Origin of the sequence: Leptospira congkakensis (assembly GCF_004770265.1) — a bacterium.
In the GTDB taxonomy this organism is placed as follows: Bacteria; Spirochaetota; Leptospiria; order Leptospirales; family Leptospiraceae; genus Leptospira_A; species Leptospira_A congkakensis.
Genome location: NZ_RQGQ01000014.1, coordinates 1 through 57,671, shown reverse-complemented (window position 1 = coordinate 57,671; position 57,671 = coordinate 1). Strand labels below are relative to the sequence as shown.

Here is a 57,671-nt window from a genome sequence, read left to right as displayed (position 1 = left end):
TTGTCAAAGGTTTGGAAACAGGAGCCGTTGATTATATTACCAAACCTTTTCAAGAAACAGAAATCCTGGCAAGGATACGAACCCATATCAAAATCAAAACTTTGGAAAAAGAAAGAATCGATCTTTTACAGGCCATCCAAAAAGATTTGGAACTTGCAAAGGCCAATCAGGAAAATTTAGTAACCTTTCAATTTCCACCTTCTCCCCTCTATCAGATTTATACTTCTTACAAACCGATGGATCTTGTCGGAGGTGACCTCATCACCTATGATCTGTTACCTTCCGGTGATTTGGATATTTTATTTGGTGATGTGACAGGACACGGAATTGCAGCAGCAATGGTTTCTCTTATGGCAATCATCACATTCAAAACTATGGATAAATCCTTTTTAGCTCCCAGCGAAAGTTTATATTGGATTCATAATACCCTCACTCCACTCATCAGCACTCATTTCATTAGCGCCATTTATCTGAGATACAAAGCAGAAGAAAACTTACTCTCCTATTCTATGGCGGGACACCACAATATGTTTCTGATTCGAGACAAAAAAATCATCAAACTAGGAACCAAAGGTTTTTGTCTCATGATGTTCCCTGACCAACTCAATACGGAAAACCAGGATCAATTTCTAGAATCGGGAGACCGTTTGTTTTTATTTTCCGATGGTATGTTTGAAGTTCCAAATGAAAAGGAAGAATATTTAGGTGATCAAAATTTTCAAAGTTTGATCGAATCAAGAATCCACCTTCCATCCAAAGAATTTTTGGAATCAGTGCAAAAGGAAGTTTTGAGTTTCTCTGGTGGCAAAGTTGCAGATGACATGACAATGTTACTTTTGGAAATCAAATGATAAATGAAATCCTTACAATTTTAATTGTTTCTGGATTATTATCCCTGGCCTACTACTATTATCATGCTTATCGAAAAGAGAAAAAACTTAGACTAATCCTCTTTAGAAAAAACTTAAGTAACTCAGAAGAAATCGAACGCACCATTAGAGAAAAAGAAAAACAATACCAAGACATTTATGATACTGCAAACTCCATCATCATTCGCTGGAGTCCTGATTTTAAAATCCATTCCATCAATCCCTATGCGGAAGAATTTTTTAAAACCACAAAAGACTTAGCAGAAGGCAAAGATGTGGTATTGGATTTATTCCAAATCCCTTTAGAAAAATCGAACGAAGTAAAATCCCAACTATGGAATATCTTCCATAGACCAGAACAAAATATCCGCCAAGAGTACGATGTGTTCATTGGAGAAAGTGATAAAAGAACTGTCACTTGGTCCAACCGAATTCTAAAAAACGAATTTGGATATCCATACGAAGTACTATCGATCGGGAACGATATCACTAACCGTAAAATCGCCGAAGAAAATTTAATGAAGTCCTATGAAAGGATTTTGGATCTTTATAACAATGCCCCTTGTGGTTACCATTCTCTCGACAAAGACAATGTGATTGTTTCTATTAATGATACGGAGTTAGATTGGTTGGGTTATTCGAGAGAAGAAGTCATCGGAAATTTCAGATTTAACGATTTAATGACAGAAAGTAGCCAAGATAAATATAAACTCATAACCAATTCCTTTCCCAACGAAAACCTAACTGGTGTCGAATTGGAATTTGTCAGAAAAGATAGATCTACTTTTTTTATTAGTTTAAACTCTACCGCAACATTTGATAGAAACGGAAACTTTGTGATCAGCAAATCTACCGTATTTGATATCACAGACCGAAAGATCGCCGAAGACAAGTTAAACGACTATTCGCAAAAAATCCAATTACAAAATAAACGATTACAAAAAGCAGTAGAAGCGGCCATCAAAGCAAACCGCTCCAAGTCAGTTTTCTTTTCAAAAATCACACATGAATTGAGAACTCCCCTACATGCGGTCATTGGGTTCTCTCAAATTTTTGAAAAAGATCCGAACCTCCCCAACCACTTAAAAGGATATGTAAATTCGCTTTATGAAAACGGCGTACATTTACTTGGAATGATCAATGACATTCTGGACTTAGCAAAAATTGAAGCTGGAAAAATGACAGAAACAAGGGAATCTTTTTCCCTTGGCCAACTTTGGGACACTTTATTTTCCATGTTTTCCTATCGTTTCACTGAAAAATCTGTAAGTTTAGAATTGATTGGTGCAGAGAATATTTCTTTTGCTTATTACGAAGCAGATTTACAAAAGATTCGCCAAATACTTGTTAATTTGATCGGGAATGCTTTAAAGTTTACTACCCAAGGCTCAGTGAGTTTGGAAATCAAAATAGAAAGTAACCCAAACCAATCATTTGATACGGTTCGCTTTATCGTCAAAGATTCAGGAATAGGAATTCCCGATGACCAATTACATTCTATATTTGAGGCATTCCAACAAACGGAACAAGGAAGTTCCTACAAAGAAGGCACAGGACTTGGACTTTCCATCTGCCAACAGTTAGTTGAATTTTTAGGAGGGACCATCCATGTAAAAAGTTTTGTTGGACTTGGATCAGAATTTTGGTTTGAAATCCCATTAACAAAACTACAGGAGATTCCAGAAAACTTAAAACAAAAATCAAAACTGGGCCCCACCCATACAAATGAAATTGTACAAACAGCGAAGTTGGAAGAATCCGAAGCAGAAATTGTTCAAAATTTTTTAAATGTTTCCTCTCCTGAATTTAAAAAGGAGATTTTAAAATTGATTCGGATCCAAAATTTTGGCCAACTAACAGAAGTCTTAAATGCAATCCAAACAGATGATAAAGGAAAAAAAATATTAGAACAAAAAGTTCAAAACAAAAAATATAAATTTTTAATCGACTTATTACAAACCTCTAATCCTTTAGAGTGACAATATCAATTTTTTGATACCCTTTCGATTTTAATAAATCTGTTACCAAAACAAAAGCCGCAAATTCTGCTTTTTTATCTACTTCCAAAACAATTCTAGATTTTCCATCTTCATTCTCGGGAATATTACTGGTTAAGGAGTTTTTGTCGGTTTCCTTCCCATCAATATAAATCACTCCTAAATGATTGATTTGAATTTTGAACTTAGGAGATTCTTCTCCTATTGAATCAGTTTTTGTTTTAGGAAGGTCGAGTTGTAAAGTGGAAGTTGTCTCTGTAAATCGAACTGCTAACATTAAAAAGATGAGTAGAATAAAAAGTACATCTATCAAACTACTAATATCAATTGAGGAGTTGAAATTGGACTTACGAAGTTTCATTTTGATTTAGAAAAATCTTTTACCAGAAGTTCTGAAATATGACGAATTTTGTTTTCTGCAAATCGATGAAAGTACAAAGAAGGAATTGCTACTAAAAGACCTGCGATCGTTGTGTTCAGAGCATCTTTGATTCCGCCAGCGAGTACCTCTAAACTAACTTTTCCTTGGGATTCCATCGCTCCAAATGCTGAGTTAATTCCAATCACAGTTCCGAGAAGACCAAGAAGCATGGAAAGCGAAGCTATTGTTGGCAACCAATGAATGGTTCTTTCTAAAGGAGAAAAGAACAATTCCAATTCTGCTTCCGTTGGTTCTGTATGAAATAACTCCAACCGAAGGTTTTTATCTTCTAATTTCTTCAGTCCGAGGACGATCCGAAAGAAAAAATAGAAGGAAGTGAATGAAAAACAAAAAAGAAGAATAAAAATCAAAATTGCGGGAATTGAAAATGTCCAATTCATGGATGTATCGACCTCTATGAACCAATACCAACTGCCATCCCAAGAAAAGAAACCGGAATATGTAAGAACTAATTTTGATGGAATCGCTAAAGCCTATGATAGATTCAATGACTGGAATAGTTTTTTCCTGCACCGTGTTTGGAAGGATTGGGTAGTCAGAGAGGCCAAAAAGACTGTTCCTTTGGCAAAATCCGCCCTTGACCTCTGTTGCGGGACAGGAGACATCACCCTCCGCCTTTCAAAGGACCAAAGCCTGGAACAAGTGGTTGGCCTCGATTTTTCGGAAAAGATGTTATCATTTGCCATCCACAAAATTCCCAAAGACCCCAGAGTGAAACTCCTTCTGGGAGATGCCATGAACCTGAGCCAATTTGCCGATGGTAGTTTTGATCTTGTGACAATGGGTTTTGGACTTCGAAACGTTTCTGATATCAGGAAGTGTTTAAAAGAAATCAAACGAGTGTTAAAGAAAGATGGAGTGTTTGTCAATTTGGATGTGGGGCGAGTGCGACCCAAATTCTTAAAATACTTTGCTGATTTTTACTTTTTCAAAATTGTTCCTTTGTTCGGGTATTTGCTCTATGGAAAGGAAAATGAGATGTTTGATTACCTTCCCCATTCTTCAAAAGCCTATCCTGACCAAGAAACACTCGCTGAAATCTTAAAGGAAATTGGGTTTCAAAACGTACGGTTTCAAAATTTTGTTTTTGGAAATGCGGTAGCTCACATTGCCGAAAAAAAATCTTAAAAATAACAAATTGCCTTTTTGTCTGATTTTGCGGGCATTTTGTTCATTTTTTTTGGTCTCCGTTGGTACATTCCCCAAAAAATCCAATGGATTTCCCTAAATTATTCCAAATCTCCGTTGCTTTTTTTCGCAATTTGTCGTTTAATTCCCTATACAGGTAGGATATCTCAACATGAAACGATGGTTAGTTCTTATAACAATTCCCCTTGTTTTATTGGATTGTTCCAATAAAAAGAAGGGTTTATTACTTCTCCCATTTTTGGGACTCGGTGACGGTGCAACACAAACCGCTCCCGATTCAGGCAAAAGTGATGGCACATTCACTGTGGTTGGTTTAGAAACCACTGACACAAGCCAAATCACGGCACCCGCAGAACCTACTCCTGCTCCAGCAGAAGGTTCTAATAACAGTGGAGACCAAACATCCACAACCAATCCTGAGCCTAGTCCAACAACGACTCCGGAACCTACAACTACGACAAATCCAGAGCCAGAAACAACGCCAGCACCAGCACCTGTTGTTACGACTCCTGCTCCCACACCTACTACAGTTGTGAACGAAACAACAGTTGTTGTAGTCGACCAAACCAATGGTGGTAGTTTTAATTTTGAAACCAACGTCACTGTTCCTGTCACGGTAGTGGTTGGAAATGAATCAGGCCCAGTAGCAAACGCTCCCGTCACTGTGACGGAAACAATAACCACTGGACAACCCAATGTGGTTGGCGTAGGAACTACTGACTCCAATGGATCAGTAACAATCCCTATTAGCGTTCCACCAACAGTCACTACTGTAGAAATCAGTGTGATCGGAGTGAATCCAACTACTGGTGAAGTAGTAGAACTGAATGGAACAGCTCCCGTACAACAACCTGCAACAGGTGGATCTGGAACTGTGGTAGTTGCTCCCGTTGTCAATGTCGATACAACAAACTTCCAACCTGTGAATGGTTGTGTGCAAGCTGTTGATACTGATTGCGACGGAATTGCCAATATTTACGATGAATTCCCGGAAGATCCAAGTCTTGCTACTACAGCACGTTCTGGCAGATACACAATTGCTTTCGAAGATTTATTTCCATCTGCAGGAGATGCAGACTTAAACGACCACTCAACTGTGTTTAGCACTGAGATGGACAAAACACCAGCGAACAAAGTAAAGGTGATTCGTGGAACTTACACCCATGTTGCAAAGGGTGCAGGATACAATCATGAACTCAGACTTTCTTTAAATGTCACAACCAGTGCAACAGTACAAGTGAATTATGTGGACGGAAGTGGAAAACCATGGAAAGGTTGCGCTGCTGCACCTAAATACACTGCCAATGCTACTGGAGACTGTACTGGTGGAACTTTTACCGCAGCACAACTCAAACGAGGAATTCTCATCCTTCCAAGTTCCGACAAAACTCTTTTTGGAAGTAAAAACGCACCTACTGCCGGAACAACTTTCACCATCAACGACTTTGTTCGTGGAGTGACTGCACATATCACTGTTACATTTGAAGAACCAGTAGATTTGAATCAGACTAAAAACCTTGTCGGTGGGCATTTGAACTACTTCCTTGCCATCAACCAAAAGACAGATGGTGTGTTCCGACAAATCTATCGCCCTGGTTTCTATAAAAACAGTGCAGGAAAAGATTCATTCCTAGACAGCAAAGGATTCCCTTGGGCCATCATTGTTCCAGGAATCTTCAACCACCCAACAGAAGGTGCCGATATTCGTAAACCGTCTACTTCTGGTTATGTTTTCTTTAATGATTGGGTGAGCTCAAACGGTGTGGCACATAAAGACTGGTATTTAAATGCAGACCAAATTCCAACGGCAAACCGTCCTTCATATGTAGTCCGAGTGAGTGACTTCTATGTTGACAATGGGTTTTCCGCCTACCTCATCAAAGCAGTTCAGAAAAACGCTTTGGAAGTTTCGGCAAGTTTGATCGTAATCGGTGCCGCTCTCGGGTTCCTGATGAAAAAACGATTGGGAAAACAACAAGCAGCTTAAAAGAGAAACCTACCTCGAAAAAGAAATCCTTCCTCCAAATCCTGGGGGGAGGATTTTTTGTTTTATGACCTCTGTCCTCCGCTTTGCGGACTCGTCGTATTTTCTATCTGGAAACTTTGAACTCGATTTAGAATCCAACCACCCCATCCTTGTCGATCCTTTGTGGAAAGGAACCGTTTTAGAAAACCATCTCCATAAGTATCCACTTCCTATCCTGGATTCCCCAAAGTCCTTCTGTCTTGTAACCTCAGGGTCAACAGGCCTTCCTAAAATGGTTTGGAAAGAATGGTCTGAGATTGAATCCGAAATTGCCTTTTGGACTAGGGAAGAAAAAATCCAATCGCTTTTCCAAGAAACAAAACCCAATGGACTTGCGGTCTCTGTGCCTCTCTGCCATCTCTACGGCCTTTTGTGGGGGTATTTGATCCCCAAACGGCTTGGTGTTTCCATAAACATAGGAGCTCCCAAAGAAGGGACAAAGCTCTGGATCACATCGGCTTCCCAAATGCAAAAAACATTCGATGCCGCTGCTCTACTTCCCCCAAATGCAATTGTTTCTGGAATGAAGTTCCCGGTTCCCTTAGCCCGAACCTTCCGAGAGAAAGGTGGGATTTCTGTTTTGGAAATTTACGGATCTACAGAAACCGGAGCCATTGGTTACCGCGACCCACTCCGCCAGAACCGGTTTCAAATTCTAGACGAGGTAGAAACAAAATTTTATCTTCAGGAAGGAACGGAAGAATTTGAACTCCAAATTCGGAGTCCATATTTATCTCAAAAATATTTTTATCAAGAAGAACATGGATGGGTTCGCCACGACATCCCACCAAACGAATACTATGCGACAAATGATTTAGGGAATGGATCAGAACTCGGATGGTACCTTTTGGGAAGGAAAGACCGAATCATCAAACATTTCGGGAAACGTGTTTCTTTGGATCGAATTGAGTCCGAGATCCTTGGTTTGTCTCTACCAGGAGAATTTGTTTGTGTTGGTATTTCAGGTGAACTCGGAGACAGTATCGGTCTTTTTAGCTCAACAAATCTAACACCTAACGAATTGATCATTCAGCTGCGTAAAGAATTACCGGAAAGCCATATCCCAAAAGTTGTTTTGACAAATAAACAAATCCCAAAATTACCCAATGGCAAAATAGACTACCCTAACATAACCAATCTATGTAGTCAGGAATATGACAGAGGAAAAGAAGATTTTTAGAAAGAAATACAAGAAGAAATAGTAGACCAATCGTTCTATAGTTTTTTATCTTGTGTTTATGAGACACAGAGAAATTCTTCTGGAATACAAAGTTCATCCTTTATGGCATTTTTTAGAACAAACTTATGGTTTTGAGCAGGCCTTTCGTATGTTCAAACCATATGAAGGTGCTAACATCTTACCAAAACTTGTGGATCAAAACACAATGGTAGTGACGATGCCACTGATTCTATCAAACACAAATTATGTGGGGACTCATTTCGGTGGATCTCTCTACTCTATGTGTGATCCATTTTTTATGTTTTTACTGATGATGAATTTGGGAAAAGATTATATGGTTTGGGACAAAGGTGCAAAAATTGATTTTGTGAAACCTGGTGAAGGTACTGTCACCGCAACCTTTCATATCCCCAATAGCGAATTTGAAGATTTAAAAGAACTTTTAAAAAGAGAGAAAAAAACCATTCGAACCTATGAAACCGAAGTAGTTGGCGAAGATGGGAAAACCGTTGCCAAACTCACTAAGGATCTATACATCCGAAGGTTAGTTTAAGTTTTAAAATTGGATTCGGTTGCTCCCATCAAACTGAGATCTGGGCAATCGAAATTCCAATTTAGATCTAGACTTCAGACGAATAAATGAGGCTCCTTTAGGGCATTCACCCGACCAAGAATACCCAAATTTTGTTTCTGTAAATAACTCTTGTTTGATGGTTACTCGATCAGAATTCAAAAACAGAACTTCCACAACTGGGCTTTTGTTTGTTGTTTCCAAAAAAATTCTTCCAACCCTAGCAGATCCATATTCTGAAAGTTTCCATTCCCAAACTCTTCCATGAAATTCATATTCATAGTTAGGTGATTTAGGAGGTAAGGTCGCTGCCACTTGGTATTCTCTTAGTTGGGTTTTTCGAAACTCAGATCCAATTCCCAGATCCCAATATTTTTGCGAATAAAACAAACCATAGTTTAAAGGAAGGCCAATCGAAAGGATGAGGAGTAAGGGAGAAAACCAAACTGTTTTTCTAAATTTGTCAAAAGAAGAAGAAAATCCAGTTCCCTTTTCTCCGAGTAAAACCAAATAAAAACAAAGAAAAGCCCCATCTGAATTTTGGATTTGGACTCCGAATAAAAACGGCAAAATAAGAAGTAAACTTTGTTTCCAAAGTCCCCTTTCCCATAAAAATAGAGAGATAAAAAAGAAAAAAACAAAGGAACCAAGAAATCCTAAATCATGAACCAACCACAAAAAGAAGTTAGGTGGAAAATCGATCATTTCATTTGTAGTTTTTGTTCCTATCCGGGAAGGATCGAGAAGCCCAAGAGGAAAAGATCCAATCCCATTTCCTAACCAAAGATTGTTTTTGATCCCTTCGAGACAAATTGTCAAAAGTTCTGCTCGCATTAAGTCCATTCGTTTGAGAGCCAAATAAGGTTCCTTTTTCCAAACAGGGAGGGCATCCATCGTTCGTTTGGATAACTCCACCAAATCCCAATCTTTTTGTAAAAAGCTGAGACCGTATAAAGCCAAAAATCCCAAAATAGGAATGAGTAAATACAATCCAATCCTAGTGATTCTTTTTTTGGTAATGGAGATAATCCACAAATCAGTTGTTAGATGGATGATCCCAATTGCATTGGAGATGGCCCAAACGATCCAGAAAGCTTTCCCTTGTGCCAGTCCGAGCCATGTCACAAATAAAAAAGAAATCATCGCAAGAACCAAACTAAATCTTTCTTTGGACTTACGCCAGTTTGTGATCAGTTTAGAAATCCAAAGAAGAGATAAAACAGGAAGGATCCAAGAAGCCGATCCTGAATCTTGAAAGAGTCCAGTGCTACGACCTACCTTTACACTTTCCAAAGTACCCGCTGAAAAAAAATCTAAACTCCAAATGGATTGGATGCTCATTACTAATAAATTAATTCCCAATCCTAAAAATAATCCGAACCGAAGTTGTTCCGACAAACTATCCTTAGATGGTGTAGGCATAGATCTTTCTTCAGAAAATAGATATAAGATCACAAAAGAAGTAGGTACTAAAATCTTACAAGAAAGTCCCATGGCTTCTCTTGAAGACAGAGTTGGAAAATAAAAATACTCTTGGATCCCAAGCCCAGTCACCAAACCAAGGCCTTGGTATTGGAAAAGACAAAGCACTGTCAAAAGACAAAGAAAAAATATAAAACCAAAATAGGTAGAATACCAAATGGGCAGATTGGATTTTCCTGTTGGATTACGAATCATCCAATCGGTGAGAATTTGTTCGGATTGTTTGGGAAGGGCTGTTTCATTTCTCCCAAGAAGGACTAAGATGAGTTCCCTAGTCCAGATCCCAAGAATCGAACCAAGAAACAAACCAACTAGCTGGTAGGAACCAACCATTGGCAAACCAGATAGATACGGCAGACGTAAAAAAGTAAATACACCAAGAGCTGTGAAGATCCTCCCCCATTTCCTCTGGTACATCTGCGGAAAAAATCCAAAGGCAAATTGTAAAAGAAAAGAAGGATAAAAATGACTGCCGGGAACTGGTTCCACATACCGATGCAGACTCCAAACAGAGAAGGTGCAGAAAAAAAAGAAAAGGAGATCAGAAAAAGGTAAAGAACGCAGTCTGGCTAGAAAACTCACGATAGAGAGAGTGCAAAGCCTTGGTCAGTGAATCAATTGTAAAATTAAGGAAATCGGGAGAATTTGGGGTCTGAGGGAAAAAGGAACTAGGGATTTTCTCTTAGTCGAGAGAATCCACATCCATTCCCGTTGCAGGATAAGCAGAAAGAGAATCCATGCGGTAACCAGCACGGTTACGGCTCTTCGCCATTTGTTCTGCAAATTCCACAGTAAATCTTGTCCACGGAATTGCCTTGAGTCTCGCCAAAGGAATTTTTTTCTTAGTTCCTTCGCAGATCCCGTAGGTTCCGTTTTCAATCTTTTCTAACGCAAGTTCTATCTCGCGCAGAGTTTCAATTTCATTTTCAGTCAAAACAGAAGTTAAGGCCTCTGAATTGAGTTCGGATGCAATGTCTGCAATATCACCCATCTCTTTCAATCCAGAAGGAGAACTGGTGTCTTCCCACTGGTTGAGTTTGATTAAGAGGGACTCTTTTTTCTCTTGGAGGAGCTCACGCACCTCTTCGATGAACTTTTTGTCCACTCCCTTCTCTGCTGATGAAGATTTTGCAGCTGGTTTCGGCATCTTAATCCTTAGACTTTGGATTCCTTGTGATCAGTATGAGATTTGCAAAATTTGCAATATTTTTTAGTCACAAGTTTTTCCGACTTTGTCTTCTTGTTTTTAGTCTGGAAGTAATTTGACCGCCCAGGTATCGCACATGGGACACAGGTTAGTTTTATGATTTCTCTCATAATTTATGCCATGACGTACCGACCCCATATATAGTCAATCGACAATAGCTGGTTTTTTCGATTCCCTTCTGAAATAGGTCGCAAATAAACTTCCAAGAAGGGAATGGGTCAAACTCGATAAAGCACTAGGAATTGCCGTGTTCGGATCCAAAAAATGAGTCCTGGCAAGCACTGCCCCGAGCCCTGAATTCTGCATTCCCACCTCAATCGAAATGGTTTTTGCTGTTTTTGCATCTTTTGTCAGATACCAACTAAAAACCCCACCGAAACCAAACCCACCTAGATGCAAAAGAATCACTGCAAAGAAGATTCGGAAGTCGGAATTTAGGATGGTATCTTTTCCACTGGCAATGATCGAAGCCACAATCATCGCAATTAAGAGTACAGAAAGTACGGGAAAAAAATCTTGGATCTCTTTTGTGAGTTTTGGAAAAATCGATTTTAAAAACAATCCTAAACCAACAGGAACTAAAATCACTTGGAAGGTTGTGATCACAAGACCCAAACGATCAATCTCCAAACGACTCCCTATGAGAACCGCCACAAGGAATGGTGTCATCATAATCCCAAGGATCGTGGAGACAGATGTTAAGGTAACACTAAGAGGAACATCTGCTTTGGATAAAAACGTAATCACATTGGAAGCCGTTCCACCCGGGCAACAGGAGACAAGAATGAGTCCCACTGCAAAGGCTTCTGGGAGTTGGAATAAGTACCCAAGCGAAAACCCAAGTGTTGGCATAATCGTATATTGTAATACAGTTCCAATCAGAATTGGTTTTGGTTGTTTTAAGATTCTGATAAAATCTTCGGCTTCCAAAGTGAGTCCCATCCCAAGCATAATGGCACCGAGGCTATAAGTGATCCAAGGCCCTCGAAACCAAATGATCTTTTCAGGAAATAAGAACCCAATCCCTGAGATGAAAAGAAGTACAACTGGAAAAGCAGTGACAATCAGTTTAGAAATTTTAGTGATCATAATGAATTCAAATCAACCCTTTCACCTAACTTTGGCTTAGGTATTCTTTTAAAGTTTCTTTCACTCGGGCCACATGTTCTTCTTCAATCGCAATATGAGGAGCCATTCGAAGTCGTCCCAGTCGCACCGCAGCCGTGATTTTCCTTTGTTTTAAAAAGGCTTGGATGGCTTCCGGTTGGAACTTGGACGGATCTTTGTGACCTGTGATCGCAATGATTCCCGTTTTCACATTGGGAAAAGCATCGGATTCCAATGTAAAACCTAAATCATGAAGAGCGTCCTTAAACATTCCCGCCACTTCATAAATCCGTTCCCGCACGCGGTCGAAACCAAGGGTGGACAACATCCGCAATGATGCATAAAAATAAATCCAGTCATTGAAGTTGATTGTACTTTGTTCAAATTGGTCGGCGGCGGGTTTCCATTCATTTCTATAAGGAAAATAACTGGAATCGTTCACCACACTGGCCTGGCCTTTGAAGATCAGTTGGAATCCATTGGATTCTTCTTTGGATAGATACACCACTCCAAGTCCCAAAGGACCGAGTAACCACTTCCAGGCGGCAAATGCACAGAAAGCCACTTTTATTTTTCCAAAATCAAGGGGGATATGACCCACGGCTTGGCTTCCATCAACCACAAGTTTCGTGTGATGGGTTTCACAAAGTTTAGAAACGGCTTCCATATCAAAAGCCACTCCCGTACACCAATGAACAGGTGATAGGCTAAGAATATATACATCCCCTTTTTCTAATTCATTTTTTAGGTTGGTTAAAAATTCGTCGGGAGTTTTACCCACAGGGATAAATTCTAAATCCACACCCTTTTCTTTCCAATGTTCCCAAGGATAAACATTACTTGGGTATTCATTCTCCAGAACTAAAATTCTTTTTCCTTTTGGGATTTGAATGCTATGAGAGTAGAGATTGATCCCCTCACTCGTGTTATGTACAATCCCTATCTCGGATGGATCACAATGTAAAATTTCCGCGATGTAACCGCGGATGGCAGATTTGATTGCCGGTTCCGCAAAACTCGGGGCAAAGATACCGAACTTTGCGTATTCCTGAAAGTAGAGATTCATCATCTGGGTAGCATAGGTGGAAACAGGTGTGGTCCCACAATAATTCAACCAAACGGAATCATTCTGTACGGGGAAATACTTGGAGATCCCTTTCCAAGAAGGAAAAGGAGGGAAGGAAGGAAGTTCATTGTGATTAGGAAGCATTCAAAAATAGAAATATCTGAAGCGACAGAAGAGAAAAGTAAAAAAAAATGGGACAGTGCTCTCTTCTAGGATTTACCTCTCTCGTTCGGCGTTTAGCCATAATATCGCCCTATTCCGCAAACTGATTGGGCCAAAAACCAAGTTTACCGCCATCATCAAATCCAATGCCTATGGGCATGGACTCCTTGCTACGGCCTCCATTGCCCTTGATGCCGGTGCTGACTATTTGGGAGTCAACTCTTTAGAAGAAGCTTTGTCCATTCGTCGTGTATTTACCAAAGCCACCATCCTCATTATGGGAAGTATTCCGGATCTAAAAGAAAGAAAGGAATCTTTGGCGGACGAAAACTTTTGGGTGATGGTCTCTCGCATCGAAGAAATCGAAATTTTATCCAAACTTTCCCCCACTCCCAAAATCCATTTGAAAGTGGATACGGGGATGTCTCGTTTAGGAATTCCAACAAACACTGCTGAAGTTTTGGCCAAAGAAATTTTTGAAAAAAAACTCCCTCTTGCGGGAATAGCCACCCACTTTGCCAGCACAGAAGATTTTACAGAACATAGTTATTCTATGTTACAACTCGGTAGGTTTCAAGAAACAATCGATACATTCGCTAAACACGGGTTTATCGATCTTATTTGCCACTGCGCTTCTTCTGCCTCAGCAATGTTATTTTCAGAAGCAAGGATGGATTTGGTTCGTGTGGGAATTTCTCTTTACGGACTTTGGCCAAGTCTTGAAACCAAACTCTCTCTTTCCCTCATGAAAAAAGATGTGGGGATGTTAAAACCAGCACTCAGTTGGAAAACTCAAATCCAACACATCCAAAACCTAAACCAAGGGACTTTTATTGGGTATGGCTCCACTTATAAAACCACACACGATACGAAATTAGCAGTTGTTCCCGTCGGATACTATGAGGGGCTCGATCGGAAACTTTCGAACCATGGGTATATGCTCGTTCGGGGAGAACGGGCAAAAATTTTAGGAAGAATCTGTATGAATATGACAATGCTTGATATCACACATATTCCTGACGCTAAACTGGGAGACGATGTAGTCATCCTTGGGAAATCAGGAAATGAAACCATATCAGCAGATGATCATGCAGCTTGGACTGGAACCATCAACTACGAAGTGGTCACAAGAATTTTGGGATCATTCCCTCGTATCATTGAAGACTAGAGGATCTTATGTCAGAAAGACAAATTTATAATTGGAAAAATCATAGACTAACTTACATTAAACATAAGTCTCTGAATCCCAAGTCCAAAGAAACAATTGTTCTCATCGGTGGTTGGTGTTCTGCGGCTGGATATTGGGGTCTCAACATTCCTTTTTTCCGCCAATTTGGAGATGTCATCGAACTAGATTTAGTTGGTCATTATCCTGCAGAAATTTTTGATCAAAAAAAAGGACTCACCCTCCAAGATTTTTTAGAAACACAAGCCCAAGGAATTTGGGCCTCTGCTGGTGAAAAAGACATCACCCTTGTGGGCCATTCTACAGGTGGGATGGCAGTACTTGCGATTGCTTCTTTATTTCCACAAAGGATCAAACAAGTCATCTCGATTGCCCCTTATGTCCATGGTCCCGTTCCTGGGGTTTTAAAAATCGGTGTTATGGGACTTCGTGCGAACTTAGGTAGTTTTTTTGACTTTGGATTTAAAATTGGGAAATCCCTTCCGAAAGCCTTACAAATTGGATTTTCCTACGGAGTGTATGATTCTTCTGCCTTCCACGCACGAGAAGACATCAAACAATTCCTAAAAGATTACAATCCTCAATTTGAATGTTTGAACCCAAGATATATTCTAATGATCCTGGAGATGTTGGATAGAACCGACATACGTCCCATTGTATTTGGGAACCAAGTCCCCACCTTAATTATGCGTGGGGAAGAAGATCCCATCATTCCAGGAAAGGATGTGATGGAACTCGAAAGAACCACTCCTCATGTAAAAGCAGTTTTATTTTCTGAATGCGGACATTTTGTACACATGGAAAAAAAACAAGCCGCAGAAAAAGTGATGAAAGACTTTCTTCTAATGAAAAAATCTTCTGCGACAAAGAAGTCTTTTTTCTAAATCAAGTGACCTTAAATTACATGAGGAAACAAAAGGTTTAAAATAGAAAGTATCTATCTAAAACAAACGATGGCCTAAACTCGGGAGTTGATTTCGAATTTCGCTTAACTTTTGTAAGTCGATTTCGGCAATTACAAAACCCACTTCTTTGTCTAACTCATCTAAAATTTCTCCCCAAGGAGAAATGATGAGAGAGTGGCCAAAGGTTTTCCGATTTCCGTGCGGATCATGGGTTCCTGTTTGCCCTGGTGCGATTACATACATAAAATTCTCAATGGCACGAGCGCGGAGCAATACATGCCAATGGGCTTCGCCGGTGGGAACTGTGAAAGCTGCTGGCAAAAAACAAAGTTCCACTCCTTTCTCAGAAAGACTACGAAAGAGTTCCGGGAAACGAATGTCATAACAGATCGCAGAAGAAATTTTTCCATATTCTGTCTGGACAACGTCAGGAACTTTGCCTCCACTTTCTGTGGAATTCGATTCGCTGTAATTGAATCCGTCACCCACCACTGCATTGAATAAATGAGCCTTGTGATAACGAAAGATTTCCTTTCCTTCGGGATTTGTGAGAACAGCAGTGTTGTAAACCTTTCCTGTTGGCGCCTTAGTGGGAAAACCACCTCCAAGTAGAAAGATTCCCAGGTCTTTTGAAGTTTCTTGTAAAAAAGCATTTGTCTCTTCTTCGATTTGACCAAGAAGATTTTTTTTCTCTGATTCACTTCCCATAAAGGAAAAATTTTCGGGAAGGCCTATGACTTTGGCACCAGCACTTGCCGCCTCTTCCACAAGTTGCCTACACTTAGTTAGGTTATTTGAGATTCTTGCTGTACTTGTGACTTGCACTGCGGCGGCTTTAAATTTCATTATCATAAATGAGGACTTTTATGAACCACCATTCCGAAAAAATCAATCATATCTTGGAAGCTCTTCCTTATTTGATCAAATATTCTGGGAAAACCATTGTCATCAAATATGGCGGGGCGGCCATGGTGGAAGAAGAATTAAAAGCGTCTTTTGCTGAAGATATTGTACTTCTTAAATATTTAGGGATCAATCCTGTTGTGGTTCACGGTGGTGGACCCGAAATCAATGCTCTTATCAAGTCTCTCAACCTAAATACCCAGTTCATTCGTGGACACAGGGTCACTGATGAAGCCACAATGGAAGTGGTGGAGATGGTTCTCACAGGAAAAGTGAACAAACAAATTGTTTCTCTTATCCAAGAAAAAGGCGGAAAACCAGTGGGTCTATCGGGTAAAGATGGTGGGCTTGCCATCGCAGAAAAATACCTAATGGAAGTGGAAGCAGAAGATGGTAAACTTCAAAAAGTAGACTTAGGCCTTGTAGGAGAAGTGACGGAAGTAGATCCCAATATTTTACTCACCTTACAACGTGAAGGTTTTATTCCTATCATCTCACCTGTCGCTATGTCCAAAGAAGGACAAACTTTAAATATCAATGCAGATACAATGGCAGGAGCCATTGCAGAAGCCCTTCACGCAGACAAACTCATTTTACTCACCGACACTCCAGGAATATTGATTGATGGGCAGTTGGTAACGGGTCTCAAAAAAGCAGACATTCATGGACATATAAAAACTGGACAGATCTCCGGTGGCATGATACCAAAAGTAGAGTGTTGTTTGCGAGCCATTGACTCTGGAGTCAAAAGAGCCCACATCATTGATGGAAGAGTTGCTCATTCCGTATTAATTGAAATTTTAACCAACCAAGGGATTGGAAGTTTGATCGAACAAGGATAGATTCGGATGCCTACTAAATTACTAACATTAGGTCTGATTTCAGACATTACCAGCCGGATCAATTCACATGAGGATTTGGATACACTTCTTAGTGAAATCATGGGCATCACTCGGGATGTTTTACAAACAGAAGGTTCTTCTCTACTCCTATATGACAAAGAAAATGATCAGTTGGTTTTTAATACTACCAGCGGTCTAAAAGAAGAATCCCTTGCTCACCTAACAGTTCCTAGGGGAAAAGGGATTGCAGGAATGGTTCTCGAAACTCTCAAACCAGAAATAGTCAACGATGCTACCAATGATCCAAGAATTTTTAAAGCCATCGATCAAACTGTGGGATATGTTACAAGGAATTTACTTTGTGTTCCCATGATTGCCCAAGGAGAAGTGCAAGGTGTACTCGAAGCAGTAAACTCTCTCGACAATCGTGATTTTAATCATACAGACATTAAAATTTTAAAGTACCTTTCGAACCTTGCAGCCATTGCGGTGAAAAATCGCCTTCTCATTGATAGTTTAAACCTCCGAGCCACCGAACTCAATGGTTTATTCAAAATCTCCCAAGCCCTTGCCAATATCCAAAGTTCTGATGAATTTATGGACCTCGCAGTCAAAACCATTTCCGAAGTTTTACAAGTAGACCGCGTCACTCTTAACTTTGAAAAAATTGAAAAGAAAGGTCTTCCTAGGTCCAAATCCAAAGGATTTTCTGATCAAATCCATGACGAAGATGTGGAAGTTTTGTTATTTGCAGACAAAGCAGATTGGATGTTCAAAGGATACAAAATCATTACAGCCAATTCACCACAAGGGATTCAACTCACTCACAAAGGCCTTTTCCAACATAGTATGATCCTTTTCCCCATTCTGAAAAACAAAGAATGGTTAGGATCTCTTGTTGTATCTGATAAAACTTCTCGAACAAGGTTTGATGAGATGGACATTCGGATTCTACGCACTCTTACCAACCAAGTTGGGGAAGCATACACTGCCCTACAAGTAAAGATACAAAGTGAACGTTTGAAAAACATAGACCGTGATATGCAAGTAGCGGCGATGATCCAAAAACATTCCCTGCCTATCATCCCCAAGCAATATTCATTATTAGAATTCGATACCTACTACCAAGCATCACGCGAAATCGGCGGAGACTTTTATGATATGGTGGTTCATGGAAAAGATGAAGTTTCTGTAATCATTGCCGATGTGTCAGGGAAAGGAACTCCAGCCGCACTTTTTATGGAGTTTTCCAAAACGGTTTTGCAACAAGAAGTTTCCAAAACCACTTCCACAAGTGAAGCCCTATTCAATGCCAACCAAATCTTACAAGATAAATCTGGTTTTTTAATGTTTGTTACTGCTATGCTTGTGCGTATCAATATGACAAAAAAAGAATTAACATATTCTTCAGCTGGTCATAATTTACAAATCATCTATCGCAAAAAACACCATAAAATCCAACATCTTTCAGGGAAAGGCCAACCAATGGGAATTGGCAATTGTGAATTCTCAGAACACACTGTGAGTTATTTGCCCGGAGATCTTTTGGTATTGTATACAGATGGTGTGACAGAAGCCATGAATATGAAGGAAGAACTTTTTTCAGAAGAAAGATTGGAATCTGTCATCTTATCTCATATCAACGATCCTCCAGAAGTCATCAGACAAGCTATTTTACAAAAAGTAAGTGAATTTGTGGGAGAAGCAGAGCCGCACGATGACCTTTCTCTCTTTATTATTCGTCTAAACTAATAATAAGGAGTTTTTATGAAACGCATTCTATATGCCATAGCAGTGTTCTTTCGATTGGACAAACTGCACAAAGCCATGTTAGATGCTGTCATCGAAACACGTGTTAAAAACGCGCTACAAACATCTGACAAACTACGTAAAGAACAAGATCGTTTGCGAGAAAAAGAATTTCGCAAACAAATGGAGGACTTACAAAACAATCACAACAGCAGTTTTGAAAACTATAAATTAGAAACAGACAACCTAATTCGCATTTTTAAAAACCAAATCCTTGTGGAAAAAAAAGAAGTTCTGAAAGAACGCGAAATCGTAAAAGAAATGCAACGACAAGCCATGATCCGCGACAACAGATTCCAACATTATATTCTACGATTCAAAGAAATCCTATTTGTAAACAAAAAGGTAGTGGAATCCATCCAAAGTCTGGTGAAAGTAGAATCCAACATCGAAGACCTGTTATACGAAATTGATAACTACGATGAAAGCAAATTTATCAAAAAACCAGAAATGATTTTGGACACAGAATTCTTAAAAGAACTTCATAAAAAAGAAGAAGAGATCAGGGACAATATCCTCAAGTTTCAGAAAAAAGTAGAGAATAGCTGATCTTAACGATCAGCCTTTCGCCTTCATCGAATTGGGTTGTCCTGTCGAGGCAAGGAGTGCTCGCCAGAGTGTACTCCTCTCCGGACGTAATACCTTTCTCTCCGCAATGGCAAGGGAAATTGGCATCACCGTAAACACATTGTTCCAAATCCCGACCACACAGCCTGTCCTACCAGCAAAAGCAGCATGGACTGCATTTTGAGCCAGGAACCCACAGAACACAGAATCTTCTGCATTGGCGGGAACAGACCGAATGATATAACTCGGATCGATGTATTTTAGATTCAGAGTCACCCCTTCTTTTTTGAAGTAATCGGTGATTTTATCTTTGATAAAAATTCCAATGTCCGCCAACTTCTTGTTACCTGATTGGTCTTTTTCACCTTTGTCTTCAAAAAACTTTTGTCCGGCACCTTCTGCCAAAATCACAACGGCATGACCTCTTTTTTGCACTCGTTCTTTGAGAACGGTTAAAAAGGCTCCGTCTCCTTCTAAATCAAAATCAAGTTCAGGAATGAGGACAAAATTTACATTTTTAGAAGCAAGAGCCGAATTCACAGCGATGAAACCGGAGTGGCGACCCATCAGTTTCACTAAGCCCACACCATTAGGTGCTCCTTTTGCTTCTTCATGAGCACAGTTCACCGCCTCTACCGCCTTACTAAAAGCAGTCGAGAAACCAAAAGTTTTTTGGACATAGTTGATATCGTTATCGATGGTTTTGGGAATTCCAACAATGGCAATGTCTTCTTTGCGTTTTCGCACTTCTTCTTGGATGGCCTGGGCCCCGCGAAGGGTTCCGTCCCCACCAATACAAAACAACATCTTCACTCCATAGAGGAATAATGTATCCACCATATCTCCAATATTTTGGTTCCCTCGCGAAGATCCAAGAATGGAACCACCGAAGTTCATGATATGGGCCACCTTGTCGGGTGTGAGTTCCACAGGTCTATGTCCAAATTTTTTCACAAGGCCTTCATATCCAAAAGGGAAACCCAAAATACGAGGCACTTTGTAGCGGTAGTGAAGTTCCATCACAAGAGCACGGATGACATCGTTGATTCCAGGGCAGAGGCCACCACAAGTGACAATGCCTGCAGTGACTTCTTCGGGACGAAAATAGATCTTTTCTTTGGGGCCAGCTTGTTCAAAGAATACGGGGCTTGTTTCTACGGTTTTTTTAGCATCTGCGGGGCCAGAAAATATCGTTTGGAAAAGGACGACGGAGTTGTCTTCCGTCCAGTAGTCATACCCTGCTGGGTTTGGAATGGTGCAAGGACCAAATTGTTCAACCTTGGTATCGTTTTCATTCATTGATAAAACTTATAACAAAAAAAGAGAGAGAGGAAAGCAAATTTCATTGCCAAACTAAGGAAAAGCGGGCAGAAATGCTTTTAGATGCTTAAAAAGACAGTATTACTAACCATCCTCGTCTCCATTGCGAGTTACAGTCTTTTTGCACAAGGTCTACCTTTCTTTTCTAGTTATTCCTTTTCAGACCCAAGAGCCTCTTTATTCCAAGTTGGCGGCGCGCATAATGGGAATTTGGCGATCCTCATCCCATTTCGTTTCCCTAAAGAATTAGAACTTGGATCGGATAGTTCTCTACCCAAGTCATATGATCCAATTGCTGGGATTCAAATTTTTTCTTCCATCACACCTTTTTCTACGACGAATCCTTACCGCAATCCAGAAGGAAATTTTGATGTTAGGCCCGAGAGAATGAACTCGGCTCTCCTTTCCTACCAACCCAATGTCACTTATGTGTACTACCGCAATGGATTTACCTTTGACTTAGGGCTCAGTATGGGGATGTCTATGAACCAAGGTGGTTCTGGGTATGTAGACATTGCAGAATCTAAGGTGAGGATCAAATACAGACTCAATCGGAATCTATTTTCTTTTATCAAAAACTCTCGTTGGGAACTTTTTTTACAACTCTCCGAACTACATAGGTTTGATTCGTCGGAGTATATGAATCGATTCAACTCCTCCATTCGTGCCCAAGAACCTTCCAGAACCAACTTCGTCGGAAGGCAAGTCTACGTAACACCAGGAATTAGTATTTCGAATAGCAACTTAACCTTTGAAGGTATGGTTCGTGTTCCCATCAACGCAAGGGAAGCGGGTCGTACTTTGGACGAACTTTGGGCTCCAGAGATCCAAGGAAACTTAGGGCTTAAGTATTATATGCCCGTAGCTCCCACATCGCATTCTAACTAGTTAGTCATTTGTTAGCTTCCATTCAAAGGTTGCCAAACCAACCACAACAATCATTTCCAAAACAAAATAAATTTCACAAAGCACTGTGGTTTGTTCCAAATTTAAAACCAGATATACCATTGTGAATACACAGTATAAAAAGTTCGCAGCAGCAATCACACGCAAATAAAACTTCCATTGGAACGGATTTAAAAAATAACATAACAAAGAATAAACGGCGTAAATAAAAGGAACTATTGATAAAACATAAAGTGTATCTATTGGCATTCCCAAGGAATCGATAAACAAAGGAAGAACGAGAGAAAGTAACACTCCAGAAAGAATGGCACCTAGACCATCGATTAAAAAAATATACTTTGGATTGTTTTTTAAAAACTGAATTTGTGAATTCATAAATTGGTTTATTTTTCCTTTGGGCACATCGAATTTGATGTGATACTAGAACCCAATCCTATAACGACCGGGCTCTACGCTTCAATCTTTCCAATATGATTTTTGTATCGATCACTTTTCTATATAGGAAAGGATTTTCGCTTCGATCCCTTGTGCGGGAAAAAATTCCAGAAAACCATTATCATCATTGTTAGACTTTATTCTCCTTTTTCACTTAAATATACCACTCAAATAAACTTCAAGATTAATTCTAATGGGCATCAAATACGTATTAAAATCATTTTGAGAACAATAACCAATTACTTCTTTTGCAAATTTTACATTCCAATCCATTGTTAGTTGAAAATCTCTCGGAAAATAAGCCCGATTCCTTGATTCCCAATAACTTTGCGATTTTTCGTTGGTTACTGGACTGATTCCAATATAAACTTCCTTTCCGCGAAGTTTCTCAGTAAAAATATCAATCAATCGTAAATCAAAAAATGGCTGTGTTAAAAATCCATCGGCCCCTGCATCTATTTTCATTTCGATGTAATCAAACTCATCTTTGATCCCACTACGGTATTGGTCAACAGCCGCATAGACTTTTAGCGAACTCATTTCTTTTTTTAATTTTTTGATCAGTTTGGTCGAAGTTGTCTGGTAAACTTTCCTGGACATATCCGTAGGTGGATCTCCCTTGATGACAACTACAGAAGATATACTATTTTTTTGAAGAAATTCAATGATATGATCACAATGATCTAAATCAAAGTCAATTGCTCGTAGATGAGGAATTACATTTGGAAAAATATTTTGAATCTTTGATGCGGCAACCCAACTTCTAGTTTCAAATCTTAGTAAGTCTGGAATATTAATCCCTGAGATTTGACTAAAATTATTTTTAACATAACCTACTTCGCTTAGTAATGTTGGAGTATCTCTTGGGATCACCTCTAATAATATTTTATTCATTCATGATCTCTTTACTTAACGAAAACAAAAAATCCAGGCTTCTTTCTTTTGTTTCATTTCTCAGTTTCAAATCACTGATTAATAAATTTCTCAAATAAACATACATATTGGACACATCCTGCAAGGCTTGAATGATTGAATGTTTTTCGAAGGAAGGATAAGTTTTTTTTAGATCATTAAGTTCCTGAGAAGAAAGTATGAACTCGAGTTTTCTAACACCTCTCGGATTTTGATCATATTTAATATGAAACATAGGCCCTATTACACTAGTGCGTAAAAAAGAAAGGAAATCGATAGCTTCAAACAATTCACCACGCCCAATTTTAGTAGCAGCATAATGGATCCAGACCCAAAATCTATCTTCAACCCATTGGAAATCGAATTTTGGCCATTGTGGTAAGGAATTCTTATAAACATCTGGAATTAGATTAGATTTATCATAGATTATCACAGGATTTTCTACTCTAAAATGAAAATCAGCCAAACTCACGAATTTCAAATCAATGTGGAGTAAAGGAGAATCAAACAAACAGATTAGTAACTTTTTTTCACCAACATGTTCACCTGTAAATGAGCTGAGTAAATTTCCGAGAGAGTTTGCTAGTTGATTCATTTCTTCGAACGTTTGGAAAGAGTTCTCTTCAACAACTAAAACGATATCAAGGTCGGAATACTCATCTAATTCATTTTGTATAAATGAACCAGCCACACAAACGGCAAGGACTTGGGAATCCCCTTGGATTGTATTCACTAAGTGATTTAAAAAGTTGTTAAATTGATTCATATAATTTTATACTTTTGCGAATATAAAACATTCTACTATCACAGAAACTTAGGTATTTATGCGGATGTCGCATAAATACCTAAGGGATAAAAAATGACACTGGAAGAAATGATTTATAACAAGGGCAAAAACCAAACTTCAGTAAAGGATTCCCTTGGGATTATCCTTTACTCACAAATCGTTTCCAGGACAAATCCACATCCATCTTAGAAATTTGTTCTTTTTTTCGAGAGATTCGAAATTCATGATTTTTCCAAACAATCATGGTTTCTTCGGTTGGGCAACTGGCTTCTCCACAACTCACTTCTAAAATTTCAAGTTCCGTTTCTTTGGGAATATTTGTATATTCTTCTAGCCAAGTCGCAAGTTTAGAATGAAAAGGAAACCCATCACCAAGCGTTCCTTTGGCGACAGACTTCCATCCATGGTTGTGGTTGTTTTGAATGAAACCCATTGGATCCCCCTATCTCTAATCTTAAACCTACTCTTTAAGATTTAGACTTACGGGAAGGATCATAGTTCAGAATTGGTGACAACCAACGTTCCACTTCTGCTTTTTCCATTTCCTTGTCTTTTGAATAATTCACCACTTGGTCTTCGTTGATTTTACCAATTGCAAAATAACGAGATTCCGGGTGGGAAAAATAATACCCACTCACGCTACTTGCAGGCCACATCGCACAGGATTCGGTGAGTTGGATGCCTGCATTTTTTTCCACATCCAGAAGTTTCCAAATTTTCTTTTTTTCAGTATGGTCTGGACAAGCAGGATACCCAGGAGCCGGACGAATCCCACGGTACTTTTCACGGATCATATCTTCTCTCGAAAGATTTTCAGTCCTTCCAAATCCCCATTCTTCTCGCATACGATGGTGCATGTATTCCGCAAAGGCTTCTGCGAATCGGTCAGCAAGTGCTTTTACCAAAATAGCATTGTAATCATCTTGTTTGGCTTCATAGGTTCTTGCCAATTCTTCGATTCCATGACCTGCCGTTACGGCAAAATATCCAATATAGTCATTTTTATTCTTATCTTTTGGTGCAACAAAATCCGCCAAACTGTAGTTTGGTTGGTTTGTCATTTTAACCGTTTGTTGGCGTAACATTGGGTATGTTCCCAAAGATTTGGTTTTGCCATCATCTTCAAAAATTTCTACCACTTCCCCATGAGACACTGCAGGGAACATTCCAACAACGGCTCTTGGTTTGAGATTTGGATTTTCCAACATCTCTTTTAAGATGATTTGTGCATCATTGTATAAGGATGTAGCTTCTTTACCAATCACTGGGTCTTTGAGGATTTGAGGGTATCTACCTTTTAATTCCCAAGCCAAGAAAAAAGGAGACCAGTCAATATAAGAGAGTAAATCCTTCAAACTCACATCTTCAATTTTTTGAACTCCCGTAAAACTTGGTTTTGGCGGAGTATACGAATCCCAATCTGCATGGAATTTGTTTTGAATTGCATCTTGGATAGGAAGGATGTTTCTTTCATTCTCTCTGGAATAAAATTCTTCACGAATTTTAGATTGTTCTTCAATGACTTGTTTTGCATAATCCACAGCAGTCTGCGGGTTGAGAGCACTATTCATCACATTCACAACACGAGAAGCATCCATCACATGAAGAACTGGTTTCGAATATTGTTCGGCAATTTTAACAGCAGTATGCGCTGGCGATGTGGTTGCCCCACCAATAAGGAGAGGGACTTGGAATCCTTGGCGTTCCATTTCTTTGGCTACATAAACCATTTCATCAAGTGATGGTGTGATGAGACCCGAAAGACCAATAGCGGCCACTTTCTCTTTTTTAGCCGTTTCTAAAATCTTTTCGCAAGGGACCATCACTCCAAGGTCAATCACCTCGTAGTTGTTACATGCAAGAACCACACCCACAATATTTTTTCCGATATCGTGAACATCACCCTTTACCGTTGCAATCAGGAATTTAGCTTGTTTACTTTCGTCTTTTTGATTTCGTTTTTCTTCTTCCATAAAAGGAAGTAAGTAAGCCACGGCCTTTTTCATCACTCGTGCACTTTTTACCACTTGTGGAAGGAACATCTTTCCGGCACCGAATAGTTCCCCTACCACCTTCATTCCGTTCATCAGTGGCCCTTCGATCACTTCGAGAGGTCTAGCAAAACTTGTGCGGGCTTCTTCTGTATCTTGGGTGACAAATTCATCAATCCCTTTCACTAAAGCGTGCGTTAGGCGCTCTTCTACAGATCCACTCCTCCACGCATCGTCTTTTTTCTGCACTTTGGCTTCTCCGTGGAAACTAGCCGCAGCTTCGATCATACGTTCTGTAGCATCAGGACGACGGTTGAGAATGACATCCTCCACAAGTTCTAAAAGATCTTTTGGAATTTGTTCGTAAACTTCTAACATCCCTGCATTCACAATGGCCATGTCCATACCTGCTTGGATGGCATGGTATAAAAATACGGAGTGCATGGCTTCACGAACTGGATTGTTTCCACGAAAGGAAAAGGAAATATTACTGAGTCCGCCAGAGACTTTCGCACCTGGACAGATTTGTTTGATTTCGCGAGTGGCTTCAATAAAATCCATCGCATAGTTATTATGTTCTTCAATCCCTGTAGCAACAGTTAGAATGTTTGGATCAAAGATAATATCCGTTGGATCAAAATCTAACTTTTCAACAAGAAGATCATAAGCTCGTTTACAAATTCGAACTTTGTCTTCTTTTGTTGCCGCCTGCCCTTGTTCGTCGAAAGCCATCACAATGGCAGCTGCTCCAAATCTTTGGATGGTGCGAGCATGACTTAAAAAAACTTCTTCCCCTTCTTTCAAAGAGATGGAGTTCACAATGGGTTTTCCTTGGATGCATTTCAAACCCGCAAGTAATACCGACCATTTGGAAGAATCCACCATAAACGGAACCCGTGCAATGTCAGGTTCCCCTGCGATTAAGTTTAAAAACTTAGTCATAGAAGCCTCTCCATCTAGGAGTGCTTCATCAAAGTTGATATCGATAACGTTAGCACCAGCTTGGACTTGTTGCAAGGCAACTTGCACGGCTTCTTCAAAATTTCCATCTAAGATGAGTTTTTTGAATTTAGGAGATCCAGTGACGTTGTTTCTTTCTCCCACATTGATGAACCCTTGGTCTTTGGTCAGTTTCAAAGGTTCAAGACCAGCAAAAGTGCTCAGTTTAGGTTGTTCCTTCAAAGGACGAGGAGGAATGTTTGTGACTGCTTCTTTGGCGGCCCGAATATGTGCTGGAGTTGTCCCACAACAACCACCAACGATATTGAGAAATCCTGCTTCGGCGAAATTTTTCATCCAACCACCAAACTCTTCTGGAGTTTGGTCATACCCACCAAAGGCATTGGGAAGACCCGCATTTGGATAACAAGACACATAAGAATCGGCAACACGAGAAAGTTCTTCGATATAAGGACGCATCTCACCGGCACCTAACGCACAGTTAATACCCACTGCTAATGCTTTTGCGTGTTTGATAGAAACATAAAAAGCTTCTCCCGTTTGGCCAGAAAGGGTTCGACCAGAAGCGTCCGTAATGGTTACAGAAAGAATCACTGGGATACGGATTTTGCGTTCCTCAAATATTTTTTCAATCGCATAGATACATGCCTTAAGATTCAAAGTATCAATATTAGTTTCTGGTAAAAGTAAATCCACTCCTCCATCCAGAAGGGCCGATACCTGTTCATAAAAACAATCAACTAACTCATCAAAGGTGACAGCACGAAATGCTGGATTGTTGACATCGGGAGAAAGAGAAGCAGTTTTTACCGTCGGACCAATCGATCCGGCAATGAACACATCCGTTTTCCCTGTTTTTTCTTTGAATTTGGCCACTGCATTTTTAGCACAAGCGACGGCAGCTAAGTTTAAATCCCGAACAGCCGATTCCATTTTGTAGTCCGCTTGGGAAACAATGTTGGAACTAAACGTATTGGTTTCAAGAATGTCAGCTCCCGCCTCTAAATATTCCAAGTGGACGGCTTCTATGATATCCGGACGAGTGATCGCGAGAACATCGTTATTCCCTTTGATGGAACAAGGCCAATCCTTAAAACGATCTCCACGGAAATCGTCCTCTTCCAAAGAATATCGTTGGATCATAGTACCCATAGCACCGTCTAAGACGAGAATCCTCTCGTTTATTAATTTCAAAAGGGATTTAGAAGAAGGATTGGTATATTCAAATTTCATAATTATATTAGTATATAGGGAAAGGGCATATGGCCGAGGAAGCCACACACCCTAAAAATCATTTATTTACTCGAGTCCGAACACTTTGCACCTTTGAGAGGTGGTTTTGTGGTTACAATGACCGGGTATTTGGTTGCTTCTTTTGCATTGACTTCAATTGAAGGTTTGTGTTTTTCCGGAACATCATAGTCAGGAAAAATCGCATCAATCGGGCATTCATATTGACAAGCATTACAATCAATACAAGTGTCCGGATCGATGTAGAGAGTGTCCGGAGCTTCATGAAAAGCTTCCACCGGACAAACTGCTGCACAACTTGTGTATTTACAATCAACGCAAATTTCAGTTACAACATAAGCCATGAGAAACTCCATTGCCCTTCTTGAATTTTATCAAAAAGGGCGATTTTTTTAGTATCGGTAGTGGTCTGGTTTGTAAGGACCTTCGAGTGGAACACTGATATAATCAGCTTGTTTTTGAGATAGTTTTGTTAAACGAACTCCCAACTGCTCCAAGTGAAGTGCTGCCACTTTTTCATCTAAATGTTTTGGAAGGCGATAAACACCTAACTCGTATTTAGTTGTGTAAAGTTCGATTTGAGCCAAAACTTGGTTCGTAAAAGAACTTGACATTACAAATGATGGGTGACCAGTTGCACAACCAAGGTTTACTAAACGTCCTTCTGCAAGAACGATGATCGATCTTCCGTTAGGGAAAGTATATTTATCAACCTGTGGTTTGATTTCTTTTTTGATCACATCTTTTTCTGAATTCAAACGAGACATTTGAATTTCTGTATCAAAGTGACCAATGTTACAAAGGATCGCACCATCTTTCATCGCTTTCATATGTTCAAGTGAAATGATATCATCGTTTCCAGTTGCAGTCACAATGATGTCCGCATTTTCGATTACATCCTCTACGCGAAGAACTTGGTATCCTTCCATAACGGCTTGAAGAGCACAAATTGGATCGATTTCAGTGACAATCACTCGTGCACCAAAGTTACGAAGTGATGCAGCAGAACCTTTTCCAACGTCACCGTATCCACAAACAAGTGCTACTTTACCAGCAAGCATTACGTCTGTTGCACGTTTGATTCCGTCAGCAAGTGATTCACGGCAACCGTAAAGGTTATCAAATTTTGATTTTGTTACTGAATCGTTTACGTTGATTGCAGGGATTTTTAAAGTTCCCGCTTTCAATTTTTTATGAAGTGCAATTACACCTGTAGTTGTTTCTTCCGAAACTCCTTTGATCTCTGTTAAGAGTTGCGGGTATTTTTCGTGAATGTAATGAGTTAGATCATGACCGTCATCAAGGATCATGTTTGGTCCTTTTCCACCTTCAAAAAATAGTGTTTGTTCAATACACCACCAGTATTCTTCTTCTGATTCCCCTTTCCATGCAAATACTGGAATTCCAGCCTTTGCAATGGCTGCTGCTGCGTGATCTTGTGTTGAAAAAATGTTACAAGAGGACCAACGAATGTCAGCACCTAATGCAGCTAAGGTTTCAATTAGAACCGCTGTTTGGATTGTCATGTGAAGAGATCCACAAATTCTAGCGCCTTTGAGTGGCTTAGAAGTTCCGAATTCTTTACGAAGAGCCATAAGGCCCGGCATTTCTTTTTCTGCCAAAATGATCTCTTCTCTTCCCCATTCTGCAAGAGAGATATCCTTCACTTTAAATGGCAATCGTTCCGATTTTGTTTCAGTTGCTGTGGACATAGTGTCCTCCTTCTTCCTTTGTTGCTTTGATAGTTAAAATTTTAAAACTTGATTCTGTTTGGATCTCATTCATCGACCCTACGCGAAAACCTGCATTGGACAACCATGACTCAAATAACTCTGGTTCAAACCCAAGCCAAAGATCCGCAAAATTATCCCGCATAAACTCTGCATTGTGTTTTGCTAAATCTACAATACACAAAACTCCACCTGGTTTTAATACCCTCGCTACTTCTTCGAGTACAGTAGGCGGATGAGAGACATGGTGCATCACCATGGAAGCCACAACCGCATCACAAGAGTTAGTGGTTAATGGCAAATGTTCCATAGGTGTTTGGATGAGACTAACACTTGGATTTTTCCCATAATGAGACGAAGCATTTTCAATCATTTTAGAGGAGTTATCTACTCCCGTAACATGTTTGGCTTTATTGAGAAGAAAGGGAATGAGACCCCCAGGGCCACAACCCAAGTCCAAAATATTTTCGCAGGTAGGGAGTTCTTGTAAAATCCAAGATCGATACAGTTTGGGATGGAGTGTCTCTTCTTGTAATTTTTCCCAACTTTCTGCCACTCCATCAAAGAAGGACTTTGATTTCCTTTCTCTGGTTTCGAGAATTTGGTGGACCATTCTTTGGTCTCTTTCTCTTGCGGGAAGGTCTTCTTTATAAGATAACAAAAGTGTGGTGAGTTCTAAAGGAAATTTAAGATCGGACTCTTCTTCCTCGGGAAGGAAACTATAAACAAGACTCCCTTCGCGGCGTGACCCAATGAGGCCGGCCTCAGTTAAAATCTTCAAATGGCGAGAGATCCGAGATTGGCCCATTCCGAGAATTTCCACCACCTCATTCACAGAAAAAGCCCCAAAACTAAGGATATGCAGGATCCGAATCCTAGTTTCATCGGAAATGGCCTTAGTTGCGGCAAGCAAGTGGCCGAAAGGCCTAGATTGGGAGAGAGTTTCGATCGCCATATCCAAGATATCTACATATCAAGAAATCTTGATATGTAGATTCCGGCAAGCGAATTTTCGGCCTATCTTTCGTAAGACAGGCGAAGGATCAGGAAATTTTGAAGAAATTGATCTTTCTTTTGAGCGTTTCAGCCAAATTCGCGATTCCATTGGAGGTGGCTGTCATCTCCTCAAGCCCGGCAGCCGTCCCTTGAGTCAAATCGTTGATACTAAAAATGGCCTGAGCCACTTCCCCAATCGCATTTTTCTGCTCTTCCATAGAAAGACGGATGGCCTGACTGATTTGGTTCACCTTATCCACTTCTTCTCCCACTTTCTGGTTGATGATGAGTTGTTCTTTCGTGCTCGTTTCAATCGTATCTGTCATTTCATTGAAGGAACTGACACCTTGGATGATTCTTTGGATGAGAGAGATGGTGGTTTCAATGTTCTCGCGACCACTTTCAATTTCCTTTTCATTGGCTTGGATGAGTTCCCCAATGTCATTGATCGAACTTGCCGTTTTTTCGGCTAACTTGCCAATTTCATCCGCAACCACGGCAAATCCCCTTCCATAAACACCAGCTCTGGCGGCTTCAATTGCAGCGTTTAACGCAAGTAAGTTGATTTGTTCGGAGATATTATTGATGATTTCAATGACACTTCCAATTTCTTCAGAGCTATTGCTGATTTTGGTAATGGAATTTCTCATGGAATCCAGTGAGGCCTGACCAGACCTTGCTTCTTCCGAGATAAGTGTTACATCCTTTGATGCCTTTCCCACTTGTCTACCCGTTGCTTCAATCAAACTAGAAAGCTCAGCCATTTTTAGTTTCAAAAAATCTACTTTTCGGAATTGGTCTTCTGCTTGTGCATCTACGTTTTGTACGGCTGCGGAAATCTCTTCTATAGAAGCGGAAATTTCTTCAGCAGAAGCGGCTTGTGTTTGTGCATTGGATGACAACATATTGAGTGATGCGGACATCTGTTCTGCGGATGATGCTAAATCTTCTGAAAATGCCTGATTGGATCCCACTACTTCCGAAATTTGTTTTAAAGTAGCATTGAGACCACGGGCAAGTCTCGCAAATTCATCGGAAGATTCCATTTTGGCATTATGACGAAGGTCACCAATTTCAATATCTTGTAGAATTTTCCCAATGGTTTTCATTGGTTTGAAACGAGCTGTAAACAATGAATAAATAGCAATGGCAATGAACACAGCGCCCACAAGACTAATAATTGTTAGGCCACGAAGAGAAGACAAACTTTCCACTTCGATTTCTTTTAAATCAATTGTTGAAAAGAATTGAAGGCCATATTTTTCACTCACCTTTCTTCGTAATACGAAAGTAGATCCTTCCCAAGGATTACGAAAAGAGTCTAATTCCCCAGCATTTTTGGCAAGTTCCTCAAATTCAGAGTTTTTAAAACTATGCATTAAATATTTTGGGTTGGGATGATAAACCATGGTGGATTGTTTGTCCAAAAGAAACGAATATCCCGTGTTTCCAATTTTTACATTTTTCAGGAAGGATTCCATAGCCTTTCCCACAAGAAAAGGCATACCAGCCAATCCAATAACCGTCCCAGTCGCATTTTTGACAGGACTTGTAACCATGATCACAATACTTCCGTTAATCGGAGATTTTACTGCGACTCCTACATGGAGTTTTCCTTCTTTGGCCGCTTTTATATTTTCTAAAACTTCTGGATTGGAAGCTAAAGAATATCCTACACTAGCACCATTTGGAAGACCAGAAGCAACAATCGGAACCCCTTCATCAAATGAAGCAATAAAAGCATTTTCTATTAGTAATTGAGAATCATCCAAAACCTTCGAAAGTGCTGACTCTGCGAGTTTATAGTTTTTCGTTTCTAATGCAGTTTTGACCACAGGCAAAGCTACCAATCCTTTTAAATTGGTTTCTACAGATTCAAAATAAACATGAATCCCTGCTTCATTACTTTGATTGAAGTTGTATAACTGATTTGAAAATGCTTTTTCCAAAGATTTCGCATTCGTATTGAAGGCAAAAATCAAAAGAAAAATAGAAAGCACCATCACCATAATTGAAAACATAATGGGAACAGTATTTCGTAAATTTCGATAATAGGGAGTTATTCTTTCTTTTAATTCCGATTGGAGGAGTTCATCTTCCAAAACCAAATGGGATGCTTTTTCTAAAAGGATAAAAGAAAACAAAACATTGAGAAGAGCCGTGAGGATAAGAACACAAACAATATAAAAGGAATCTGACTTACTGGTTTCAGGAAGATAAAGCATTGGTCCGATTACAATCGGAAAAGCCATAATCCACTGCGCACTGCCAACGACAGTTCCCACCACAGGCATTTTTGCAATTAAATCCCAAACAGCAACATAGGTTTCGGATTTCTTTTCTGTTTGGGACTCGAGTTCAACTAGTCCTTGTTGGATGGCTTTTAGTTTTTTAGGGAAAATAAAAGCAGGAAGGATAAGACTGGTTAGTCCTGCGGCAATGGTCGCACCAATAAAAGTTTTAACCTGAGTGGGACTTAAATCGACGTAAAAAAGAATGAGAGCGATTCCAATCGGAACCACGATTCCCAAGGAGAAAACTTGGGAGGCGAGAGTGAATGCGCGAGCGTATCGTTTGTATAATTTCATTGAAACTTAGACCTAATACGTAAGCTAAATTCCGCGATCCGTACGGCAAGGTTTTATGGATATCCCCGAAGATTTCCTAAAAGGAGAGTTTGACTCCCAAGTTGGCGGAGTAAAGATCCTTACCCCCATACAACCCTTCGGCAATGACCTTCACTAAGAAAAGATCCAACTCCAAACCAACGATTCCGTAGCCAATCCCCCTTTTAGAATGGGATTCGCCTCCGGCACGAAATCCAAGAGTGGCATTTGGATTTTGAGCAAGAAGTTCTTTGTCTATTGCTGCTTGGTATTCGCGGGGAATTTCCATGGGAAGCGAGTCATTTAAAGTGACAAGAAATGGGCCTCGTCTGGAGAGAGAGGCAGAGTTACTCCCAGAGTTCCAACTATAACCCCCACCGACAATCACATTGGCAATCCAGAAAACTCCAAGACCCGTTCGTAAATCTACGTTCGTGGTTTGGACTTTTGTATTAAAAACAAAATTGGTATCTCCACCCCATTTTCCTTTTACACCTTGGAATTCAATTTGGGCAGCTTTACCCTCTTGGTAACTAAGGCTCATGTTTTGTTCCATCACATGATGCCCTACACCCACATTGATTCCATTCCACGTGATCAGGTTCATTAAAAAACCTTCTTTCTCTACCAATTGGTAACGAACCATACCACCATACGAGCGTACGGCGATCCTACCTTCATAATTTTTATTATTGGAAGCTGCCTGAATTTGGTCTTCTGTAACAGCAACGTTCATACCGTGAAGGAAAATTCCAATCCGGCGAATGTATCCATCTTCTGAAGTTCCGAGTAACCAACCAGGATTAAAATCCAAATGAAAAGACGGGATGACGGCACCACCGACGTTTGGAAGTTTTGGGTATTTTATATAAGCATCTTGGATTTGGATGTCATCTTTTTTGTAACCAGCAGCAGAAGCGCTGACACCAAATTGGATTCTGCGGACAGTACCAGTTCCAATATTGTTGGCACCAATATTGGCTAAAAAACCAGCTTCTAAATTGGTTTTGAGGACTTCGTTTAAGTATCCCGTTTCAAACTTTTTAAGGGAGCCATTCCCTGCTTCTGTAAGTGTAGATGGTAAAAAACTACAGGCCGATCCTTCACAAGTAAATTGTGCATACAGTTCACTTTGAGATACTGTTGTGACAAATACTAATAAGAGTAGCAGTTTTCGCAATTTCATATAGATCCTTAATTCTCTACTGGTTGTAACAATTGGAAAGAAAAATTCTACCTTAAACAGACACTTCTTTTGCTTTTTTTGCATTACTAATCCAAAAAACGCCAGTCAGCACAAATAAAGTACCAATGCTATGTACGATAGTAATTGGTTCATCTAAAAACCAATAAGCCAAGAAAAGAGTCGACATTGGTCCAACAGACCCTACAATAGCAGCTGTTTTGCTGCCAACTCGTTTGATGCCCTCAGAAACAAAAACAGCAGGGACCACTGTGTTCACTGTGCCCATAACAAAAGCAAGTGCATAAAAAGAAAGGGGCTGAAAGAGTTCTGAATAAGAACCGAAAATTGCAAAATGAATGTAAACTGCAAACGAAGATATGATTAATGCCCAAGCAGTAAATTTTCTTGCGCCTAACTTTGGGATGATGGAACCACTTCCCATCAAATAGATAGCATAAGTAAGAGCCGAAAGTAAAATAAAAAAAGCGCCCAAACTTACATCTTTAGCGGAACCTAACTGGACATCCTGCCCATACGCCAAAAAAACTCCGGTATAAGTCAAAACCAGAGAAAACACTTCCCTCATGTGGATTTTTTTCTTTAAAAATAAAAATGATAAAAGCACTACAAGCGTGGGATAAATAAAAAGTATGATACGTTCAAGACCAGCACTGATGTATTTGAGTCCCAAAAAATCAAAAAGGCTAGCTAAGTAATAACCAACAACTCCCATAAAGATGACACTGATCACATCTTTTTTAGTAAGAGGGGTTTTCCCTTCTTCTTTTTCTGCCTTCCACGCCATCCAAGCTAAAAATGGGAATGCAAAAACCATCCGAAAAAATAGAGATCCAATCGCCGAAATTTCATATTGATAGGTTAACTTAACAACAACAGCTTTCGCGCTAAATAAAAGTGCTCCCACAAGAACAAGCACTACCCCTTTCCATTCTGAACTTGTATTTTCTTTCACTAAACCCATCCTGAAATCGCAAAGAAATCCCGATAGTTTTATTGAATGAAACTAACTTTGATTTTGGGAGTATTTCTGTTTTTTGGATTTGTGCTTACGGCCGATCCAACAGAAGAAATTTCCAAACCTTTACTCCGTGTTTTTCCGGCCTTCCGACCAGAAGAATGTGAAGACTGGGCAATTCGACCTTTTATTTGCAAACAATGTTTACGAGAAGGAAAACGGTATGCTCAGGAGATTCGTTTTTTTGAAGATGGGCCCTATCGGACTCATGGATGTTACAAGGAACCAGGGGGGTTTGAAAGTTTAGAAGAGGGTTCAAAAACCGGGAATGCGAACTCCCGGTAGGATTTGTAGAATTATTTTTTTACACAACCCATAATGCCAGCGAAACCTGGAGCATTTTTCAAACAGTTTGGATCAAATTTTCCTTCCATACACTGATCGATCATTTTTTGTTTACCTTGTTGCAATCCTGCGAGAACTGGTGCTGCTGCTGGATTCTTTTTAGCTTCTTCTTCAATTTGCGTGAATGTGCTAGCGAGAGCCGACTCACACTCTTCTTGGGTATACACTTTGGATTTACAATTAGCCAAGAAAAGCCCGAGAGCGAGCGCCAGAATGAGGGATTTTTTCATGAAAAACTCCGATACATAGATTTCATGATAACTTCTTTTTTATAAAGGGATTTGAAAAGAAAAAAATGATCCACCACATTGCCATCGGTACGCCGAACCCTTCCAATTTAGCAGAGTTTTATCTCCAGATTCCTGGTGCTAAAAAAATCCAAGAATTCCATTATCCATCGGGGGTTTTGCGTTCCGTTTGGATACAGTTTGAACAAGTCATTCTTATGTTAGAAGAAGGGGAAAAAAAGTCCCCTCGTGCACTTGTTTTTGCTATGGATGAAAAAGAAAAATCGAAATGGATTCAGTTTCTGAGCCAAATCAAAATCCAGAACAAAACAGATTATACAGCTTACTTTTTAGATACCGACGAAAATCTATTAGGCCTTAGCCAATACCCAGAAAAACTCTCCATCTTATAGGAAATGAGTTGAGGAATCAACGGAAGCTCCTTATGGTAACAATTCACTTAGGAAAGAATGTCCAATAGAATGAACATCAAACAGAAGTTAGCCATAGGTACATCAGTCATTACGCTTTTTTCATTAGGAGTTATACTTACCCTTATCTCTTATGTCATATACAAAAATGCAAAAGAAAATGCATTAGAAAACATCTCTGTTTTAGCTGATAAAATTTCTTTAGATGTTGCAGATTATCTTTCTGGACCTTTAAACGAAGCCTACCTTCTCAAACAAATTTTACAGGAACCAAATTTATTAGATAGGGATCGGGTTTTTAAAATTCTAAATGTGATGACGGCTTCCAATGAATCCATTTTGGGAACCTATGTTGTATTTGAACCCAATTCTTTTGACGGAAAAGACTCTAACTATCGTAATGCGAATTTTCACGATGGGACTGGTAGGTTCATCCCCTATTCTGTAAAATCCAATGGGAAAATCATTATCGAACCTGTTGTTGGTTTTGATCTCCCCGAATCTGATTTTTACCAACTACCCAAAAAAAACAAAAAAGTCGAACTCATTCCTCCCTTTGATTATAAAGTGGATGGGAAAGAAGTGACCATGATTTCTCTTGTATATCCCATTTTCCGTAACCAAAATTTTGTGGGAATTGCAGGTGCCGACCTTTCCCTAGAAACCATTCGAACCTATCTTCAAAATTTAAAAATTTTGGAAGGAACAGTAAAAATTACTCTCGTGGCAAGTAACGGGTATGTGCTTTTTAATGGACTGAGTCCTGAAACCAAAGACGTACATTGGGTAGACAAAGATGATCTTTATATCAATTTAGCAATGTCTTCCAACCAAAGGCAGATTTATTCGGATTCCGACTACTTCCATGTTAGTTTGCCCATCCAACTTGTAGAAAACACAGCACCTTGGACACTGCGAGTTTCATATCCACAAGGAAAAATTACAAACGAAATCCAGTTTATATTTTGGATTGCACTAGGGCTTGGAATTACAGGAATTTTATTCTCTACATTAGCCAATGTTATTATCTTTCGTAAACTTGTAGATAGTAGGCTTCAAAGATTGATTGCATTTACTAAAGATGCAGCCAGTGGGAATCTTTCCAAAGAAATCAGCGACAATCAGAAAGATGAAATTGGAAATCTAGTAGAAGCTGTAGTAGCAATGATTGAAAGCATTCGCCATATCTTAAGTGTTGCCCAAACCTCTGGGTTCGAACTAACGGAAAGTTCTAAATTTATGGAAAACACCATCATCGAACTTTCTGATTTAGCACAAAGCCAAGCCGCTTCTTCGGAAGAAGCAAGTGCTACTGTAGAAGAACTAAATGCTTCTTCCGAAACCATCAATGCCAATGTGGTGCAAGCAGTGGACAATTCTAAATCCATTCATCATTCACTGCAATCAATTCAATCACTGGTAAAAAATATCACAACAGAAGTAGAATCTTTTGGACAAATTGCCGTCCTTGCCAATCAAAAAGCAGAAGAAGGAAGGACTATGGCGGGACTCACTTCCAAGGCCATTGAGGAAATCCAAGAGAAGTCACTTGCCATTACCGAATTTTCTGAGGTAATTTCAAACATATCAGAAAAAACAAGCTTACTTGCGTTAAATGCAGCTATCGAAGCGGCACGTGCGGGCGAATCGGGTCGTGGATTTGCCGTGGTGGCGGAAGAAATTTCTAAACTTGCTTCCCAAGCAGCGGAGTCTGTTTCGCAGATCAATACCCTATCAGAAGAGGCTTTGGAATCCATTCAAAATGGAGGCTCACAAGTAACAAAACTCATTGATCTTTTACGTGAGATCATTAGAGAAGTTTCCGTTATTTTTGAAAAGGCCAGAGAAATTGTTCCCCTCATCCAGGATCAAAAAACGAAAACGGATAAAATCTATGGAGAAATCGAAGAAATCACATCTCTTGTGGAATCCATCCAACAATCCACAGAAGAACAAAAAAGAGCTACATTTGAACTTTCCAACATGACGATTAACATTTCCAATGGTTCTCAAATTCTTTCGGAACAATCGGAGACGATGTCTGCAAACTCTCTTCGCATGACAGGAATTAGTTCCAAAATTTCGGAAGTTTTGTTAAAATTCAATCTTTAGGAATTAGGATTCCTAGGTTCATTCTGATTCTGTCTTTTCCTCTTATCTTGAATGGGAAAAGGATCGTTTGAAAATAGAAAAAGCTTCCAAGGAATCTTTCCAAGCGACTGCATAAGCCCGAAGGAGACCACCCGTTCGGAACTTGGAAAGACCGTGTCTGGTCGGTTTTGCAACAAAGCCCAGGCGTTATTGCCCAGCCACCTCGCGAGTCAAAAATCTTTTGTTGTAGTAACTACTATCCAAATGACCACCTCCTTTGCTTATACCTTAGCTATGCCTTTTCTAGTACTATAGAGAAATAACGTCAAGAAAACATTTGATCAAAACTAAAAATAAAAGAAGATAGGGTTACGATGGCAAAAGAACCACAGGAAAAAACCATAAACGAAGCGGACCAGTCTAACTCCCTTCAGCTGGATTTTGAAGTCTCCATTTTTGATCTCTTCAAACACTACTTTCAGGTAAAACTTCGTGTCCGATCCGACCAATCGGAGATGGTCTTCTGTTTGCCTAGTTGGACTCCTGGTTCCTATATGATTCGGGACTATGCCACTCACCTGCATCAATTTGAAGTCAAAAACTCTAAAACGGGAGAGCCAGTTTCTTGGGAGATGATTGACCTTCATCGTTGGAAAATCAAAAACATTCCTCCTGAATTTGAAATCTCTTATATCATTTACGCCTTTGAAGACTTCACGGTTAGAACCAATTATTTAGAAACAGAGTTTGGTTTCATTAACCCTCCTGCTTTATTTTTATATCCAGAAGGAAAACTAAACCAACCTTCCACAGTGCAGTTTCAAGTTTCAAAATATTTCCCTTATGTATATTCCAGTTTGACTCGTAGCACCGAAAATCCCGAAATCTTTTACGCCACTCATTTTGATGAGTTGTTTGACTCACCTTTCCATTTGAGTAAACAAAATTCTGTATTTTTTATAGCCGGAGAAACCAAACACGAGTTACTGATTGAAGGGGATGTGACTTTTGATTTCAAAACCAAACTTGCAGAAGACTTAAAACGAATTACGGAAACCCAAATCGAATGGATGATGGAGAGCCCAAATCCCTATTATTTATTTGTTCTCAATTTGAGTTTACCTGCTTACGGGGGATTAGAACACAAAGCCTCCAGCATTAATTATTTTAATCCAGAACTTATTTCTGATGAAGAAGAATACAAAAGACTTTTAGAACTTTTATCTCACGAGTACTTTCATCTCTGGAATATCAAACGGATCCGACCCATTGCTCTTGGCCCCTTTGATTACCAAAAACCAAACCTAACTCGGGAATTGTGGATTGCAGAAGGTTTTACAAGTTTTTACGATGTATATTTTCTCTATCATTCAGGATTTCTTTCCAAAGAAGAATACCTATCCAAACTCCAATCGGACATTTTTTCTTTAGAAGATAATGAAGCCGACTCTTGGATGAGTTTAGAAGAATCATCCTTTACCGCCTGGACAAAATACTACAAACGAAACGGGAATAGCCATAACATCACGGTTTCTTATTATACTAAGGGAGGAGTTCTCGCCCTCTGTATGAACCTATTTTTGTTAAAAGAATCAAAAGAGAAAAAAACCATTCGCCATGTTTTTCATAAACTGAACGAAGTTTTTGTGAAAACTAAAGGGCGAGGATTCACCAAACAAGAGTTTTTTGATACAGTAAAAGATGTAACGGGTGTGGATCTAAAAACAGAATTTAATGATTATTTAGAAAAACCAAAACCGATCCCTGTGGATTACTATTTAGATATGATTGGGATCCAAAGAATTCAATCAGATTTGGTTGGGGACACAGGATTCAAAACAAAAGAAAAATCTGGGAATCTTTACATTCAAAAATTACTCCACAAAAAAGATACAGAATCTTTTGATTTGATGTTAGACGATGAAATCCTAGCAATCAATGGCAAACGAGGAACAACTAACATTTTACAAAAATTAGAAAAAAACCTTTTGCCAGGGGAAAAATTTCACATCATCCTTTCCCGAGCCGGAAAAATCAAAGAAACTATGATCACAGCATCTGGATTTTATAAAACTAGAAAATTTGTGATCGCAGAGGACACAACCGATGACAGAAAAGAACTCAGAGAATTTTTCTTAAGGAATATTGTGTAAATGCCAGCTCTTTTCAACTATATACTCACACCTTCCAGTAAAGATGAGGTTCTTTTGGACAGGCCTCTACCCCTCTCGCATAGACATCCGAAACATTGGATTCATATCACTGCAGAAAATGAGGAAAAACTCACCTTCCTTTTCCAAAAACATGATATCCACCAACTGACAATTGAAGATATTTTAAACCCAACGAGTCGGATCAAACTTGAGATCTTTCCCAATTATATATTTTTTGTTTTTCGTGGGTTCCATTTTGAAAGAAACCAACTCACACAAAAGAATTTTAACTTCATCTTAACTCCCAACCAAATCATTTCTTTAACACTTGATTATCGAGATAGTATTGGTGACCTCATTGACCAATGGAAAGTGAACAATAAAATTTTAGCCCGTGGTTATGAATTTATTGTTCATAAAATTTTAGATATTGAAACGGACCACACACTTGTGATCACACAAAAGATTGAAGAAAGGATCGAACATTTCGAAGATCAAATTTTTGGGAATTCAAAATCCTTAGACATCAGCAACGTTTATAGTTTACGGGCAAGTCTCCTTTCCATCAAAAAAGGAATGTTACAAAACAAAGAAGTGTTAGAAGATTTGGAAAAAATTAAAAACAGTTTTTTTAGTGATGAGGCAGATGCTTTTTTCCGAGATGTTCGAGACCATTCCCTTCGCATTCTGGAACTTGTGGACAGCAATATCGAATCCATATCCTCAGCTCTCGAAGCACATATTGCAATCTCCACTCGTAAAACAAATGAAATCATGAAGATACTCACCATCATGACTGCCATTATGTTGCCGATGTCTCTTGTGGCAGGGATCTATGGAATGAACTTCCGGCATATGCCCACATTAGAATGGGAATATGGGTTCATCACAGCTCTTGGAGCGATGGGATTTTTAGGGATTTTGATGTTACTTTACTTTAGAATCAAACGTTGGTATTAAATTTATATCAGACTACGAATTTGCACAAGGACTTCTTTGTCTTCATCAGGAGGTTCAATTTCTCCTCTTGTCCATTGGTTGAACAATTCTTTCAAACGTTTATTCAAAGATTCAAATTCTGGTGAATTGGGAAATAAAATGACTGAATTCGATTTCACCGTTTTACCAGTTGTGGATATAAAAGCAAAGTCAGGGATCATTTTTTCTAAAGTTTCCGCAGAGAATGCAGGATAGTTAGAACCTAACCAATCCACTGACGGTAAACAATTTTTCTGAAAGTAGGCATCGCTGAGAGCAGAAGTGAGAGCCCTTTTCAGTTGTTGTTTTTTTTCTTTTTCAAACCTTTCCTCTCTTTCTCTTAATTTCTTTTTAAAGAAATTTTCCCTACGTTTTTGGTATAAAAACTGGCGATCCATCTGCGAATAGGTAAGGATTGATTTTGCCTTCGCATAACCAGAGTTTACGATCGGCGACACTCCTAAATAATAAAAAAGTTTATAAAACCAAGGAATATAATTAAAATAAACAGTTTGTAGATTTTTGCCATAGGTTTTTACAAACTCATCATCTTTGAATAGAGGTTTTAATTCTTTTTCATTTAATTCAATGATCGCTTTTAGGTACAAAATATGTTCCGTAGTGAATCGGTAGTTTTGAAAAATTAGATTATTGATATCTTTGATATTACTTTGGTTGTTATTCACAAAAACGGCAATTTTGGAATCTTGGTCATGCCATTCTGCCGAAAGAACTTTTGGGTTTTTTCGAAGTAGATCAATGATGATGGTATCGTGTTCGTTATCCTTTTCCAAATTGATTCGAAGGAGTCTAGAATCAAAGTCGAATTGGCTATCCAACATCTTCATATATACTTTGAGGAGACGGTCTACTTCCCGTTTTTTTTCAACCTCTGCATATTTGGCCGCCATCTCCGCCACTTTCTTTAGGTTGTGAACTAAAGGATAAAATCCATTTTCCTTTAAGGTTTCTTTAAACCCATACAACATTTCAATTTTGGAACGAATGAGATCAATTTCGCTGGGTTCAGAATTTCCAGTGACTGGTGCAGATGCATGAATCCTGTCAAAAGCCAATCGAATTTCTGTATCAAATGCCTTTGCCAAAGGTTCCACTTTGGTCATCAAATATTCATTTGCAATATGTAGAAAGTTAGCAGCTTCCGTCTCTGGAATGGAATAAAAACCGACATGGGGAAGAACAATAATTCTAGGATCTGCTTCCAATTCATCAATGATAAGGCCACGAGAACGTTTCAACATCTCAGCTGACGGCTGTAAGGGGAACTGTTTTGGTTCCAACATCCGATCCAGTTCATCACCAGATCCTTTTTCTTCTTTATAATCGATATCTGCAAGTTTGTTTAAAACATTACGCCAAGTATCTTCCGTTAAAATACGTTTGGCCTGGATGTATTGGAACAAATGTTCTGTAGACCTTGCGATGAGTAATTTATATGGTTCTTCTAAAGGCATTCCTCCTGGAAGTCCCACAATAAAATTAACAAACCTCAATTCACCTACATCGGCCTCAAATTTGATTTCAAAAAGTTGGGTAGTAAGACCATAATCAATGAGTTGCCATAACGCATCTAATGCTGTTTCGCGATCCATTTTTAGTTTTTCAAAATTAGAATCTGTCGGTCGAAACAAATGTCCCGCTTCTATATTTTCACGAGAACTTTGGATCTCTACTGTCTTCATGATAGACAAGGCTTCTTTTTGTAAGATGATCCCTGATGACCTTCCCAATGTTTCTTTGGTGGTCAGTTGCAAAAAATGATCGTGCGGAGGTGATATTCTCATATGTTAAATGGCTGTAAGTCCGCCGTCGACAGTCCAATTGGATCCAGAAATATAACCAGATTCTTTTTGAAGGAGGAAATTTACCACACGAGCAATTTCGGAAGGCTCGGCAATTCTCCTAACAGGCGTTTTATCAATGATTTTTGTTTTATGATCTGAAACTTGGTCTTCCTGGATTCCCATTTTTGTATCCACATAACCAGGACTTAAGGCATTGGCGGTGATTCCAAACTTACCCCATTCATCAGCTATCGAACGAATAAATCCAACTAACCCATGTTTGGAGGAAGAATATGCCACCGAATTGGCAGAACCAACAATGGACAAAGAAGATGCGATAGCCACAATCCTTCCAAAATTCTGTTTTTGAAAAATAGGCAAAAGGATTTTAGACAAAAGGAATAAACTACCTAAATTGATTCGGAAAATATTTTCCCATTCTTCGATGGATACGTCCGTGATGGGATGATAAGGCCCACCGAATCCAGCGTTGTGCACAAGACCATAGATATCACCAGCGTCCGAACTTTCTTGGATGATTTTGGAAAGGCTCCTTTCCACCACAAAAGGGGTTTCGGCTAAATCCACTTCGCGGTAGGTCTCTTGGAGGATGGGGGATGTGGGCCGGACCTTGTCCAGATTCCAAACAGAAAACCCCGCAAGGACCAGGGTTCGTACGATTTCTCGTCCAATCCCTCCACTGCCACCGGTCACGAGTACAATCGATTCCTTAAATTCCATGGGAACTATAAGATTCCTTTTCTTGGGGTAATGGATAAGTCATCTACAAAGACGGATTTCGGCAAGTGGGAAATACTCCACAAATACTCGGAAATGTCCGAAATAGAAACCATATCATTCTTGTCAAACTGCGGTCTTGTGTCCCAAATCTCTGTGGCAACAGCCCCAAGGCTCACATGAACCACCTTAGTCCCGAAGGGTTTCCACTCTTCCCTAAGTGCCCGTGCAATTCCAAGAACTGCATGTTTTGAAGCACAATAGGCAACTGATTCTGGAAATCCTTGTTTTCCCGCAGTCGATCCTAAAAAAACAAAAGTCGTGTTTTGAAACAAAGGCAAATGGGAAACAAAAGCCTTCGCCAGTAAAATAAGAGCATGGACATTGAGTTGGAAATGAGAGGAAAGTTCGTCGGCTTGTAAATCAGCAATTGGTCCGAACACTCCATCCCCAAGAGCAAAATAAACAATAAGGTCCTTTTCCTTTAAGGAGTCAGCATTTGTCTGGGATCCATATTTGGATACAAGTGATGTCTCAAAAGTTTTTAAGTCTTCCAGGTTTGTGGCATCAAAAACAAAAGTTGCATTTTCTTCTTTAGAGAAAGAATCAAGAGGAAGTTTTCCTTTTCTAGAGAATCCAAAAACGGATACAGTTTTGTCTTCTAAAAATCGATTGTGAAGCCCTTGGCCAATTCCGGAACCAATTCCAAAAATATACGCATGGGCACCTTCTTTCATATCCGTCTTGCCATCACTTGCAAAAGAAAATGAACCGCTTCCAAATGTTTGTTGGCTTCCGCCACAGATTTTCCCCAAACCGTTGGGCCATGGCCTTCAATGAGTAAAAAAGGAACTTGTGGGATTCCTTTTGTTTCCATGTAACGTTTGATTTCCGAAGCAATGGTCGGAACATGAGTGTGGTTATAAAAAACAGGAAATTTTAGATTTGGTTTTTCATCCCAAATTCCAAAGGCTTTGATGATTTCAATCGGTGGGAGAGGAATGTCTCGAAAACCCTCTTCCTTTCCAATTCCAAATTCTAAAAGATTAGAATCCAATGTATGGACATGGAGGGCAGCACCCGCGTCGGCAATTTGAGAATACACCACCTGATGGATGCTAGTTTCTGCAGAGGGTTTGAGACCTGCCGCGGCAGATACTAGTGAACCGTCTTCTACAGAAACCGAAACAAAGTCTTTATCGGTTAGTTCTCCCTTATGTTTTCCGGAAGCTGTGATCCAAAACCTATCTCCATCGCGAGCGGAGAGATTTCCAGCAGTGGCATACATCCACTGCCTTTCATAATAGGTATGGGAAAGTTTAGTCAGTTCCGTTAGGGAAGGGTGAGGGTCCAAATCTATTTATTCACGCGCTCCACGTAAGTCAAATCTCGGAGGTCAATTTTTACAGTGTCCCCTTGTTTGATAAAGATAGGAACTTGGACTTCTCCACCGGTTTCTACAGTCACTCGTTTGAGAGCAAGACCGGTAGTGTCTCCTTTCAATCCATCCTCTGCATAGGTCACTTCCAGAATAGCAAAGTTAGGAGGAGTCACCCCAATTGGTTTTTCATTGTAAAACGAAACTTCCACTGGAGTTTCTTCTTTCATAAAAGGAAGGATGTCTTCCACATAATCTTTCGAAACAGGGATTTGTTCGTAATCGTTGACATCCATAAAAATGATTTGGTCACCGTCAGCGTAACAATATTGCATTTTACGACGTTCTAAATCTACACTTTCTAATTTTTCAGCCGCTTTGAAGGTTCTTTCAATGGAAGAATCGCGAACAATATTTTTTAATTTGGTACGGATGAATGCTGAACCCTTTCCTGGGTTCACAAACTCTGTTTTGACGACGGAATAAAGCTCGTTCTCGATCTTGAGGATCATTCCTTTTTTTACTTCTGTAATGCCTAAGTTCATAATTTCGTTACTCGTAAACAAAATCCGAGGGACTTGGCCATGTGTCAACCGAAGTATGGTCTAAGCGATGACCTGGTCGGATTGGAAATGGCAGTTACAAAACCGAATCACTACTTTGGCTGATTTGGAAGAAAAAATAACTCTTACCGAAGAAGAGAGGGCGAGTTTTGCACCTGCACTAGAAGAATTTAGTTTTGCCGTCACTCCTTACTATTTGGAACGAGTGGAGAAAGGAAATCCGAACTGTCCCATCCGCAAACAAATCCTTCCCAGAGCTGGCGAACTGAAAAAAAATCCCAATGAAGTGGAAGACCCACTGGCGGAAGAAAGGCATATGCCTGTCAAAGGGGTGACCCATCGTTATCCCGACCGTGCCATTTGGTACATTTCTCATGTATGCGCCGTGTATTGCCGGTTTTGCACAAGGAAACGAAAGGTATCCGATCCAGAAGAAACTCCCAATCGCACAGAATGGGAAAAGGCTCTGGAATACTTTCGCACCCATACGGAATTGCGGGAAGTCATTTTGTCCGGCGGTGACCCACTCACTCTCGCTGATTCCTCACTGGATTATCTTTTAGGGGAATTAAAATCCATCCCTCATCTCAACCAAGTGCGGATTCATACACGCCATCCTGTGACTATGCCTATGCGATTCACGGAATCTTTAAATGAAGTTTTTGCTAAATATTTTCCACTGTATATGGTCACTCATTTCAATCATCCAAATGAAATTACGGATGAAACTAAAATGTATGTTATGCGAATGATCAAAACGGGCCATGTCTCTATTTTTAACCAATCCGTTTTACTTTCTGGAATCAATGATGATGACAAAGTTTTGGCAGAACTGAATTACAAACTAATTTCCATTGGGATCAAACCCTATTACCTCCACCAATGTGATGAAGTATTTGGAAGTTCTGATTTTGTTGTTCCCATCGAACGTGGGATTGAAATCTATCGAAAACTTCGCGGCTATCATTCGGGAATCACAATCCCTAGTTACGTAAAAGACCTTACCGGTGGTGGTGGGAAGGTTCTTCTCTCCCCTGACTATTTTCAAAAGAAAACAGAAGGTGGGTATCTCTTCCAAAATTATTTAGGAGATGAATATGAAGTGGGCCATTAGAGTTTTTTTTGTTTTTTTGATTTCTCTTTTAACGTTTTGCCAATCAGTGAAGGGAAATATAACGAAGGAAACTAAAGATACATCGTTTCCAATCTCAAAGCCGGAACCAAAAAAATCAAACCTAACAAAGGAACTACGGCTTACCTACCATGCGGTTTGGGTTGCAAAAGAAAATTTTGAACTCCTAAAATCTGGATCCATTTTTGGAACAGGAAATAGTTATGAAATTCAGTTGGATGCAGACAGGAAAATCCAGTGGATGCGGCTATCCTCCACAGACAGAGAAAACCAATCTCGGTTTCCTTATTTCTACCAGGACGAAGTGCAAAATCCCGATGTATCCTACTTTGTTTGGGGGAATAAAAAATGCAGTGTCCTTGTGTTCTCTCTCCCCGATTCCAGACTCTACGCTCGTTGGGAGGGAATCCACAATGGATTTTTGCTGGTTTTTGAGACCATCACTCCAAACTCCCTTAGTTCGAAAGACCTGGCCAAAGACCTCCACCAAGTGGTTCTCCAATCTTTGGATCTGTACTAGCCTCCTCGAGATTTCTAACAAAGCCTGATTTTTTAGAAAAAAAGATTAGGCAAATAGGGAGTGGCCGTTAGGCTTTGAGGAGAAATTCTATGTGGTTAAAACTCGGTGAATCGGAAGTTATCAATTTGGATTACATTGCCTCCATCAAAAAAAATCCCAACCAACCTTCCATTGAAATCATTTACCAAGATCTCAATAACGTAAAATCCCTTCCTTTCCCTGGTAATGAAGAACGCGACCGCGCCTTCAAAGCCATTTTAGAAAATTTATCCCGAATGAAATTATACTTTGAATGAACTATGGAATTTGAAGCACTAAACCCGAATCTCTATGCACAAGTTTTGGATGAATTAGAAATCATCCCTTCGACGAAACCGTACCAAATTCTCTTTTATGGATCAAGGGAACGTGGTGATTTTCACCTCGAGTCCGATCTTAATTTTTATTTGGTAGCACATTCGACTGACCAAATGAAGTCGCAGTTCATTGACTCCATTTCTCGCGCCTTACAAAAGTTAGAGGACGTAGCTCCAGTGAATATGATTGCTGGGGATGCAGATTCGCTCCGCCACCGCCTCAAAATTTCCGAACCAGGAAGTGTGCAACTGATGGAAGCCTCTTCTGTATTTTTTGGGGAAGGTCTTTTTGAAGATTTAAAAACCGATTGGGAAAAGTGGAAACAAAGAGAAATTCCAAAATCTGATCTCATCGCTTACTTAGAAAAACGAATTCGTTTTTTCAAACAACAAGTCACTCGAAATATCAAAGACGAAATTTCCCAATTGGAAAGGATCACAACTCTGACTCTTCACATTTGGGCTCTGCAAAATATCCATGATCTAACTCATATTGAGCTTTTGAAAATGGATACTCCTGACCAGCTGACTCCTCTTTTCACCAACCTTTACCGAAAGGAAATGGAAGATTCTGTATTGGAACTTTTGGAATTACAAACCCGTGTTCGCAAACTAAAAGTGGACGTACGCTGGAAACGCGAAGTTTCTAGGGAAGACATCCACGAAACCAAATACAAACTCATTTCTCTTCGTAACGACGAAGAGTTTATGATGAATCTTTGGGCATAAAACCCCCAAAGATTTAGCAATACATCAAACTTCTTATACCTTTCCGCAAATACCAAAAAAATTAGCGATCAACTATTTTTTGTTAGTCGTAACGGCCAAAACATTATTTCTTAATAAATTTGATATGATCATCAGGTTCCCACACAAAAAAGTCTTAGAAAAACTTGTTCACCTTATTTTGATATTATTCTTAGTTTCAAACTGCATTAAAACAGAAAAAGAAGCATGTTTCCATGACATCGAACGCGAAGATGGACCAAGTGCTTATGAGTGCGCGGTACTACCAATTTACCTTCAACCTCCGACCAATGACCCAACTTTTACTGAAGAGAAAAAGAAACAGCTAATCGACCAAAACAATATAATTTCAAATCTATGCGAAAAGTACATTCAATCGCAAAAATGCAAATCTAAACCAAATTATCAATTTACTATTAGATCTTGAATCCTAATCATAATAATTAATATTGATAATTATGCTTGGGTTGTTCCAGCAATTGAAAACGAAACTTCGTTCTTTCTCAAAACTGCATACCCTTCAAGAAAACACACTAAAATATATTTTCCAGAGGTAATCCCATATCAAACTCTAGTTTCAAGTATTTTGCATCAATATGTTACTGGAAAACTTAAAGAACAGTAAGTTTTGGCTAACATAACTATATGTCATATAATCGCGGCGGGAACAACTTCTTACCACTGCGCTTCCCCGATCCTAGTCCTTCTCCGCTTCCGTAAACTCCGATAGAAAAATCGCATATCCTCTTTCTTTCAGTTTGTCTTTAGGGATAAATTCCATGGATGCAGAATTCGTACAGTAACGTTTGTTTGTTGGCAATGGCCCATCATCGAACACATGTCCCAAATGGGAATTTGCTTTTTTAGATCGTACTTCCGTGCGAATCATTCCATAAGAATTGTCAACGATCTCTACCACATTTTCTTTCACGAGAGGTTTTGTAAAACTAGGCCATCCTGTGCCCGATTCAAATTTATCTTTGGAACTAAAAAGTGCTTCTTTCGAAACAATGTCTACGTAGATTCCCGGCTTATGATTGTCCCAATATTCATTTTGAAAAGGTGGTTCTGTTTCGTCTTCTTGGGTGACACGATACTGGAGATCCGTAAGTTTTTTTCGTAACTCAAGGTTCTCTGGTTTCTGTGCCGAAGGGGATCCAGACTTAGAACAGGTTATGGATAGAAATAGAAAAAAAACAAAAGAGAGAGAAACCGAGATCAAAATTGTAATTCTTTTCATAGGATTTAGACTAGGAAAAAGAAAATTTTGCTTTCCATGAACAGGGAATCCATTCGTCTAAAAATCGTATGTTGGTTGCCCCAATCCCACAGAATGAGACGGCCCGTCTTGCTGCTTTAAAAAGCTTAGAGATCCTCGACACTCCTGAAGAAGAAATGTTCGATGAAGTTACTAGACTTGCTTCTATGATTTGTAACGCTCCCATCTCGCTTGTGAGCTTAATCGATGAAACTAGGCAATGGTTCAAATCCCACCATGGACTTATCGCGCGAGAAACCCCAAGGTCTCTTGCCTTTTGTTCGCACGCCATTTTAGGGGATGAACTTTTTTTAGTACCCAATGCCAAAGAAGATACAAGGTTCCAAAACAACCCTCTCGTCACAGAAGCTCCCAACGTTATTTTCTATGCAGGGATTCCACTTGCCTTGGATGACCAAATCAAACTGGGAACCCTTTGTGTGATCGATAACAAACCAAGGGAACTTAATTCAGACCAAATCCAAATGCTCCAGCTTCTTGGCAAACAAACGGTTCGATTGTTACAAATGCGACAAGCAACAGAACGATTGGAGATTGAAAAACTCTCTGCGGAAAGAGCTACTGCAGCAAAAAGAGATTTTATCGCAGCCATTAGCCACGACATTCGGAATCCTTTAAATTCCTTACTCGGTATGTCGGAGATGATCCGTGAAACCGAATTACATCCAACTGTTGTTGGTTATGTGGACCATATCAAAAACGCAGGAGAAGTCATTTTGCATTTAGTGAACGATACCATCGAACTATCTAGGCTCGAAGAAAATGCAAGTGTACTTAAAAATGAATGGTTTGAACTTTATCAATGTTTGAATATCCTAGATTCTTTTTTTACAACAGAAACAAAACGTAAAAATATAGAATTTAAACTAAACAACTCAATAGATAAAAATATATATCTACATTCCGACAAAAGAAAAATCGAAAAAGTATTTTGGAATTTAACTGCGAATGCTGTGAAGTTTACCAATTCTGGCAATGTCACTTGTTCAGTTCATCTAGAGAAAAAAAAAGGGCAAGAAGCCATTTTACATATAGAACTCAAAGACACAGGTCCAGGCATTTCTCCTGAAGTAAAAGATAAACTCTTTCAAAAATACAATCACTTTGTTCCCGAAGGTTGTAGGATCTCAGGATCTGGACTTGGACTTTCGATTGTCAAACTCTCATTGGAAGAAATGGGAGGGGAAGTCGAGGTAGAATCAAAGTTAGGTGAAGGATCGACATTCAAAGTCAAAATCCCGATTCTTTGGAAATTAGAAGAAATCCGATCCTTTGACAAAAATGGTAAACTTTCACAAGAATCGAATTTGCCAAATTTTTCCAAAACACAGAGAGTTCTGATTGCCGATGACAATGATCTCAATCGAAAAGTTCTAAAAAGTTATTTAAAACCCTTACGTTTTGAAATTATTGAAACGAGTAATGGGATCGATACAGAAAAAACTTTAAACAGTTCTTCCTTTGATATCGCCTTTTTGGACATTGAGATGCCAGGGAAACATGGGACGGAAATTGCAAAAGGATTGGTTGGAAAACCCAATAAACCAGCACTTTTCGCCTGCACGGGGCTTTGTATGCCGGAGGAAAAAAACTACATTCTAACCTCTGGATTTGATTATTTTATGCCCAAACCCTACTTAAAGGAGGAACTTTACCTCCACCTGAAGGAAATTGCTGCGAAGATACCCAGGACCATCTAGGTATTTTTACCTTTCTTTTTTAGGCCATTTTTTTATTGTATCCTATTTCCATGACTAAGAATGACACCGAAGTTGGAAATGACTTCCAATCCTTCGGATTACGTCCTGAAATACTACAAGGAATCACTGAAGCAGGCTTCGAATCACCAAGCCCTATCCAAAAACAAGCGATTCCGCTCGTATTGGAAGGAAAAGATTTAATCGCACAAGCGCAGACCGGAACCGGAAAAACTGCAGCTTACGGACTCCCCTGTTTGAACCGAATCCAAGTGAATGATGGCATGCAAGTGCTTGTCCTCACTCCGACTCGTGAACTTGCTCTGCAAGTATCTGATGAATTGTTTAAATTGGGAAAACATTTAGGAATCAAAACCACTACTATTTACGGTGGAAGTTCCTATTCTAAACAAATCACACAAGTGGCCAAAGGTGCCCAAGTTGCTGTTGCAACTCCAGGAAGACTTCTCGACCTATTGAAAGGAAAGGAACTTAAAAATTTCAAACCTTCAATGGTAATTTTGGATGAAGCAGATGAAATGCTCGATATGGGCTTTATGGATGATATTGAATCCATCTTTAATCTACTGCCAACCAAAAGACAAACTTTACTTTTCTCCGCAACCATGCCGGAGCCTATTAAAAAGTTGGCAAGTAAGTACCAAACGCACCCCGCTCATGTAAAAATTGCAGCAACAGAAAAATCTTCTAAGAACATCGAACAAGTGTACTACGTGATTGATGAAGCTGAACGAGAAATTTCTGTAGTTCGAATTTTGGATTATGAAAACCCTTATAAGGCAATCATTTTCACAAAAACGAAAAAAGAAGCAGATGATTTAAAAGCAACCCTTGGTTTCAAAGGATATCCTGTAGAAGCTCTTCACGGAGATCTAAACCAAAAACAAAGAGAACAAGTTTTAAAAAGCCTACACGATGGCCGCGTTAAAATCCTAGTAGCAACAGACGTTGCCGCACGTGGTCTTGACGTAAAAGATTTGTCTCTTGTGATCAACTACCACCTTCCATTTGATAGCGAAAGTTATACACATAGAATTGGTCGTACAGGTCGTGCTGGAAAATCAGGAAAGGCTGTGACTCTTGTAACCACAAGAGAATCTCGTGCTCTTCTAAGATTAAAAGGTACTTCTGGAACCAATCTTACGATTGCTGCCCTTCCTACAAAAAAGGAAGTACTCGCCCGAAGAGAAGAAGACTTCCTAAACAAAGTAGTGGAAACTGAAGTCCATGCGGATGCAGAAGAAGTTTTAGAAAAACTTTTGAAGTTAGACGACAAACGTTCTGTGGCTTTGAAACTACTTTCCAATATGTTGGATAAAACCAAAATCAGCGGCCCTGAAAAAATCGGGAAAACACCTGGGGAATGGAGTGAAACTCCTCCTAGTGGTGGATCCGGAAGAAGACGTCGGGATGATGGTGGTGGTTCAGGCGGCGGTCGCGGTGGATACCGTGGCGGTTCTAGATCCGGTGGAGAAAGAAGCGAACGGGGAGAACGTAGTGACCGAGGTGGGGATTCTCGCCGTAGTAGCGCACCCTCTTCTAAAAAAGAAGGTGGCGTTTACGTAAAGGCTGCTGGGAAAAAAACTCAGCGTTTTCGAAACAAGTAGTGGCTGACAAACCACTCTTCACCGTTTCGGTAACCCCATAACTCTGCACAGGCGAGAAAGAAAACTTTCCAATAAACAAACCATTTGGTTTTTTCTTTTTCGCCGTAAGTACTCGCAAGGATAGGCAATAGTTTATCCTTGTTTTCTATCATATTGTCATACCAGGCTTCGCTTGTTCTCGCATAATGAGTTCCATTCACCACCCAATGATTTTCGATTAAAAAATCTTTTTGGAAGTATAAAAACAAATCATCCGAAGGCATCTGCCCACCGGTAAAAAAATACTTTGCCATCCAGTCCGTTTCATCAATGACTTCAAAAGGATAAGCAAATTCTTTATGGGTGAAGATATGGACAAAAAACTTTCCATCGGTCACAAGAAACTTAGATAACTTCTCAAAAAGTTTTTCGTAGTTTTTCATATGTTCTAACATCTCGACAGAAACAATTCGATCAAACTTGTCTTTGGTCGTAAAATCGTTCATGTCTTTTGTGATGATGGTTAGGTTTTTTAAACCCCGCTCTTTAGCGCGTTTGTCGATGAATTCTTTTTGTGTGCGAGAATTGGAAACACCTGTGACCTTACATTTGGGAAATTTTTCGGCAATGTAAAGAGAGATACTCCCCCAACCACATCCCAAATCCAAAACCTTCATTCCATTTTGAATCTCTGCCCGTTCGACAGTAATCCTTAACATATCTTCTTCGGATTCAGCAAAACTTGTATCTAAACTTTGCCAATACCCAGAAGAATACTTCATACTCGGGCCCATCACATAAGTAAAAAAATCACTAGGGACCTCGTAGTGTTGTTCGTTGGCAGCGGCAGTGTGTACAGCAATCGGTGATTTTTTTAACTCATTCACGTAATTGATTTTGTGTTGGAGCCCAGCCGTAACATTTTCTTTTCTTTCTTGGCGAATCCGAAGTTTCAAAAGTTGTCGGATCCGAAACCGGATCAACCAATCAGGAAAAATATCCTTTTCTAAAAGTGAGTTGATACTAAAAGAAGAACCCTCTTCTTTCTTTGTAGAATCCGTAAAATTCATGTTTTATTTTTATCCTTTCTTATTTTTGTTTAGGAAACCAAGGGAAAAATGCGTTTGTGGTGCGCATATATTCGCGAAAAACATCTCCCTTAGATTGAAGAGAATATTTTTCTGCAAAAGGAACACCCGATACAAATCGCAACAATACAAACATAAACACAGGTGTGAGCAGTGATATCATTGCTTCTGGTACAGAAAGAATTGGAATGATCCCAATCCCTACCCAAATCACCCATTCAAAAAAATAATTGGGGTGTCTTGTAAACTTCCAAAGACCTAAATCACAGACCTTTCCTTTATTTTTGGGATCGGCAACAAACTTGTGAAGGTCACGATCAGCAATCGTTTCCCCAATCACACCAACCACAAACAAACTCCATCCCAGAAGAACCATTAAATATCCGTTAGGCCCAAACATCCCTGAGTTAGGAAATAATTTCCACTGAGCGGCAAAATAAAACGGAAAAGAAAAGAAAAGTGCCAGAAATCCTTGCAAAAGAAACACATTCGTAAACATCTTTTGGTGGACTTTGTTACCGTAATCCTTTCGAAATCCGGCATAACGTTTGTCTTCGGGATGGTTTGTACGGATGCGAGTGAAGTAAAGAAACCCTGATAAACGAAAAGCCCAGATCCAAACAGGGACAAGCACCGCCCATTTTGCAAACACTGACCCCTTCCCAAAGGAAACAAGGACAGTCGCAATCCCGGCAATGACGAGTCCCCAACCCACATCAATGACTGCATAGTTGTCTCTCGACTTTCCCCAAAACCACATAAGGCTCATAAAAACAAATGTAAATATAACAGCCGCTAGATATGAAAATAATAAATTTTCCAAAGGATAGATCCTCTCCCTATACCTTGGTTTAGACAGGGTTCAGTGTGATTTGAAGTCCTCGTAAAGTTTTTTATAAAGAATTTTTTCTAAAAACTTAGGAGAGAAAAAACGCATCCATTCCAAAAATTTTCCGGACAAATTGAATGTCACAAGCCTTGCTTCTTTGTCCTTCGCCACAGACATCAAAACATGGGCCACTTCTTTTGCTGTCTTTCGTTTTCCTTTGGCGGGAGCTTCCGATAAATTTCCCCCATCGGCATCAAGACCCGAGGTTCGGAGCGCCGTGTCCGTATACGGAACACAAACAAGAGAAACACCAAGACCATCCTCTAAAGTTTCGATCCGAAGGGATTCGAGAGCTGCATGTAGAGCTGACTTGGATGCTGAGTATGCAGCCCGACCCGGCACACCATAGAGAGCAGAAACCGTCGAAGTGGTAACAATATTTCCTTTGGCGGCAAAAAGGAGAGGCAAAAGCACACGAATGAATTGGATAGGACCAAAAAAATTAGTGGCAAAGGTTTTGCGATACACATCCATTGAAAGAGAATCAAACCGACCATGGGCAGTAATCCCTGCGTTATTAAACAATACATCGATTTTAGAAATTTTCTTTTCGATCCACTCCGCAGCATCCAAAACTGAAGTAGGATCAGAAAGGTCACAAGCAACTCGGTGAATGACTACCCCCTCGTGTTTGTTTTTGAGTTCTGCAATTTCTGCAGCTCGTCTTGCCACAAGAACCAATTCACAAGGATACATGGCCAATTCTTCATACAATGCCAGACCAATTCCGCTCGATGCTCCAGTGATCACTACCACCCTATCGTTCCAAAAATCTTTTTTCATAACGACCTTATCCTGTTATTCCCACTCGACAAAGGATAAGGAGGCAGGAGGATCTGACGAGTGAATTTTGATTCTAAATCGAACGAGGGAATATGTTAAACAAAGTATGGGAAATTCAAGGATCTTTTGGACTAGAGAACCTAAAACAATCAACAAGAGATCTTTCCGAATCACTTGCTCCCAAAGAAGTTCTCGTTCGCCTAACAGCGACTTCACTGAATTATCGTGATTATTTAATGGTGATTGGGACTTACAATCCTAGACAAAAACTCCCACTCATCCCTTGTTCTGATGGAGCCGGTGTTGTGGAAGCCGTGGGATCAGACGTCACTCTTTGGAAAAAAGGAGACCGTGTCCTTCCTATTTTCGCCCAAAAATGGATGGATGGAGCACCCAATATGGACAACCTTCGCTCCACTCTCGGCGGGCCACATGACGGCTGTTTAGCGAATTTTGGAAAATTTCAAGAAGAAGGACTTGTATCCACTCCAAGCCACCTAACAGACAAAGAAGCTGCCACTTTGGGATGTGCCGGCCTTACCGCTTACAATGCCGTTGTGAATTTTGGTGGGATTGGGCCTGGATCCGATGTCCTTTGTTTAGGAACTGGTGGAGTCTCCTTATTTGCCCTACAATTTGCAAAGATGATGGGAGCCCGAGTCATCGTTACCTCTTCCAGTGATGAAAAACTGGAGCGTGCCAAAACCCTTGGGGCGGATGCAACCATCAACTATTCCACAAAAACCAATTGGGAACGTGATGTTCGAAAAGCAACGAAAATGGCAGGAGCCGACCTCATCATCGAAGTGGGAGGAGCTGGAACCATGCAAAAGTCTATGATGAGTGTAAAACCTTACGGAACCATCGCTCTCATTGGTGTCCTTGCCGGTGGAGAATCCAGTCTTTCCCTTTACCCCATTCTTATGCAAGGGGTCAAAGTCCAAGGAGTGATAGTCGGTAGCCGCGCCGATTTTGAAAAAATGAACAGAGCCATCGAACAAAACAAAATGAAACCAGTCGTGGACAAAGTGTTCGGTTGGGACGAAGTTCCCGAAGCACTACAGTATTTACAAACAGGGAAACATTTTGGGAAAGTGGTCGTGAGTTGGGAATAAGAAGAAAACTAATTTTTTTGGGCGCCTCGCCATTGTTATCCGAAAAAAGATCTCATTGGCTGAAGCGACCGCGCTTTACGCTCCAATCTGGTATTCCCCGTTTATTTCGGACAATAAATTAAGCACATCGCTTTTCATATAACTTTCTAAATACAATAGGAGA

General features: G+C 39.7%; 54 protein-coding genes and 1 pseudogene (1 of these 55 running past the window's edge). 25 read left to right on the top strand and 30 right to left on the bottom strand.

Annotation, left to right across the window (positions count from 1 at the left end; genetic code table 11):
* Together EHQ70_RS09380 and EHQ70_RS09375 are read left to right on the top strand one after the other, a co-directional pair.
* A protein-coding gene (locus EHQ70_RS09380; RefSeq protein ID WP_208729528.1) for a PP2C family protein-serine/threonine phosphatase crosses the window boundary here: on the top strand, window positions 1–851 show its 3' portion. It extends 283 nt beyond the left edge of the window; only the last 851 of its 1,134 coding nucleotides appear in the window; the start codon falls outside the window, past its left edge; the stop codon is at window positions 849–851.
* The gene (locus EHQ70_RS09375) at window positions 848–2,848 is read left to right on the top strand and encodes a PAS domain-containing sensor histidine kinase (protein WP_135585753.1); all 2,001 of its coding nucleotides are present in this window, start codon (window positions 848–850) and stop codon (window positions 2,846–2,848) included. The genes EHQ70_RS09380 and EHQ70_RS09375 overlap by 4 nt, the downstream gene beginning before the upstream one ends.
* Here EHQ70_RS09375 and EHQ70_RS09370 read toward each other — a convergent pair.
* Window positions 2,832–3,227 carry an ExbD/TolR family protein gene (locus EHQ70_RS09370; protein WP_135585751.1) on the bottom strand — a complete coding sequence of 132 codons (396 nt, stop codon included), beginning with the start codon at window positions 3,225–3,227 and terminating at the stop codon, window positions 2,832–2,834. The genes EHQ70_RS09375 and EHQ70_RS09370 overlap by 17 nt on opposite strands.
* Entirely contained in the window at window positions 3,224–3,688 is a 465-nt protein-coding gene (locus tag EHQ70_RS09365; RefSeq protein WP_208729527.1) for a MotA/TolQ/ExbB proton channel family protein, read from the bottom strand. The genes EHQ70_RS09370 and EHQ70_RS09365 overlap by 4 nt, the downstream gene beginning before the upstream one ends.
* 16 nt (window positions 3,689–3,704) lie before the next feature.
* On the opposite strand from EHQ70_RS09365, the gene ubiE reads away from it, so the two are divergent.
* From ubiE to EHQ70_RS09345, 4 genes are all read left to right on the top strand, one after another.
* A complete protein-coding gene (gene ubiE / locus EHQ70_RS09360; RefSeq protein WP_135585749.1) occupies window positions 3,705–4,436 on the top strand; it encodes a bifunctional demethylmenaquinone methyltransferase/2-methoxy-6-polyprenyl-1,4-benzoquinol methylase UbiE in 732 nt (243 codons plus the stop codon).
* Window positions 4,437–4,608: 172 nt separating this feature from the next.
* Window positions 4,609–6,444 (top strand): LruC domain-containing protein, encoded by a 1,836-nt coding sequence (locus EHQ70_RS09355; RefSeq protein ID WP_135585747.1) that lies wholly within the window; start codon window positions 4,609–4,611, stop codon window positions 6,442–6,444.
* A gap of 64 nt (window positions 6,445–6,508) precedes the next feature.
* Complete coding sequence (locus EHQ70_RS09350; RefSeq protein ID WP_135585745.1) at window positions 6,509–7,663, top strand: AMP-binding protein; 1,155 nt, start codon at window positions 6,509–6,511, stop codon at window positions 7,661–7,663.
* A gap of 58 nt (window positions 7,664–7,721) precedes the next feature.
* Window positions 7,722–8,216: a YiiD C-terminal domain-containing protein gene (locus tag EHQ70_RS09345; RefSeq protein WP_135585743.1), complete on the top strand. Its 495-nt coding sequence runs from the start codon at window positions 7,722–7,724 to the stop codon at window positions 8,214–8,216.
* Between the two features lie 3 nt (window positions 8,217–8,219).
* Here EHQ70_RS09345 and EHQ70_RS09340 read toward each other — a convergent pair whose 3' ends face one another.
* The 5 genes from EHQ70_RS09340 to EHQ70_RS09320 all read right to left on the bottom strand — a co-directional run bounded on the left by EHQ70_RS09340 (window position 8,220) and on the right by EHQ70_RS09320 (window position 13,240).
* Window positions 8,220–10,205, bottom strand: a complete 1,986-nt coding sequence (locus EHQ70_RS09340) for a hypothetical protein (RefSeq protein ID WP_135585741.1) — start codon at window positions 10,203–10,205, stop codon at window positions 8,220–8,222.
* 193 nt (window positions 10,206–10,398) lie between these two features.
* The gene (locus EHQ70_RS09335; protein WP_135585739.1) at window positions 10,399–10,863 is read right to left on the bottom strand and encodes a TraR/DksA family transcriptional regulator; all 465 of its coding nucleotides are present in this window, start codon (window positions 10,861–10,863) and stop codon (window positions 10,399–10,401) included.
* A gap of 8 nt (window positions 10,864–10,871) precedes the next feature.
* On the bottom strand, window positions 10,872–11,033 hold the full coding sequence (gene rpmG / locus EHQ70_RS09330; RefSeq protein ID WP_081431684.1) for a 50S ribosomal protein L33: 162 nt from the start codon (window positions 11,031–11,033) through the stop codon (window positions 10,872–10,874).
* Window positions 11,034–11,067: 34 nt separating this feature from the next.
* The gene (locus tag EHQ70_RS09325) at window positions 11,068–12,012 is read right to left on the bottom strand and encodes a bile acid:sodium symporter family protein (RefSeq protein WP_135585736.1); all 945 of its coding nucleotides are present in this window, start codon (window positions 12,010–12,012) and stop codon (window positions 11,068–11,070) included.
* A gap of 25 nt (window positions 12,013–12,037) precedes the next feature.
* Window positions 12,038–13,240, bottom strand: coding sequence for an aminotransferase class V-fold PLP-dependent enzyme (locus EHQ70_RS09320; RefSeq protein WP_135585734.1), 1,203 nt, complete (start codon window positions 13,238–13,240; stop codon window positions 12,038–12,040).
* 55 nt (window positions 13,241–13,295) lie between these two features.
* Between EHQ70_RS09320 and alr the strand changes: the two genes are divergently transcribed.
* Together alr and EHQ70_RS09310 are read left to right on the top strand one after the other, a co-directional pair.
* Window positions 13,296–14,426, top strand: a complete 1,131-nt coding sequence (gene alr / locus EHQ70_RS09315) for an alanine racemase (RefSeq protein WP_135585732.1) — start codon at window positions 13,296–13,298, stop codon at window positions 14,424–14,426.
* Window positions 14,427–14,434: 8 nt separating this feature from the next.
* Entirely contained in the window at window positions 14,435–15,328 is an 894-nt protein-coding gene (locus EHQ70_RS09310; protein WP_135585730.1) for an alpha/beta fold hydrolase, read from the top strand.
* A 57-nt stretch (window positions 15,329–15,385) separates the two neighbouring features.
* Here EHQ70_RS09310 and EHQ70_RS09305 read toward each other — a convergent pair whose 3' ends face one another.
* The gene (locus EHQ70_RS09305) at window positions 15,386–16,195 is read right to left on the bottom strand and encodes a carbon-nitrogen hydrolase family protein (protein ID WP_135585727.1); all 810 of its coding nucleotides are present in this window, start codon (window positions 16,193–16,195) and stop codon (window positions 15,386–15,388) included.
* Between the two features lie 20 nt (window positions 16,196–16,215).
* Here EHQ70_RS09305 and argB point away from each other — a divergent pair, with 20 nt between their 5' ends.
* From argB to EHQ70_RS09290, 3 genes are read left to right on the top strand one after another with little or no spacing between them, the layout of a single operon-like run.
* Entirely contained in the window at window positions 16,216–17,094 is an 879-nt protein-coding gene (gene argB / locus EHQ70_RS09300) for an acetylglutamate kinase (protein WP_135585725.1), read from the top strand.
* 6 nt (window positions 17,095–17,100) lie between these two features.
* Window positions 17,101–18,846 carry a SpoIIE family protein phosphatase gene (locus EHQ70_RS09295; protein ID WP_135585723.1) on the top strand — a complete coding sequence of 582 codons (1,746 nt, stop codon included), beginning with the start codon at window positions 17,101–17,103 and terminating at the stop codon, window positions 18,844–18,846.
* 15 nt (window positions 18,847–18,861) lie between these two features.
* Window positions 18,862–19,452: a hypothetical protein gene (locus EHQ70_RS09290; RefSeq protein WP_135585721.1), complete on the top strand. Its 591-nt coding sequence runs from the start codon at window positions 18,862–18,864 to the stop codon at window positions 19,450–19,452.
* A 9-nt stretch (window positions 19,453–19,461) separates the two neighbouring features.
* On the opposite strand, the gene EHQ70_RS09285 is transcribed toward EHQ70_RS09290, so the two are convergent.
* On the bottom strand, window positions 19,462–20,769 hold the full coding sequence (locus tag EHQ70_RS09285) for an ATP-dependent 6-phosphofructokinase (protein WP_135585718.1): 1,308 nt from the start codon (window positions 20,767–20,769) through the stop codon (window positions 19,462–19,464).
* An 84-nt stretch (window positions 20,770–20,853) separates the two neighbouring features.
* Here EHQ70_RS09285 and EHQ70_RS09280 point away from each other — a divergent pair, with 84 nt between their 5' ends.
* Window positions 20,854–21,678 (top strand): hypothetical protein, encoded by an 825-nt coding sequence (locus tag EHQ70_RS09280; RefSeq protein ID WP_135585716.1) that lies wholly within the window; start codon window positions 20,854–20,856, stop codon window positions 21,676–21,678.
* Here the strand turns inward: EHQ70_RS09280 and EHQ70_RS09275 are convergent, their stop codons facing one another.
* From EHQ70_RS09275 to EHQ70_RS09225, 11 genes are all read right to left on the bottom strand, one after another.
* Window positions 21,679–22,071: a hypothetical protein gene (locus EHQ70_RS09275; RefSeq protein WP_135585714.1), complete on the bottom strand. Its 393-nt coding sequence runs from the start codon at window positions 22,069–22,071 to the stop codon at window positions 21,679–21,681. It abuts the gene before it with no gap.
* Window positions 22,072–22,281: 210 nt separating this feature from the next.
* Entirely contained in the window at window positions 22,282–23,025 is a 744-nt protein-coding gene (locus tag EHQ70_RS09270) for a methylenetetrahydrofolate reductase (protein WP_135585712.1), read from the bottom strand.
* Window positions 23,018–23,809, bottom strand: a complete 792-nt coding sequence (locus EHQ70_RS09265) for an aminoglycoside 6-adenylyltransferase (RefSeq protein WP_135585710.1) — start codon at window positions 23,807–23,809, stop codon at window positions 23,018–23,020. The genes EHQ70_RS09270 and EHQ70_RS09265 overlap by 8 nt, the downstream gene beginning before the upstream one ends.
* 160 nt (window positions 23,810–23,969) lie before the next feature.
* Window positions 23,970–24,263, bottom strand: a complete 294-nt coding sequence (locus EHQ70_RS09260) for a hypothetical protein (RefSeq protein WP_135585708.1) — start codon at window positions 24,261–24,263, stop codon at window positions 23,970–23,972.
* Window positions 24,264–24,297: 34 nt separating this feature from the next.
* Window positions 24,298–28,014: a methionine synthase gene (gene metH / locus EHQ70_RS09255; RefSeq protein WP_135585706.1), complete on the bottom strand. Its 3,717-nt coding sequence runs from the start codon at window positions 28,012–28,014 to the stop codon at window positions 24,298–24,300.
* A gap of 62 nt (window positions 28,015–28,076) precedes the next feature.
* Window positions 28,077–28,376: a ferredoxin family protein gene (locus tag EHQ70_RS09250; RefSeq protein WP_135586135.1), complete on the bottom strand. Its 300-nt coding sequence runs from the start codon at window positions 28,374–28,376 to the stop codon at window positions 28,077–28,079.
* 48 nt (window positions 28,377–28,424) lie between these two features.
* Complete coding sequence (ahcY, locus tag EHQ70_RS09245) at window positions 28,425–29,744, bottom strand: adenosylhomocysteinase (RefSeq protein ID WP_135585704.1); 1,320 nt, start codon at window positions 29,742–29,744, stop codon at window positions 28,425–28,427.
* Window positions 29,728–30,717 carry an ArsR/SmtB family transcription factor gene (locus EHQ70_RS09240; protein WP_135585702.1) on the bottom strand — a complete coding sequence of 330 codons (990 nt, stop codon included), beginning with the start codon at window positions 30,715–30,717 and terminating at the stop codon, window positions 29,728–29,730. Before EHQ70_RS09240 ends, ahcY begins: the two co-directional genes overlap by 17 nt.
* A gap of 88 nt (window positions 30,718–30,805) precedes the next feature.
* Window positions 30,806–33,346, bottom strand: a complete 2,541-nt coding sequence (locus EHQ70_RS09235; protein ID WP_135585700.1) for a methyl-accepting chemotaxis protein — start codon at window positions 33,344–33,346, stop codon at window positions 30,806–30,808.
* Window positions 33,347–33,422: 76 nt separating this feature from the next.
* Complete coding sequence (locus EHQ70_RS09230; protein ID WP_135585698.1) at window positions 33,423–34,550, bottom strand: Lsa36 family surface (lipo)protein; 1,128 nt, start codon at window positions 34,548–34,550, stop codon at window positions 33,423–33,425.
* 52 nt (window positions 34,551–34,602) lie between these two features.
* Window positions 34,603–35,532: a DMT family transporter gene (locus EHQ70_RS09225; RefSeq protein WP_244288278.1), complete on the bottom strand. Its 930-nt coding sequence runs from the start codon at window positions 35,530–35,532 to the stop codon at window positions 34,603–34,605.
* Between the two features lie 36 nt (window positions 35,533–35,568).
* Here EHQ70_RS09225 and EHQ70_RS09220 point away from each other — a divergent pair, with 36 nt between their 5' ends.
* Window positions 35,569–35,871, top strand: a complete 303-nt coding sequence (locus EHQ70_RS09220; RefSeq protein ID WP_135585694.1) for a hypothetical protein — start codon at window positions 35,569–35,571, stop codon at window positions 35,869–35,871.
* Window positions 35,872–35,882: 11 nt separating this feature from the next.
* On the opposite strand, the gene EHQ70_RS09215 is transcribed toward EHQ70_RS09220, so the two are convergent.
* On the bottom strand, window positions 35,883–36,161 hold the full coding sequence (locus EHQ70_RS09215) for a TIGR04454 family lipoprotein (protein WP_002975661.1): 279 nt from the start codon (window positions 36,159–36,161) through the stop codon (window positions 35,883–35,885).
* Between the two features lie 65 nt (window positions 36,162–36,226).
* On the opposite strand from EHQ70_RS09215, the gene EHQ70_RS09210 reads away from it, so the two are divergent.
* From EHQ70_RS09210 to EHQ70_RS09195, 4 genes are all read left to right on the top strand, one after another.
* Window positions 36,227–36,571, top strand: coding sequence for a VOC family protein (locus tag EHQ70_RS09210; RefSeq protein ID WP_135585692.1), 345 nt, complete (start codon window positions 36,227–36,229; stop codon window positions 36,569–36,571).
* Between the two features lie 69 nt (window positions 36,572–36,640).
* Window positions 36,641–38,701, top strand: coding sequence for a methyl-accepting chemotaxis protein (locus EHQ70_RS09205; RefSeq protein ID WP_135585690.1), 2,061 nt, complete (start codon window positions 36,641–36,643; stop codon window positions 38,699–38,701).
* Between the two features lie 353 nt (window positions 38,702–39,054).
* Window positions 39,055–40,833, top strand: a complete 1,779-nt coding sequence (locus tag EHQ70_RS09200; RefSeq protein ID WP_135585688.1) for a M61 family metallopeptidase — start codon at window positions 39,055–39,057, stop codon at window positions 40,831–40,833.
* The gene (locus tag EHQ70_RS09195) at window positions 40,834–41,793 is read left to right on the top strand and encodes a magnesium transporter CorA family protein (protein WP_135585686.1); all 960 of its coding nucleotides are present in this window, start codon (window positions 40,834–40,836) and stop codon (window positions 41,791–41,793) included.
* A gap of 2 nt (window positions 41,794–41,795) precedes the next feature.
* On the opposite strand, the gene EHQ70_RS09190 is transcribed toward EHQ70_RS09195, so the two are convergent.
* Genes EHQ70_RS09190 through efp form a run of 5 tightly spaced genes read right to left on the bottom strand, consistent with a single transcriptional unit; the run spans window position 41,796 to window position 46,277 of the window.
* A complete protein-coding gene (locus EHQ70_RS09190; protein ID WP_244288277.1) occupies window positions 41,796–43,586 on the bottom strand; it encodes a hypothetical protein in 1,791 nt (596 codons plus the stop codon).
* 33 nt (window positions 43,587–43,619) lie between these two features.
* Complete coding sequence (locus EHQ70_RS09185) at window positions 43,620–44,357, bottom strand: SDR family NAD(P)-dependent oxidoreductase (protein WP_135585682.1); 738 nt, start codon at window positions 44,355–44,357, stop codon at window positions 43,620–43,622.
* A gap of 5 nt (window positions 44,358–44,362) precedes the next feature.
* Entirely contained in the window at window positions 44,363–45,091 is a 729-nt protein-coding gene (locus EHQ70_RS09180) for an SDR family oxidoreductase (protein WP_135585680.1), read from the bottom strand.
* Window positions 45,088–45,708: a methylthioribulose 1-phosphate dehydratase gene (gene mtnB / locus EHQ70_RS09175; RefSeq protein ID WP_135585678.1), complete on the bottom strand. Its 621-nt coding sequence runs from the start codon at window positions 45,706–45,708 to the stop codon at window positions 45,088–45,090. The genes EHQ70_RS09180 and mtnB overlap by 4 nt, the downstream gene beginning before the upstream one ends.
* Window positions 45,709–45,710: 2 nt before the next feature.
* Window positions 45,711–46,277 carry an elongation factor P gene (gene efp / locus EHQ70_RS09170; RefSeq protein ID WP_135585676.1) on the bottom strand — a complete coding sequence of 189 codons (567 nt, stop codon included), beginning with the start codon at window positions 46,275–46,277 and terminating at the stop codon, window positions 45,711–45,713.
* A 67-nt stretch (window positions 46,278–46,344) separates the two neighbouring features.
* On the opposite strand from efp, the gene EHQ70_RS09165 reads away from it, so the two are divergent.
* The 5 genes and pseudogenes from EHQ70_RS09165 to EHQ70_RS18635 all read left to right on the top strand — a co-directional run.
* Window positions 46,345–47,409: a KamA family radical SAM protein gene (locus EHQ70_RS09165; protein ID WP_135585674.1), complete on the top strand. Its 1,065-nt coding sequence runs from the start codon at window positions 46,345–46,347 to the stop codon at window positions 47,407–47,409.
* Entirely contained in the window at window positions 47,393–47,947 is a 555-nt protein-coding gene (locus EHQ70_RS09160; protein WP_135585672.1) for a hypothetical protein, read from the top strand. The genes EHQ70_RS09165 and EHQ70_RS09160 overlap by 17 nt, the downstream gene beginning before the upstream one ends.
* Window positions 47,948–48,036: 89 nt before the next feature.
* Window positions 48,037–48,243: a hypothetical protein gene (locus tag EHQ70_RS09155; RefSeq protein WP_100791940.1), complete on the top strand. Its 207-nt coding sequence runs from the start codon at window positions 48,037–48,039 to the stop codon at window positions 48,241–48,243.
* Between the two features lie 3 nt (window positions 48,244–48,246).
* Window positions 48,247–49,032 carry a hypothetical protein gene (locus EHQ70_RS09150; protein WP_135585670.1) on the top strand — a complete coding sequence of 262 codons (786 nt, stop codon included), beginning with the start codon at window positions 48,247–48,249 and terminating at the stop codon, window positions 49,030–49,032.
* A gap of 574 nt (window positions 49,033–49,606) precedes the next feature.
* A pseudogene (locus tag EHQ70_RS18635) lies at window positions 49,607–49,675 on the top strand (antitoxin); the annotation flags it as partial.
* A 72-nt stretch (window positions 49,676–49,747) separates the two neighbouring features.
* Here EHQ70_RS18635 and msrB read toward each other — a convergent pair.
* Entirely contained in the window at window positions 49,748–50,290 is a 543-nt protein-coding gene (gene msrB, locus EHQ70_RS09140) for a peptide-methionine (R)-S-oxide reductase MsrB (RefSeq protein ID WP_135585668.1), read from the bottom strand.
* Between the two features lie 68 nt (window positions 50,291–50,358).
* Here msrB and EHQ70_RS09135 point away from each other — a divergent pair, with 68 nt between their 5' ends.
* Window positions 50,359–52,029 carry a hybrid sensor histidine kinase/response regulator gene (locus tag EHQ70_RS09135; RefSeq protein WP_135585667.1) on the top strand — a complete coding sequence of 557 codons (1,671 nt, stop codon included), beginning with the start codon at window positions 50,359–50,361 and terminating at the stop codon, window positions 52,027–52,029.
* Window positions 52,030–52,079: 50 nt separating this feature from the next.
* Window positions 52,080–53,654 (top strand): DEAD/DEAH box helicase, encoded by a 1,575-nt coding sequence (locus EHQ70_RS09130; RefSeq protein WP_135585665.1) that lies wholly within the window; start codon window positions 52,080–52,082, stop codon window positions 53,652–53,654.
* Here the strand turns inward: EHQ70_RS09130 and EHQ70_RS09125 are convergent.
* The 3 genes from EHQ70_RS09125 to EHQ70_RS09115 are packed head-to-tail and all read right to left on the bottom strand — an operon-like array spanning window position 53,633 to window position 56,393.
* Entirely contained in the window at window positions 53,633–54,703 is a 1,071-nt protein-coding gene (locus tag EHQ70_RS09125; RefSeq protein WP_135585663.1) for an SAM-dependent methyltransferase, read from the bottom strand. The genes EHQ70_RS09130 and EHQ70_RS09125 overlap by 22 nt on opposite strands.
* 19 nt (window positions 54,704–54,722) lie before the next feature.
* Entirely contained in the window at window positions 54,723–55,544 is an 822-nt protein-coding gene (locus EHQ70_RS09120) for a DUF1295 domain-containing protein (RefSeq protein ID WP_135585661.1), read from the bottom strand.
* A gap of 39 nt (window positions 55,545–55,583) precedes the next feature.
* Window positions 55,584–56,393: an SDR family NAD(P)-dependent oxidoreductase gene (locus EHQ70_RS09115; RefSeq protein WP_135585659.1), complete on the bottom strand. Its 810-nt coding sequence runs from the start codon at window positions 56,391–56,393 to the stop codon at window positions 55,584–55,586.
* Between the two features lie 92 nt (window positions 56,394–56,485).
* Between EHQ70_RS09115 and EHQ70_RS09110 the strand changes: the two genes are divergently transcribed.
* Window positions 56,486–57,508, top strand: a complete 1,023-nt coding sequence (locus tag EHQ70_RS09110) for a zinc-dependent alcohol dehydrogenase family protein (RefSeq protein ID WP_135585657.1) — start codon at window positions 56,486–56,488, stop codon at window positions 57,506–57,508.
* Window positions 57,509–57,671: the final 163 nt, after the last annotated feature.

What these genes read in the sequence shown, in the direction of transcription:
- EHQ70_RS09375 (WP_135585753.1), top strand. Translation starts at nt 848, where the DNA reads ATGATAAATGAAATCCTTACAATTTTAATTGTTTCTGGATTATTATCC.
- EHQ70_RS09370 (WP_135585751.1), bottom strand. Translation starts at nt 3,227, where the DNA reads ATGAAACTTCGTAAGTCCAATTTCAACTCCTCAATTGATATTAGTAGT.
- EHQ70_RS09365 (WP_208729527.1), bottom strand. Translation starts at nt 3,688, where the DNA reads ATGAATTGGACATTTTCAATTCCCGCAATTTTGATTTTTATTCTTCTT.
- ubiE (WP_135585749.1), top strand. Translation starts at nt 3,705, where the DNA reads ATGAACCAATACCAACTGCCATCCCAAGAAAAGAAACCGGAATATGTA.
- EHQ70_RS09355 (WP_135585747.1), top strand. Translation starts at nt 4,609, where the DNA reads ATGAAACGATGGTTAGTTCTTATAACAATTCCCCTTGTTTTATTGGAT.
- EHQ70_RS09350 (WP_135585745.1), top strand. Translation starts at nt 6,509, where the DNA reads ATGACCTCTGTCCTCCGCTTTGCGGACTCGTCGTATTTTCTATCTGGA.
- EHQ70_RS09345 (WP_135585743.1), top strand. Translation starts at nt 7,722, where the DNA reads ATGAGACACAGAGAAATTCTTCTGGAATACAAAGTTCATCCTTTATGG.
- EHQ70_RS09335 (WP_135585739.1), bottom strand. Translation starts at nt 10,863, where the DNA reads ATGCCGAAACCAGCTGCAAAATCTTCATCAGCAGAGAAGGGAGTGGAC.
- rpmG (WP_081431684.1), bottom strand. Translation starts at nt 11,033, where the DNA reads ATGAGAGAAATCATAAAACTAACCTGTGTCCCATGTGCGATACCTGGG.
- EHQ70_RS09325 (WP_135585736.1), bottom strand. Translation starts at nt 12,012, where the DNA reads ATGATCACTAAAATTTCTAAACTGATTGTCACTGCTTTTCCAGTTGTA.
- EHQ70_RS09320 (WP_135585734.1), bottom strand. Translation starts at nt 13,240, where the DNA reads ATGCTTCCTAATCACAATGAACTTCCTTCCTTCCCTCCTTTTCCTTCT.
- EHQ70_RS09310 (WP_135585730.1), top strand. Translation starts at nt 14,435, where the DNA reads ATGTCAGAAAGACAAATTTATAATTGGAAAAATCATAGACTAACTTAC.
- EHQ70_RS09305 (WP_135585727.1), bottom strand. Translation starts at nt 16,195, where the DNA reads ATGAAATTTAAAGCCGCCGCAGTGCAAGTCACAAGTACAGCAAGAATC.
- argB (WP_135585725.1), top strand. Translation starts at nt 16,216, where the DNA reads ATGAACCACCATTCCGAAAAAATCAATCATATCTTGGAAGCTCTTCCT.
- EHQ70_RS09295 (WP_135585723.1), top strand. Translation starts at nt 17,101, where the DNA reads ATGCCTACTAAATTACTAACATTAGGTCTGATTTCAGACATTACCAGC.
- EHQ70_RS09290 (WP_135585721.1), top strand. Translation starts at nt 18,862, where the DNA reads ATGAAACGCATTCTATATGCCATAGCAGTGTTCTTTCGATTGGACAAA.
- EHQ70_RS09285 (WP_135585718.1), bottom strand. Translation starts at nt 20,769, where the DNA reads ATGAATGAAAACGATACCAAGGTTGAACAATTTGGTCCTTGCACCATT.
- EHQ70_RS09280 (WP_135585716.1), top strand. Translation starts at nt 20,854, where the DNA reads ATGCTTAAAAAGACAGTATTACTAACCATCCTCGTCTCCATTGCGAGT.
- EHQ70_RS09275 (WP_135585714.1), bottom strand. Translation starts at nt 22,071, where the DNA reads ATGAATTCACAAATTCAGTTTTTAAAAAACAATCCAAAGTATATTTTT.
- EHQ70_RS09270 (WP_135585712.1), bottom strand. Translation starts at nt 23,025, where the DNA reads ATGAATAAAATATTATTAGAGGTGATCCCAAGAGATACTCCAACATTA.
- EHQ70_RS09265 (WP_135585710.1), bottom strand. Translation starts at nt 23,809, where the DNA reads ATGAATCAATTTAACAACTTTTTAAATCACTTAGTGAATACAATCCAA.
- EHQ70_RS09260 (WP_135585708.1), bottom strand. Translation starts at nt 24,263, where the DNA reads ATGGGTTTCATTCAAAACAACCACAACCATGGATGGAAGTCTGTCGCC.
- metH (WP_135585706.1), bottom strand. Translation starts at nt 28,014, where the DNA reads ATGAAATTTGAATATACCAATCCTTCTTCTAAATCCCTTTTGAAATTA.
- EHQ70_RS09250 (WP_135586135.1), bottom strand. Translation starts at nt 28,376, where the DNA reads ATGGCTTATGTTGTAACTGAAATTTGCGTTGATTGTAAATACACAAGT.
- ahcY (WP_135585704.1), bottom strand. Translation starts at nt 29,744, where the DNA reads ATGTCCACAGCAACTGAAACAAAATCGGAACGATTGCCATTTAAAGTG.
- EHQ70_RS09240 (WP_135585702.1), bottom strand. Translation starts at nt 30,717, where the DNA reads ATGGCGATCGAAACTCTCTCCCAATCTAGGCCTTTCGGCCACTTGCTT.
- EHQ70_RS09235 (WP_135585700.1), bottom strand. Translation starts at nt 33,346, where the DNA reads ATGAAATTATACAAACGATACGCTCGCGCATTCACTCTCGCCTCCCAA.
- EHQ70_RS09230 (WP_135585698.1), bottom strand. Translation starts at nt 34,550, where the DNA reads ATGAAATTGCGAAAACTGCTACTCTTATTAGTATTTGTCACAACAGTA.
- EHQ70_RS09225 (WP_244288278.1), bottom strand. Translation starts at nt 35,532, where the DNA reads ATGGGTTTAGTGAAAGAAAATACAAGTTCAGAATGGAAAGGGGTAGTG.
- EHQ70_RS09220 (WP_135585694.1), top strand. Translation starts at nt 35,569, where the DNA reads ATGAAACTAACTTTGATTTTGGGAGTATTTCTGTTTTTTGGATTTGTG.
- EHQ70_RS09215 (WP_002975661.1), bottom strand. Translation starts at nt 36,161, where the DNA reads ATGAAAAAATCCCTCATTCTGGCGCTCGCTCTCGGGCTTTTCTTGGCT.
- EHQ70_RS09210 (WP_135585692.1), top strand. Translation starts at nt 36,227, where the DNA reads ATGATCCACCACATTGCCATCGGTACGCCGAACCCTTCCAATTTAGCA.
- EHQ70_RS09205 (WP_135585690.1), top strand. Translation starts at nt 36,641, where the DNA reads ATGAACATCAAACAGAAGTTAGCCATAGGTACATCAGTCATTACGCTT.
- EHQ70_RS09200 (WP_135585688.1), top strand. Translation starts at nt 39,055, where the DNA reads ATGGCAAAAGAACCACAGGAAAAAACCATAAACGAAGCGGACCAGTCT.
- EHQ70_RS09195 (WP_135585686.1), top strand. Translation starts at nt 40,834, where the DNA reads ATGCCAGCTCTTTTCAACTATATACTCACACCTTCCAGTAAAGATGAG.
- EHQ70_RS09185 (WP_135585682.1), bottom strand. Translation starts at nt 44,357, where the DNA reads ATGGAATTTAAGGAATCGATTGTACTCGTGACCGGTGGCAGTGGAGGG.
- EHQ70_RS09180 (WP_135585680.1), bottom strand. Translation starts at nt 45,091, where the DNA reads ATGAAAGAAGGTGCCCATGCGTATATTTTTGGAATTGGTTCCGGAATT.
- efp (WP_135585676.1), bottom strand. Translation starts at nt 46,277, where the DNA reads ATGAACTTAGGCATTACAGAAGTAAAAAAAGGAATGATCCTCAAGATC.
- EHQ70_RS09165 (WP_135585674.1), top strand. Translation starts at nt 46,345, where the DNA reads ATGACCTGGTCGGATTGGAAATGGCAGTTACAAAACCGAATCACTACT.
- EHQ70_RS09160 (WP_135585672.1), top strand. Translation starts at nt 47,393, where the DNA reads ATGAAGTGGGCCATTAGAGTTTTTTTTGTTTTTTTGATTTCTCTTTTA.
- EHQ70_RS09155 (WP_100791940.1), top strand. Translation starts at nt 48,037, where the DNA reads ATGTGGTTAAAACTCGGTGAATCGGAAGTTATCAATTTGGATTACATT.
- EHQ70_RS09150 (WP_135585670.1), top strand. Translation starts at nt 48,247, where the DNA reads ATGGAATTTGAAGCACTAAACCCGAATCTCTATGCACAAGTTTTGGAT.
- msrB (WP_135585668.1), bottom strand. Translation starts at nt 50,290, where the DNA reads ATGAAAAGAATTACAATTTTGATCTCGGTTTCTCTCTCTTTTGTTTTT.
- EHQ70_RS09135 (WP_135585667.1), top strand. Translation starts at nt 50,359, where the DNA reads ATGTTGGTTGCCCCAATCCCACAGAATGAGACGGCCCGTCTTGCTGCT.
- EHQ70_RS09130 (WP_135585665.1), top strand. Translation starts at nt 52,080, where the DNA reads ATGACTAAGAATGACACCGAAGTTGGAAATGACTTCCAATCCTTCGGA.
- EHQ70_RS09125 (WP_135585663.1), bottom strand. Translation starts at nt 54,703, where the DNA reads ATGAATTTTACGGATTCTACAAAGAAAGAAGAGGGTTCTTCTTTTAGT.
- EHQ70_RS09115 (WP_135585659.1), bottom strand. Translation starts at nt 56,393, where the DNA reads ATGAAAAAAGATTTTTGGAACGATAGGGTGGTAGTGATCACTGGAGCA.
- EHQ70_RS09110 (WP_135585657.1), top strand. Translation starts at nt 56,486, where the DNA reads ATGTTAAACAAAGTATGGGAAATTCAAGGATCTTTTGGACTAGAGAAC.